Origin of the sequence: Xenorhabdus sp. TS4 (assembly GCF_014467265.1) — a bacterium.
GTDB lineage: Bacteria > Pseudomonadota > Gammaproteobacteria > Enterobacterales > Enterobacteriaceae > Xenorhabdus > Xenorhabdus ehlersii.
The window spans coordinates 1-52,545 of record NZ_NKHQ01000016.1 but is presented as its reverse complement, the minus strand read 5'-3'; the positions used below and the strand labels follow the sequence as shown (position 1 = coordinate 52,545).

General features: G+C 43.8%; 45 protein-coding genes. 19 read left to right on the top strand and 26 right to left on the bottom strand.

Annotated elements, in window-relative coordinates; genetic code table 11:
* The first annotated feature begins 228 nt into the window (after window positions 1–228).
* The 4 genes from Xets_RS09850 (at window position 229) to Xets_RS09835 (ending at window position 4,257) form a co-directional block, all read left to right on the top strand.
* Window positions 229–945, top strand: coding sequence for a Slam-dependent surface lipoprotein (locus Xets_RS09850; RefSeq protein ID WP_099132921.1), 717 nt, complete (start codon window positions 229–231; stop codon window positions 943–945).
* Between the two features lie 291 nt (window positions 946–1,236).
* Complete coding sequence (locus Xets_RS09845; protein ID WP_099132920.1) at window positions 1,237–1,809, top strand: hypothetical protein; 573 nt, start codon at window positions 1,237–1,239, stop codon at window positions 1,807–1,809.
* A gap of 290 nt (window positions 1,810–2,099) precedes the next feature.
* Window positions 2,100–2,648 carry a hypothetical protein gene (locus Xets_RS09840; RefSeq protein ID WP_099132919.1) on the top strand — a complete coding sequence of 183 codons (549 nt, stop codon included), beginning with the start codon at window positions 2,100–2,102 and terminating at the stop codon, window positions 2,646–2,648.
* A gap of 121 nt (window positions 2,649–2,769) precedes the next feature.
* On the top strand, window positions 2,770–4,257 hold the full coding sequence (locus Xets_RS09835) for a porin family protein (RefSeq protein ID WP_099132977.1): 1,488 nt from the start codon (window positions 2,770–2,772) through the stop codon (window positions 4,255–4,257).
* On the opposite strand, the gene Xets_RS09830 is transcribed toward Xets_RS09835, so the two are convergent.
* Window positions 4,254–5,018 carry a transferase gene (locus Xets_RS09830; RefSeq protein WP_187651531.1) on the bottom strand — a complete coding sequence of 255 codons (765 nt, stop codon included), beginning with the start codon at window positions 5,016–5,018 and terminating at the stop codon, window positions 4,254–4,256. The two genes, Xets_RS09835 and Xets_RS09830, sit on opposite strands and share 4 nt — an antisense overlap.
* A gap of 561 nt (window positions 5,019–5,579) precedes the next feature.
* Here Xets_RS09830 and Xets_RS09825 point away from each other — a divergent pair.
* From Xets_RS09825 to Xets_RS09810, 4 genes are all read left to right on the top strand, one after another.
* On the top strand, window positions 5,580–6,323 hold the full coding sequence (locus Xets_RS09825) for a Slam-dependent surface lipoprotein (RefSeq protein WP_244208695.1): 744 nt from the start codon (window positions 5,580–5,582) through the stop codon (window positions 6,321–6,323).
* Between the two features lie 110 nt (window positions 6,324–6,433).
* Window positions 6,434–7,909, top strand: coding sequence for a surface lipoprotein assembly modifier (locus Xets_RS09820; protein WP_187651530.1), 1,476 nt, complete (start codon window positions 6,434–6,436; stop codon window positions 7,907–7,909).
* 61 nt (window positions 7,910–7,970) lie between these two features.
* Window positions 7,971–10,922 (top strand): TonB-dependent receptor domain-containing protein, encoded by a 2,952-nt coding sequence (locus tag Xets_RS09815; RefSeq protein ID WP_187651529.1) that lies wholly within the window; start codon window positions 7,971–7,973, stop codon window positions 10,920–10,922.
* 20 nt (window positions 10,923–10,942) lie between these two features.
* Window positions 10,943–11,764: an energy transducer TonB gene (locus Xets_RS09810; protein WP_187651528.1), complete on the top strand. Its 822-nt coding sequence runs from the start codon at window positions 10,943–10,945 to the stop codon at window positions 11,762–11,764.
* A gap of 63 nt (window positions 11,765–11,827) precedes the next feature.
* Here Xets_RS09810 and mnmE read toward each other — a convergent pair whose 3' ends face one another.
* The 5 genes from mnmE to rpmH form a co-directional block, all read right to left on the bottom strand.
* Complete coding sequence (gene mnmE / locus Xets_RS09805; protein WP_099132913.1) at window positions 11,828–13,192, bottom strand: tRNA uridine-5-carboxymethylaminomethyl(34) synthesis GTPase MnmE; 1,365 nt, start codon at window positions 13,190–13,192, stop codon at window positions 11,828–11,830.
* A 105-nt stretch (window positions 13,193–13,297) separates the two neighbouring features.
* Window positions 13,298–14,914 (bottom strand): membrane protein insertase YidC, encoded by a 1,617-nt coding sequence (gene yidC / locus Xets_RS09800; RefSeq protein WP_099132912.1) that lies wholly within the window; start codon window positions 14,912–14,914, stop codon window positions 13,298–13,300.
* Window positions 14,915–14,916: 2 nt separating this feature from the next.
* Window positions 14,917–15,177: a membrane protein insertion efficiency factor YidD gene (yidD, locus tag Xets_RS09795; RefSeq protein WP_047771132.1), complete on the bottom strand. Its 261-nt coding sequence runs from the start codon at window positions 15,175–15,177 to the stop codon at window positions 14,917–14,919.
* On the bottom strand, window positions 15,141–15,500 hold the full coding sequence (gene rnpA / locus Xets_RS09790; RefSeq protein WP_074018982.1) for a ribonuclease P protein component: 360 nt from the start codon (window positions 15,498–15,500) through the stop codon (window positions 15,141–15,143). Before rnpA ends, yidD begins: the two co-directional genes overlap by 37 nt.
* Window positions 15,501–15,517: 17 nt before the next feature.
* Entirely contained in the window at window positions 15,518–15,658 is a 141-nt protein-coding gene (gene rpmH, locus Xets_RS09785; RefSeq protein WP_000831330.1) for a 50S ribosomal protein L34, read from the bottom strand.
* A gap of 739 nt (window positions 15,659–16,397) precedes the next feature.
* Between rpmH and dnaA the strand changes: the two genes are divergently transcribed.
* Genes dnaA through gyrB form a run of 4 tightly spaced genes read left to right on the top strand, consistent with a single transcriptional unit; the run spans window position 16,398 to window position 22,433 of the window.
* Entirely contained in the window at window positions 16,398–17,786 is a 1,389-nt protein-coding gene (dnaA, locus tag Xets_RS09780) for a chromosomal replication initiator protein DnaA (RefSeq protein ID WP_099132911.1), read from the top strand.
* Between the two features lie 4 nt (window positions 17,787–17,790).
* Window positions 17,791–18,891, top strand: coding sequence for a DNA polymerase III subunit beta (gene dnaN / locus Xets_RS09775; RefSeq protein ID WP_099132910.1), 1,101 nt, complete (start codon window positions 17,791–17,793; stop codon window positions 18,889–18,891).
* A gap of 17 nt (window positions 18,892–18,908) precedes the next feature.
* The gene (recF, locus tag Xets_RS09770; RefSeq protein ID WP_187651527.1) at window positions 18,909–20,000 is read left to right on the top strand and encodes a DNA replication/repair protein RecF; all 1,092 of its coding nucleotides are present in this window, start codon (window positions 18,909–18,911) and stop codon (window positions 19,998–20,000) included.
* Between the two features lie 18 nt (window positions 20,001–20,018).
* On the top strand, window positions 20,019–22,433 hold the full coding sequence (gene gyrB / locus Xets_RS09765) for a DNA topoisomerase (ATP-hydrolyzing) subunit B (protein ID WP_099132908.1): 2,415 nt from the start codon (window positions 20,019–20,021) through the stop codon (window positions 22,431–22,433).
* A 75-nt stretch (window positions 22,434–22,508) separates the two neighbouring features.
* On the opposite strand, the gene asd is transcribed toward gyrB, so the two are convergent.
* The 17 genes from asd to asnC all read right to left on the bottom strand — a co-directional run bounded on the left by asd (window position 22,509) and on the right by asnC (window position 40,544).
* The gene (asd, locus tag Xets_RS09760) at window positions 22,509–23,630 is read right to left on the bottom strand and encodes an aspartate-semialdehyde dehydrogenase (protein WP_187651526.1); all 1,122 of its coding nucleotides are present in this window, start codon (window positions 23,628–23,630) and stop codon (window positions 22,509–22,511) included.
* 255 nt (window positions 23,631–23,885) lie between these two features.
* The gene (locus Xets_RS09755) at window positions 23,886–25,334 is read right to left on the bottom strand and encodes an NAD(P)/FAD-dependent oxidoreductase (protein ID WP_187651525.1); all 1,449 of its coding nucleotides are present in this window, start codon (window positions 25,332–25,334) and stop codon (window positions 23,886–23,888) included.
* Between the two features lie 216 nt (window positions 25,335–25,550).
* On the bottom strand, window positions 25,551–27,380 hold the full coding sequence (gene glmS / locus Xets_RS09750) for a glutamine--fructose-6-phosphate transaminase (isomerizing) (RefSeq protein ID WP_099132905.1): 1,830 nt from the start codon (window positions 27,378–27,380) through the stop codon (window positions 25,551–25,553).
* A 121-nt stretch (window positions 27,381–27,501) separates the two neighbouring features.
* Window positions 27,502–28,902 (bottom strand): bifunctional UDP-N-acetylglucosamine diphosphorylase/glucosamine-1-phosphate N-acetyltransferase GlmU, encoded by a 1,401-nt coding sequence (glmU, locus tag Xets_RS09745; protein WP_187651524.1) that lies wholly within the window; start codon window positions 28,900–28,902, stop codon window positions 27,502–27,504.
* Between the two features lie 188 nt (window positions 28,903–29,090).
* A complete protein-coding gene (locus tag Xets_RS09740; RefSeq protein WP_045967700.1) occupies window positions 29,091–29,513 on the bottom strand; it encodes a F0F1 ATP synthase subunit epsilon in 423 nt (140 codons plus the stop codon).
* Between the two features lie 21 nt (window positions 29,514–29,534).
* The gene (gene atpD / locus Xets_RS09735; RefSeq protein ID WP_099132904.1) at window positions 29,535–30,917 is read right to left on the bottom strand and encodes a F0F1 ATP synthase subunit beta; all 1,383 of its coding nucleotides are present in this window, start codon (window positions 30,915–30,917) and stop codon (window positions 29,535–29,537) included.
* 34 nt (window positions 30,918–30,951) lie between these two features.
* Window positions 30,952–31,815, bottom strand: coding sequence for a F0F1 ATP synthase subunit gamma (gene atpG, locus Xets_RS09730; protein WP_074019112.1), 864 nt, complete (start codon window positions 31,813–31,815; stop codon window positions 30,952–30,954).
* A gap of 72 nt (window positions 31,816–31,887) precedes the next feature.
* On the bottom strand, window positions 31,888–33,429 hold the full coding sequence (atpA, locus tag Xets_RS09725) for a F0F1 ATP synthase subunit alpha (protein WP_099132903.1): 1,542 nt from the start codon (window positions 33,427–33,429) through the stop codon (window positions 31,888–31,890).
* Window positions 33,430–33,443: 14 nt separating this feature from the next.
* Entirely contained in the window at window positions 33,444–33,977 is a 534-nt protein-coding gene (gene atpH / locus Xets_RS09720; RefSeq protein ID WP_099132902.1) for a F0F1 ATP synthase subunit delta, read from the bottom strand.
* Between the two features lie 12 nt (window positions 33,978–33,989).
* A complete protein-coding gene (atpF, locus tag Xets_RS09715; protein WP_047770880.1) occupies window positions 33,990–34,460 on the bottom strand; it encodes a F0F1 ATP synthase subunit B in 471 nt (156 codons plus the stop codon).
* Between the two features lie 58 nt (window positions 34,461–34,518).
* Window positions 34,519–34,758 (bottom strand): F0F1 ATP synthase subunit C, encoded by a 240-nt coding sequence (atpE, locus tag Xets_RS09710; protein WP_045967711.1) that lies wholly within the window; start codon window positions 34,756–34,758, stop codon window positions 34,519–34,521.
* 51 nt (window positions 34,759–34,809) lie between these two features.
* A complete protein-coding gene (gene atpB / locus Xets_RS09705; protein WP_047770879.1) occupies window positions 34,810–35,634 on the bottom strand; it encodes a F0F1 ATP synthase subunit A in 825 nt (274 codons plus the stop codon).
* Window positions 35,635–35,665: 31 nt separating this feature from the next.
* The gene (gene atpI, locus Xets_RS09700; protein ID WP_099132975.1) at window positions 35,666–36,043 is read right to left on the bottom strand and encodes a F0F1 ATP synthase subunit I; all 378 of its coding nucleotides are present in this window, start codon (window positions 36,041–36,043) and stop codon (window positions 35,666–35,668) included.
* Between the two features lie 610 nt (window positions 36,044–36,653).
* Window positions 36,654–37,274, bottom strand: coding sequence for a 16S rRNA (guanine(527)-N(7))-methyltransferase RsmG (gene rsmG / locus Xets_RS09695; RefSeq protein WP_099132901.1), 621 nt, complete (start codon window positions 37,272–37,274; stop codon window positions 36,654–36,656).
* An 11-nt stretch (window positions 37,275–37,285) separates the two neighbouring features.
* Window positions 37,286–39,175 carry a tRNA uridine-5-carboxymethylaminomethyl(34) synthesis enzyme MnmG gene (gene mnmG, locus Xets_RS09690; RefSeq protein WP_099132900.1) on the bottom strand — a complete coding sequence of 630 codons (1,890 nt, stop codon included), beginning with the start codon at window positions 39,173–39,175 and terminating at the stop codon, window positions 37,286–37,288.
* A gap of 375 nt (window positions 39,176–39,550) precedes the next feature.
* A complete protein-coding gene (mioC, locus tag Xets_RS09685; protein ID WP_099132899.1) occupies window positions 39,551–39,991 on the bottom strand; it encodes an FMN-binding protein MioC in 441 nt (146 codons plus the stop codon).
* Window positions 39,992–40,082: 91 nt separating this feature from the next.
* Entirely contained in the window at window positions 40,083–40,544 is a 462-nt protein-coding gene (asnC, locus tag Xets_RS09680) for a transcriptional regulator AsnC (RefSeq protein WP_074018962.1), read from the bottom strand.
* 165 nt (window positions 40,545–40,709) lie between these two features.
* Between asnC and asnA the strand changes: the two genes are divergently transcribed.
* A complete protein-coding gene (gene asnA, locus Xets_RS09675; RefSeq protein ID WP_099132898.1) occupies window positions 40,710–41,702 on the top strand; it encodes an aspartate--ammonia ligase in 993 nt (330 codons plus the stop codon).
* A 3-nt stretch (window positions 41,703–41,705) separates the two neighbouring features.
* Here asnA and viaA read toward each other — a convergent pair whose 3' ends face one another.
* Window positions 41,706–43,163, bottom strand: coding sequence for an ATPase RavA stimulator ViaA (gene viaA, locus Xets_RS09670; protein ID WP_187651523.1), 1,458 nt, complete (start codon window positions 43,161–43,163; stop codon window positions 41,706–41,708).
* Window positions 43,164–43,167: 4 nt separating this feature from the next.
* Window positions 43,168–44,655: an ATPase RavA gene (gene ravA, locus Xets_RS09665; RefSeq protein WP_187651522.1), complete on the bottom strand. Its 1,488-nt coding sequence runs from the start codon at window positions 44,653–44,655 to the stop codon at window positions 43,168–43,170.
* A 276-nt stretch (window positions 44,656–44,931) separates the two neighbouring features.
* On the opposite strand from ravA, the gene Xets_RS24630 reads away from it, so the two are divergent.
* The 6 genes from Xets_RS24630 (at window position 44,932) to rbsR (ending at window position 50,613) form a co-directional block, all read left to right on the top strand.
* The gene (locus tag Xets_RS24630; RefSeq protein WP_244208697.1) at window positions 44,932–45,081 is read left to right on the top strand and encodes an RbsD/FucU domain-containing protein; all 150 of its coding nucleotides are present in this window, start codon (window positions 44,932–44,934) and stop codon (window positions 45,079–45,081) included.
* 121 nt (window positions 45,082–45,202) lie between these two features.
* Window positions 45,203–46,723, top strand: coding sequence for a ribose ABC transporter ATP-binding protein RbsA (rbsA, locus tag Xets_RS09655; protein ID WP_099132895.1), 1,521 nt, complete (start codon window positions 45,203–45,205; stop codon window positions 46,721–46,723).
* Window positions 46,724–46,728: 5 nt separating this feature from the next.
* Window positions 46,729–47,700, top strand: a complete 972-nt coding sequence (rbsC, locus tag Xets_RS09650; protein ID WP_187651521.1) for a ribose ABC transporter permease — start codon at window positions 46,729–46,731, stop codon at window positions 47,698–47,700.
* A 24-nt stretch (window positions 47,701–47,724) separates the two neighbouring features.
* Window positions 47,725–48,615: a ribose ABC transporter substrate-binding protein RbsB gene (rbsB, locus tag Xets_RS09645; RefSeq protein WP_099132894.1), complete on the top strand. Its 891-nt coding sequence runs from the start codon at window positions 47,725–47,727 to the stop codon at window positions 48,613–48,615.
* A 64-nt stretch (window positions 48,616–48,679) separates the two neighbouring features.
* Window positions 48,680–49,609: a ribokinase gene (gene rbsK / locus Xets_RS09640; protein ID WP_187651520.1), complete on the top strand. Its 930-nt coding sequence runs from the start codon at window positions 48,680–48,682 to the stop codon at window positions 49,607–49,609.
* Between the two features lie 2 nt (window positions 49,610–49,611).
* On the top strand, window positions 49,612–50,613 hold the full coding sequence (rbsR, locus tag Xets_RS09635) for a ribose operon transcriptional repressor RbsR (RefSeq protein WP_167450549.1): 1,002 nt from the start codon (window positions 49,612–49,614) through the stop codon (window positions 50,611–50,613).
* Window positions 50,614–50,618: 5 nt separating this feature from the next.
* Here rbsR and mdtD read toward each other — a convergent pair whose 3' ends face one another.
* Window positions 50,619–52,016: a multidrug transporter subunit MdtD gene (mdtD, locus tag Xets_RS09630; RefSeq protein ID WP_187651519.1), complete on the bottom strand. Its 1,398-nt coding sequence runs from the start codon at window positions 52,014–52,016 to the stop codon at window positions 50,619–50,621.
* Between the last annotated feature and the right edge of the window lie 529 nt (window positions 52,017–52,545).

Below are 52,545 nucleotides of genomic sequence, written 5' to 3'. Positions count from 1 at the left end.
CGAATTGCTAGAAAACTTCTTTCTCACACGTTGGGTATTTTTGCCAATTTTAAACAAGGTAAAAGTCAACGCGACTGGCTTCAACAAGCCAACGTTATAAGATGTTAAAGTCGAGCATCGCGTTACATTTTATTTGCTGTGCATTTTTTGCGCACACCTTTCACACAAAAAGCTCAGGACGCTCTTATGACAGGATAACAAGACATTCAATACTCTGTGAGGCTGCTTATGAAAAAGCTCAATATATTAATCGCCATGTTAGGCATTGTTGGATTTACTACACAAGTTCAGGCAAAAATCGAGTATGGTATAAGCCAACAAGAAACCGATCCACATCTTATAATCGGAGAGGTAAACGGTGAACCCGCTCTGGGTATCACTTTACCCATAGTAAAAGATCGATTACTTCCTGCCTCCCAACTGAAAGGTTTCGCTACACTCGACAAGAATGGCATCTATCATACCGAATTGGATGGTGCAAAATTCGGTATCGAGAACCAGTATATCGATATCGGTCAGGTTCCCAATACAGAAGTTTACTTCGGGGAATGGGCACAAAAAACGCCCGATAAATCGGATGTTACCCATACTGTTTTTTATGCAGGTAAAGATGCTACAACCAATCTACCCACTGGCGGCACTGCGACCTATACAGTAAAAGGTCTGAGCCAATATAGCGGCAGTAATCTCCTCTCCGGCAAACTCGTCGCAAACTTTGGTACCAAAAAATTGGATGGCTCACTGAGTAATGGTTCACTAAATATTGGTATTAATGCCAATATAAATGACAATGCCGGATTTTCAGGTAAGGCCACAGCCAACGAGAGTATTAATGGGGTTACCGATGGGAAATTCTACGGTAATTCCGCCTCAGCACTAGCAGGGTATGCCAAATTTGATGGCGACAGAAACAAAGATACTGCTTTCGGTGGTGCTAAAGAATAATTATTCATTTACCAGAAAACAGTGTCAAAATGACACTGTTTTCCCTTTCATCTCACTTACAACAATAACATTACATTTCAATATATTAATTTCTAATTCAGGTAAACTCCAATTGCGAAAACAATGAAACTCAACAGACATAAAACATAATAATAACTTATTATTTACACCACTATTTGTCCAGTATACATTTTATCTTCAGTTCGTTTTTTGTGCAAAACTTTCACCCGAAAAATTCAGGACGCTCTTATAACAGGATAACAAGACATTCAATACTCTGTGAGGTTGCTTATGAAAAAGCTCAATATATTAATCGCTATGTTAGGCATTATTGGATTTATCACACAAGCTCAGGCAAAAATTGTGGATGGTATAAGCCAGCAAGAGACCAATCCCCATTTTCTGTTCGAGAAGGAAAAGGGGGAAATTTACTTTGGGGAATGGGCACAAAAAACGCCCGATACTTCGGAGATCACTCATACTGTTTTTAATACAGACAAGGAGGTAACAACCAAGCTGCCTGATAACGGCACTGCGGTCTATACAGTAAAAGGCACTCCAGACTTTACTGGCCGTCATTTTCTCTACGGCAAATTAACCGCAAATTTTGATAGCAAAAAACTGGTTGGCTCAATGAGCAACAGTTCACTAACTATAGGTATTGATGCCAATATAAAGGACAATGGCGAATTTTTAGGTAAGGCCACAGGCAGCGGTACTATTGATAGGGTGTACCATGAGAAAATGGATGGAGTTTCCCTTGGGAAATTCGTTGAATTACCTCATATCACCCCCTTTCTATCAGGGTGGGCCATATTTGATAAAGAGGGACAAGGAATTATATTCAGAGGAACTAAACAGTAATAATTTAATCCCTTCCGAAAACAGTGTCATTTGAGGCACTGTTACCCTTCTTCATTAATATTATTTTTATTTATTTCAAATAATTAAATTCTAATTTACGTAAACGCTAATTTGTGCAAACAATGACATTCAACGAACACAAAACATAATAATAACTTATTATTTACACCACCATTTGTCCAGTATACATTTTATTTTCTGTGCGTTTTTTGTGCAAAACTTTCACCCGAAAAATTCAGGACGTTCTTATAACAGGATAACAAGACATTCAATACTCTGTGAGGCTGCTTATGAAAAAGCTCAATATATTATTAATCTCCATGTTAGGTGTTGTTGGATTTATCGCACAAGCTCAAGCAAAAATTGCGGATAGTATAAACCAGCAAGAAACCAATCCCCATTTTCTGTTCGAGAAGGAAAAGGGGGAAATTTACTTTGGGGAATGGGCACAAAAAACGCCCGATACTTCGGAGATCACCCATACTGTTTTTAATACAGGCAAGGAGGTGACAACCAAACTGCCAGACAGAGGTACTGTAATCTATAACGTAAAAGGCGTTAGCCAAGATAACCGCAAAAACCCCCTCTCCGGTCATTTTGTCGCAGATTTTGATTATTACGTATTGAGTGGCTCAATGAGCAATAGTTCACAAACTGTAGGTATTGAGGCCAAGATAAATGATAACGGCAAGTTTTTAGGTAGCGCCAGAGCCAACGGCATGATTGGGCACACTTTTGGAGAATTATCTGGTGCTAACATTAACTCTTTGGAAGGCCACATTTTATATTATAGCGACAGAACAAAAGACACTGATTTCTTTGGTACTAGAATTAAATAATTAATTCCTCAGAAAACAGTGTCATTTTGGGCACTGTTTTCCTCTTCATCTTCTTTAACTCTATTTATTTCCAAATTGTTTATTTCAAATAAATAGGGGCCTTATGAATCGGGTTTTTGCTATGTCTGATCAAAAAAAAGTGACTGAAAAGGAAATATTTCCAATATTACTTATAGTACTGTTGATCTCATTCCTGTCCCCAGCAGTTTGTGCCAATGAAGATATTAACCACAAGATTTGGCAAGGAGCACGATATAATCAACAACACAATAAACAGAAAAAGAAAGTTCTAAATTCCGTTTCTATAAAAGATCGCTTCTCATTAACCATGACTCATGGACAAGAACTTAAAGTTGAAAACAATCTTAAGGACATCAGTCAAGCACTGTACTTTGCCATTAACCATCAGCAGTGGCAAGACGTCAGACGCCTTCTGCCGATTTATCAAAAAATTCCTGGGTATGATCCGTTACTTAGCGATTTTGCTCAAGGCGGGCTAGCACATCTTAAAGGGAATTTAACGCTTGCTACCTCTTATTATCAAAAGATCCTACGTCAAAAACCGAATTTTACCCGCATTAAACTGGAACTGGCTCGTATTTATTTTGAAGATCACAAAAACCAAGAATCCGCTCAGTTATTTAAAGAAATCAGTAAACAATATCAGTTACCAGACATGGTCTTGAAGAATATTGACCGTTATCTGGCTGCAATAACCTCAAGAAATGATTGGAGCGGTTCATTCTCATTTGGCTATGCCTATGACGATAATATCAATATGTCTCCAAATCAGAAACCCATCTGCCTACGTTCCATAAAGGGAAAGTGCATAATTGAACGTGGCGTGCCAAAATCTATCAAAGCATGGGGTGGGACTTACAGCGCTACCTTAAGCCGACGTTACCAGCTTGTCGGCCATCACGGCATTTTTGGCCGAGGTCTGATTTATGGTGAAAATTATCCCAATTATCACGACGAAAACGAAAATATGTTCCTGCTGATCAGTGGCTACAACTATAAAAACAGGAGCCATGATTTCTCCTTTGGCCCCTTATTTGAATATCAACAGCGTGCAGGGAATACCGAATACCATGCCATCGGTGCCAAAATAGAATGGCAGTGGGCTATCACCGAACAAACCGCCCTTAATGTTGAATTTGGACATAAAAAATTGAGTTATCAGCCGCTTTACCGCAGGAAAGACGGCGAACTTTCCTCATCCTATTTCAGCCTATCTCATGCCATCAATGATAAATTAGTTCTGTTTGGTGGTGGCAATTGGAGCTATCGAAATAATCAACAACCAATGGCTCGCTATCAACAATGGGGAGTAAGTGCGGGAATAGCTGGGCAACTCTATTCCCGCATTAATGGCTCGCTGCTTGTCACACTGAGAAAACAACGCTTCGGCGCTTACAGCCCATTATTGGGTGCCAGACGCCAGGATAATGAACAAATCTATACTGCCGCCATTAAATTTCCTGCCACTAAGATATTGGGCATGACACCATCTTTAACTTTCCACCATCGACACAATCACAGTAATGTGAACTGGTTATACAGTTACGATAAAAACGAAGTACAGATACAGTTAGAGAAATATTTTTAATCAAGACTGTGGTACATCCACAAATTAGGCTCAATGTAATAAGCCATCTGTTTTTCAACATCTACCACCAATGGCACCAGACCACCCGGAATGACGTATTCCCCGCTTTGCGGAAACTTCATGCCTGTCCATTCCTGCCACTGTTCCAAAGTGCCATAAATATCCATGGAACGCAGGGCAGGCTTAATGATTTTGGCACCTAATCGACAATGGGTGCGGATCCACGGATCAAACGATTCGCCTTTATCATTTTTCCATCCGCAATATTCGATGAAGTCTTGCAGGGGATATTGGCTTTTCAAACTCGGCCTGACAGGAACAACCAGACCCTGTAAGCCTTCATCTCTGGCAGTCTGTTTCAAACTATTAATCAATAAAGCAGGAATATTTTTCCCGCGGAACGCAGGATCAACCGTCACACTCAGGGCAGATACCATGTTGGCTTGTACTTTTCCCTTAGCTTTCCCACCAGCGTCAAATACAGCATCCCATCCTTCATCAGGCAATTGATCTAATGAGCGATTTTCCCAAGGAAAAGGAATTGAGTTCAGTAAACCAATAAGACGCTCTTCGTTCCCCTGTTGCAGAATGGCAAATTTTTGAAAGTGACTAAAACCCAGTTCATATAATTTGCGCCAATGTTGTTCAGCAACTGCATCATAATTCATAAATAGAGGCCAATTGTTATCAATAAGCTCCTCTACCTTATCACCAAGATCTGTCCTTTCTTCAGCAGACTGAATAACAATTTTTGCTTCCATAATGCATCTCCAATTAGGCTTTTTTCAGCCAGATAGATATATGAAAATTGATATACCTTTATTCTTTTAAATGGTGGCTTCCTGCAATGCAGGAAATAAAGATATAGGTGAAAATTTATTTGATTGGTTCTTTGTTCTCAAATTTCATCATAACTCATTATTTTCCACAATAAAGGATGAATATTTCCCCATATAAAATATATGTATTAACTTTATTTAATTATATGAGTCGTTATATAACACTATTAATTTAATTACATTAGAAACTTTTTTAGTGCTAATTAACTTGTTAATAACAAAATAACCTCAGTAAATAAAATCTACCAACCTCACATTTTAAAAAAAAATCAGATAGATTAAACCTTACCCAAAATGCAAAAAATAAAATAAAAATCAATAAAATAAAAAAAGATATTGACTAATAAACCCTATTATTAGTGAAACAAATAATAATAATTATCATTTACATTATCATTTGAACGGTGTACTTTTTTCTCGCGCGATAGATCAGGCCGTTTTTAAGATTGGGTAACGAGGGATCCCCCATTCCAAACGAGGATAATGATGAAAAAGTTCAACGTATTAATCGCCGCTTTAGGCACATTGGGATTTATGGCACAGGCTCAGGCAGAAGTCGGTTTTGGGCAGAATCAAATAAGCACGCCATCATATGTTAAGGTTGGTGCAACCGAAACGGGTTCAAATTCACATGGTGGTGCGAGTGGTGCCCCTGGCATTGGGGTCAGTTCAATCGGTGGAGGAAAACTCATCGGTTTTTCTGGCTTGACTCGCATGGCACCAGAGGACAGTAATGGGATTCATAACATCTCAAGAGCAGGTGCACCAGGCTCTCATGGCGGTATGGGTGTATTCCATTTCAGCAAAGTTGCCAATGCTGACGTTTACTTCGGTGAATGGTCTCAGACCGGTCAAGCTGGTGATAACACCCATACGGTTTACTATGCAGGCAAGGATATCACCACCAATATGCCAACCGATGGTACAGCAACCTATGTGGTGCAAGGTATTAACCAATACAGTGGTGACAATGCACTCTCTGGTACATTGACCGCAAACTTTGGTGAGCAAACGCTGGTTGGCTCTATGTCAAATACTGCAATGACATTAAATATCGATGCCGATATCTATGATGATGCCAGGTTTGAGGGTGATGCCAAGATTGGTGCTCTTGATGGGACAACTCAAGGTCACTTCTTTGGTGACAGTGCTTCCAGTCTGGCCGGATATGCCAGATTTGAAGGTGACAGTTCCAAAGATACCGCTTTTGGTGGTTCTAAACAGTAGTCATTAATTTTTCAGAGAACAATGCCAAAATGGCATTGTTCTCTGTTTTATTTAACGGATTTATTTATTGCCATTTATTTTTAACGTGGGCTTTGTGATCTGGTTTTATGATGTCTGATAATAGAACAACCCCTATATTATTAACGGCACTTATGGCTTTATGCCTGTCCCTGCCAACATATGCCGATGAAGATACCAGCCACAAAATCTGGCAGGAAACACAGCACAATCAACGAGAAAATGAAGCCAATCTGATTACACCCGACCCCGTTTTTACTAAAAATGGTTCATCGTTAATTGTTATTAATGGACAAACATTTCAGGTAGAAAACAACCTGAATGATATCAGCCAAGCTCTCTACCTTGCCATCAACCACCAACAGTGGTCAGATGTCAAACGTTTTCTGACTACTTACCAAAAAATGCCAGGGCATGATGTTATGTTGGTCTCCTTTGCTCAGGGTAGCCTGGCTCGCTTTGAAGGAAACTTGGACCTCGCTGCCTATCATTATCAACAAATTCTGAACCAACAATCGGACTTCACTCGTATTAAATTGGAACTGGCCCGCGTCTATTTTGAAGATCATAAAAATCGGGAATCTGAACAACTGTTTACCGGATTAAGCAAACAGCACGAATTACCAGAAACGGTTGTGAAAAATATCGACAGCTATCTAAAAGCAATAGCACTGAGAAATGGCTGGCGCGGCTCTTTCTCCGTCGGTTATGCCTATAACGATAATGTGAATATGTCTTCCCAGTCTCCCCCCACTTGTCTAATCCCTAATCCTAACGGTGGCTGCCATAAAGAACGCCATATACCAAAAGCCATCAAAGCGTGGGGCATGTCTTATGATGCGACATTAAGCCGACGTTACCAACTTTCCGGTCATCATGGCATTTTTGGCCGCGGCTTGATTTATGGTGAAAACTATCGTGATTACCATGATGAAAACGAGAATACATTTCTGCTGGTCGGGGGATACAACTATAAAAGCAGTAACCACGATGTCTCCTTCGGCCCTCTGTATGAATATAAACAACGTGCTGGTTATCCCTTCTCTCACTCCATAGGTGCCAAAACAGAATGGAGATGGGTATTAACCAAGCAAACAGCCCTTAATGTTGAACTTGAGCATAAGCAACTGCGACATAAACAAACTTACCGTTGGAAAAATGGTGAACTTACCTCTTCCTACCTCACCCTATCCCATGCTATCAGCAAAGAATTTGTTCTGTTTGGCGGTGGTGACTGGGTATATCGGAATAACGACCAGCATCCTACTGATAGTTATCAACAATGGGGCTTTCGGGCAGGGATAGCCGGGCAGATTTATACTGGTATTAATGGCTCACTGTTTGCCACGCTAAGAGTCCGCCACTTTGATGCTTATAACCCGATATTTGAAGTTAAACGGCAAGAAAATGAGCAAATATATACCGCTGTTATTAAAGTCCCTGCCGCTGAAATATGGGGTATGACACCTTCTTTCACTTTCCGCCATCGACGTAATCACAGCAATGTGGATTGGCTGTACAGCTATAACAAAAACGAAGTGCTAATCAGACTGGAAAAGTATTTTTAATCAAAGTGTTATGTTTTTTATTTATGTGATGATAATCGACAAAGCGAGGCAAGAGACATCAATGGTATATCGAGTTAAAACACAGTTTACCCCTATAACAATTGCATTGTCACTGGCCTTTTCACTGACAGCCTCCCCCCTATTTGCTGAATCCGAACCTACGGTCACAACCGCAAACAGCAAAACTGATCTGGGCAAGATTCGTGTCACGGATAACAGCGCTAAAGATGAAGAGGGTTATAACGCAGTCTATGACAAAGATATCTCCAATATCTACATCGGCAAAAAACAAATAGAGCGTTACAAAGGGGCCTCTCCTGCCGATTTACTGAAAGATGCGGTTGGCGTATATAGCGGTGACGCCCGCAATAGTAGTGCTCTGGATGTCAATATCCGTGGCATTCAGGGACAGGGGCGAATTCCCGTCACTATTGATGGCACAGAACAAGCTATTACCGTAGGGCGTGGTTATAATGGAGCCAATAACCGTAACTACATCGATCCAAATTTAATCAGTAGCATTGAAATCGAAAAGGGTCCTTCACTGAGCCGTGGAATTAAAAGTTCTGTCGGCGGCGCTGTATCCATCAAAACATTAAGTATTGATGATGTGGTGCCGAAAGGGGAAACTTTTGGCATCAATGCTAAACTGGAAACCAGTAGCAACTCAGTGAGAGAGCGCACACCGTCCCTATCATTGGGACAAGACTACCGCGATATTCCTAACTTTATCCAAAATAAGGTTGAAACCGATCCGGAGTTGCAAGTTACGCCTCATTCATCGAAAGACAATAAACTGTTTGGCTTCAAAGATAATGCCTTCCGTTTCGCATTAGGAACACGGCAGGAATATTTTGACCTAATGCTGGCCTATGCATACCGTCGTCAGGGTAACTATTTTGCCGGAAAAGGTGGTGCCCATCGCTATGATGAACCCATTACGGAAAATGACAGGGAACTCATGAAGAATGTCCAGACAACACTGGACCCATATCTGCCTTTTGCGGCTCGTATCTATCGCCCCGGCAATGAAGTTCCCAATACTTCCAGTGAAATGCGTTCTGTATTAATTAAAAATACTTGGCGTTTCACCGAAGATCAGACTCTACAGTTGGGGTTTCGTCATACCCATATGGAATTTGGTGATATCATGCCTTCGCGCTTGGGCTGGGTTACACCCGAAAAAAATAAAGTTCCTCAATGGCCATTAGCGAAAGTTCACCAGAAAGCTGCTAACCTGACCTATAAATGGCAGCCTGAGAATAACCCCTATGTCGACTTCGACATGAACTTATGGACAACTCGCACCACCAGCAATACCAACACCGCCGGAGGATATCCTCGCACTCCCACCGATAGAGACTGGCGTTGGGAAGATGGCCTTGAGGGCAGAAACGCCAATATTGATGGCACATTGATCAATACCGCCATCACCCATTCTCAAAACAATCGTTGGGGTGTCGATCTTTCCAATAAATTTACCCTACACCCTAGTTTAGAGCTGACCTTAATGGGGAATTTCAAACGGGAACGCCTCGATTCCAATGATGATTATAATTCAACCAATCTATATTTCTTCCAGTCACCGGCGCGGAAAGGACAACGTCAGGAAATCAATCTCGCCTTTAACTTTAACTGGCGGCCAGCTTCATGGCTGGAGCTGAATGCTGGAGCCAAGCGCGTTTCTTATTGGTCTCAAGATGATTTACTTAATGAACGACGTGCCGCAAGAGATAACCGTTACCAGAAACAACGGGAAACCATTGGCCATGCAATGAGTTATTACCAAACGCCGACAGCAAAAGAATCTGATTATCTCAAGAAAAGATTGCATGGAAAATTGAGCCGAAAAGAACGCAAGGAATTGTCTAATAAATTAAAAGAAATAGGTTTATCAACCAACTCTATTCTTGATCGTGATGGGCAAAAACGCTATATGGTTCTAAAAGAATTCACTTGGAATTACGATCCTAACAATGGCAAGCTGAGTAAAAACAGTAACCCCTATTTCAATGATCAACTGGATATGAATGAAAAGGTTATCGATCCAATCAGTGGCAAAGAAGCTTATAAATATGAGTACGGCGAAAAAGTGGATGCCAATGGCGTACCAGGCCCTGCTGTTGACGATCCTTGGGAACCTGCGCCAAAACGTAAGGATCACGCTTGGGCACCTACTTTCTCCGCGACGGCCTATGTCACCGACAATTTCCGTATCTACGCCCGCTATGCCGAAGCAGTAAGAATGCCCAGCATTTTTGAAGATACCGTCGGTTTTTCAGGCTCTACAACCAACCAAATAGGCCATAAATTCAAACCTGAACGTGCCAAAACCGCAGAAGTCGGCTTAGTCTACGATTTCAGCCAATTAGTCGAAGCTGAACGCCATGCCGATATCAAACTCTCTTATTACAATACCATCATTGAAAATGTGTTCGACAGGGACAATACCTATAAATTCTCCCAATTGGATAAACAGAAATTGGCTGGTTTGGAACTACAGGCACGTTATGACAACGGCAGTTTCTTTGCCGATATGGGGTTGGTCTATAACATGAAAAACAAGGTATGTGATAGTAATTCTGTCATGAGACTGGATTCCCAGAATCGTTATGGCATACCTGAATGTATTGATGGCGGTTTCCCTGGCGGTTATTTGCGCACCTCTATCCAGCCAGAATACTCAGCTAACCTGACCGTCGGCGGCCGCCTGTTTGATGAAAAACTGGAACTAGGCAGCCGAATGCTCTACCACAGCAAGGCAGAAAACAAAGATGAAAAATGGCTGATGAATGCCTTACCAGACATTTATAAGGGGCAATCCAATAACCCAATGCGCTGGAATCCGGTGTTTACGGTTGATGCCTATATCAGCTACCAAATCACTCCCTCTATATCAATGGAGTTAACTGGCACAAACCTAACTAACCGCTACTATCTCGATCCGCTGACACGTTCGATGATTCCAGCGCCGGGCAGAACTTTTAAACTCAGTTTGACCAGCCAGTTTTAAGGACTTGATTAGAGGATAGTATGACCAACACAGCCATATTAGATAATTCAGCCGCTTGTTTTCCATTGATTCCCAGAAGAAGATTGCTGGTTGGTATCCTAATCGCCATTTTATTCCATACCAGTCTAATATGGTTGTTTAACCGACATACTCCATATGATGATGACACTGCACATCATATCAACAGTGACGCTTCTACTCTGGGGTTATCTATTACGATGGTTGCTGCCCCATCGTGGGAAAATAAGCCGGAGCCTGTTTCTCCTCCAGCCCCACTTTTGACTGCACCGGAATCACCAATAAAACCGGAACTCGCGCTGGATAAAGCCATTCACCCTGAAAATAAGGTAGCCAAACCGCCAGCAGCCGATAAACCCAAGAAACGTCAAAAGCAACAGAAAGAAAAACCGCAAGAAATGGCAGAAAAGAAAACCACCCAATCACCGCAGGTACAGAAAGACAATCAGACAGAGCAGGAAACGCACGGTAGCGATCAGGCTAATTCAGAAGGCAGTATGAGCCGCGCGGCAACGTCACAACCCTTGGTGGGGCAAGGAAATAGCGAAGTGGACAATTACTATGCAAGACTGAGGCAAGAAATTGAACGCCATAAACGCTATCCCCGCAAGGCAAAGAGGATGAAGCAACAAGGTATAGTCACAGTTAATTTTACCCTGCTAGACGACGGCACATTAGCTGCTGCCAAGGTAGTTAATTCCTCTGGCAATAGCACACTGGATAATGCCGCACTTGATGCTATCAATAATGCCAATTCAGTTGGCCCCATACCAGCAGGCACAGGGTCTAACGTTACACTGACCCTCGATTTTACATTGAGGTAAATCCCACCTCGCTCTCAAGCGGAGCGAGGATTGAGTATCATTGTGGCTAATCAGCTAATGATATTATTTCCCAATACAGAAACTGGAAAAAATCCGCCCAAGTAAATCATCGGAAGTGAATTCACCGGTGATTTCACTCAATGCTTGCTGTGCCAAACGCAGTTCTTCTGCCAGCAGTTCCCCTGAACGGGCAAAAACGAGCTGTTGATGGCCTTCCTGTAAATGTTCCGCTGCTGTGTTTAATGCCTGCAAGTGACGACGACGGGCAAGGAAACCACCTTCTGTATTGCTGTTAAAACCCATAGTTTCTTTTAGGTGATCACGCAGAAAATCGATACCTTCCCCATCACGGGCAGAGAGACGAATTAATGTATAGCCACTGACTTCCGTAACGCCCGTTTCTTCCTCAGTCATATCTGTCTTATTGCGAATGACGGTAACAGGCAGCGATTCTGACAGCTTAGCCATAAATTCCGGCCAGATTTGCGCAGGTTCAATGGCATCCGTTGTCGTACTGTCCACCATAAACAGCACGCGATCCGCTTGCTCAATTTCCTGCCATGCCCGCTCAATACCAATACGTTCCACCTCATCACTGGCTTCGCGCAAGCCGGCCGTATCAATCACATGTAGCGGCATTCCATCAATATGGATATGTTCACGCAAAACATCGCGCGTTGTACCCGCAATATCAGTCACAATCGCGGCTTCACGGCCTGCCAATGCATTGAGCAAACTGGATTTACCTGCATTTGGGCGCCCTGCAATCACAACTTTCATGCCTTCACGTAACAAACTGCCCTGACGCGCCTGTGAACAAACGTGCTCCAGTTCTGCGATCACTTCATCTAACTTAGCTTCTATCTTGCCATCGGAAAGGAAATCAATCTCTTCATCAGGAAAATCAATCGCGGCTTCAACGTAGATCCGCAAGTTAGTCAGCGCTTCTACCATTTGATGTACTTGGTTAGAGAACGTGCCTTGCAAAGAATTCATCGCGGAACGTGCTGCCTGTTCAGAACTGGCGTCGATCAAATCTGCAATGGCTTCTGCCTGTGCCAAGTCAAGTTTATCATTGAGGAAAGCACGTTCAGAGAATTCGCCTGGATTGGCAATGCGTACACCGGAAATAGTCAGAATACGCTTTAATAGCAAATCCAGAATAACCGGCCCACCGTGCCCTTGAAGCTCCAGAATATCTTCCCCCGTAAATGAATTAGGGCCAGGGAAATAAAGTGCAATGCCTTGATCAAGTACAGAACCATCTGCATCACAGAAGGGAAGGTAATCGGCATAACGAGGTTTTGGGAGTTTGCCCAATACCACCTCAGCAACTTCCGCAGCTTTAGAGCCAGAAATACGCAGAATGCCTACACCGCCTCGTCCCGGAGGAGTGGCCTGAGCGACTATCGTATCGGTGGTATTCATGAAATTCTCTCTTTTGACCTATATTCGTTATCTTTCAAAACTAAAATAATAAAGGCGGCCAATGACCGCCTTCCACTTATATTTGTTTTAATTTAAAAAAACCAGCTACTTTTTCTCGCGGGTATGTAAGCCACGTTTTTCCAGACTGCGGAAAATAACTTGCTGCTGGATAATGGTAACCAGGTTACTAACGATGTAGTACAACACCAGACCAGATGGGAACCACAGGAAGAAGACAGTGAACACGACAGGCATGTAGGTCATGATCTTCTGCTGCATTGGGTCAGTCACGGTAGTCGGCGACAGTTTCTGGATAACAAACATGGTCACACCCATCAGCAATGGCAAGATATAGTAAGGATCTTGGGCAGACAAATCCTTAATCCAACCAATGAATGGTGCATGGCGCAACTCAACAGAACCCATCAACATGTAATACAACGCCAGGAAGATTGGCATCTGAATCACCAGAGGCAAACAGCCACCCAGCGGATTCACTTTCTCTGTTTTATATAGCGCCATCATTTCCTGGCTCATGCGCTGGCGATCATCACCAAAACGCTCACGCATCGCCGTGATTTTTGGTTGCAGCAGGCGCATTTTCGCCATTGAAGTGTATTGCGCCTTGGTCAACGGATACATGATACCGCGCACGATAAAGGTAATCGCAATAATGGAGAAGCCCCAGTTACCGATGAACTCATGCAGGAATTTCAGCAACTTGAATAATGGCTGAGAAATAAACCACAACCAACCGTAATCCACGGTCAGATCCAGATGTGGTGCAACCGCTGCCATTTTGTCCTGAATTTCAGGGCCAACCCACAGGGTAGAAGAGATATTCTGCTGGCTGTTTGGCGCAATATTGATGTCTTCACCTTTGTACCCGATGATCGCCATTTTTTGGTTTTTCAGGTCTTTGGTATAGAAAGTACTGGTTTTGCCTTCTCCCGGAACCCACGCAGTGGCGAAATATTGCTGGAGCATCGCTACCCAGCCACCTTTTGTGGTCACGGAAAGCGCTTTACTTTCAATATCATCAAATTTGTATTTTTCGTATTTTTCTTCATCAGAAGAGTAAGCAGCACCACGATAAGTATGCAGGGCAAAGTTGCTGCTGCCAGTATCACGATGTTTTGGCAGCTCAACGCTCTGCTTCAACTGACCGAAAAACGCCATCTGTAATGGTTTATCGGTGACGTTATTGACGTTGTAATCAACAGAAACTGCATAGTCGCCACGTTTTAAAACGAAAGTCTTGACATAAACAACGCCGTCCGGCGCAGTATAAGTCATTGGAATACGCAATTCATTCTGACCATCAGCCAAAACAAAGCTATCCTGAGTGGCATGATAAAGTGGGCGTTCAGCTTGATTATCTGGACCATTGATACCCGTTAATCCACTTTGAGCCTGATAAGTGAATTCAGGGGTTGTTTCCAGCAATTTGAACGGAGTTTTGGAACCGAGAGTATCAGGATAGGCCAGCAGATCAGCCTCCTCGATATCACCGCCACGGGTATTAATGTGCAATGAAAGCACATCCGTTTTCACGGTGATCAGTTTACCTTGCCCACTGCTTGCTTCGCTACTCAGCGTAGTATTTGCTTGCTGCGTGATCTGGGCCGTTGGTTGTGGGTTTTTATCATTTTCCCACGCCTGCCAGACCAAGAACGAAACAAACAGCAGAGCGATGAGAAGAAGATTGCGTTGCGAATCCATCGTTAATGTTCTCTGTTATCGTCGTTTTTTTTAGGTGGGACAGGATCATCACCACCTTCGTGTAAAGGGTGGCATTTTAATACGCGTTTCACTGTTAACCAACTGCCTTTTATCATCCCAAACCTGCGCAATGCCTCTATACCATAGTGGGAACAGGTAGGATTGAAACGACAACGAGGCCCCAGCAGTGGACTAATCACTAACTGGTAGCCTCTGATCAAAGCAATCAGGAGGCGCGAGCCAAGCGACAGTGACGACGCCATAATTTGCCCAAAGCTTCCGTTAGCTCACGGTTATCGAGCTCAGCGACCCCTTTCCTCACCAAAACCACAAAATCCATTGGAGGCAATTTATGCTGGTTTAAACGAAAACTTTCACGAGCTAGTCGCTTGATACGATTACGCTCATGGGCGCGTTTAACATTTTTTTTGGCGACGGTTAGACCGATGCGGGGATGCCCCAGCTCATTCAAGCGCCCAAGAATAGTTATCTCTGCGGAGCTTGCCCGTTGCGGCTGCTGGAAAACATAAGTGAAATGCTCGGGAGTTAACAAACGTAACTCCCTCGGAAAAGCGAGCTTAACCACTTGGTTGGTTAGCTTTATTACTTAGAAACAGTCAGACGAGCACGGCCTTTCGCACGACGGCGAGCCAGAACCTGACGACCATTTTTAGTGGCCATACGAGCGCGGAAGCCGTGAGAACGGTTACGCTTCAGTACGGATGGTTGAAAAGTGCGTTTCATAGCGATTTCTACCTAGCTTAAAATTTGTTACTGATTCAGCAAATGCGTTGGCGACCAGTGAGAATAAAGTAGACACCGATGCCTCAGTCGCAACATCAATATATAGAAAGAGGCAGGATTGTAATAAAATGTACTACCCCTCGTCAATCTAAGATAATGCGAGCCTGACCGCCTCCCTGTCGGATTTTTTTATTTCAATCAATCACAGACAGGTCAGACTTTTTGCTACCCGAAGTGCTAACCCCAAATTCTCACCAGACCTAACCGGAAAAAATCGTTGGCATAACACGCAGGGTGCAAGATTATACGGACTGTGTAATAAAGCGCAAGGATCATACACAGATCGTTGCATTCTTAATGTGTGAACATAACATCATTTGCATATTGAATTTCAAACGATAATTAAATGAAGTTTGCTATATACCATGATTCCACTACAGTATCTCTTATGGGCCTTTATATTCTGCAAGTGCCAAAGCATGGTGATCTCCCTGTGGATAAAAAGCGTCAAAGCTGTGTAAAAGAATGAGGATTTGTGTCGTCTTTTGCGTTATGATCGTTGATCCCGATCCCAGTCTCTCTATATACAGATTATGTGGATTTCTGGGGAGCGATGATGTTAAAAATCGCCACAAGGTACATGCTATCTTCCTCGCCACGAGGAATAACGCCTTGTGCCCAATATAACGTATCTTTTATTCCGGTTTCTTTTATTGGTCTTGTTTTAGGGGAGTTCGCCGTGTCACTTTCGCTTTGGCAGCAATGTCTTGCCCGATTGCAGGATGAGTTACCTGCCACAGAATTCAGTATGTGGATACGACCCCTTCAGGCAGAACTGAGTGATAACACTTTGGCTCTCTATGCCCCCAACCGTTTTGTGTTGGATTGGGTAAGGGAGAAATATATTAATAATATCAATTTGTTATTAAATGATTTCTGTGGTCCTGAAGTACCGTTACTGCGTTTTGAAGTAGGGAATAAGCCTGTTTCGCCAAACCAGTCTAAATCTCAGAAAATCATTGCCGATATGCCGGTGGCTGCTGCGCCGTCCAGTTCATCAGTGCGCCCAAGCTGGGATAACGTAAAAGCTCAGCCAGAGTTATCCTATCGTTCCAATGTTAATCCTAAGCATACATTCGATAACTTTGTTGAAGGTAAATCCAACCAACTCGCCAGAGCTGCCGCCAGACAAGTGGCTGATAACCCTGGAGGAGCATACAATCCTCTGTTCCTTTATGGCGGAACCGGACTGGGCAAAACCCACCTTTTGCATGCTGTCGGCAATAGCATTATGGCACGCAAGGCCAATGCAAAAGTGGTTTACATGCACTCTGAACGTTTCGTTCAGGATATGGTAAAAGCATTGCAAAACAATGCCATAGAAGAATTTAAACGTTATTATCGCTCAGTGGATGCTCTATTGATCGATGATATTCAGTTTTTTGCCAATAAAGAGCGATCCCAGGAAGAATTCTTTCACACGTTCAATGCCCTGCTAGAAGGTAATCAACAGATTATTCTGACATCAGATCGCTATCCGAAAGAGATAAATGGCGTCGAAGATCGGTTAAAATCCCGTTTTGGCTGGGGATTGACCGTTGCTATTGAACCACCGGAACTGGAGACTCGCGTTGCCATTCTGATGAAGAAAGCTGATGAGAATCAAATCCAGTTGCCAGGGGAAGTGGCTTTCTTTATTGCTAAACGCCTGCGATCTAACGTTCGTGAACTCGAAGGTGCTTTGAATCGAGTTATTGCCAATGCCAATTTTACAGGCCGTGCGATTACTATTGATTTTGTACGTGAAGCATTACGTGACTTATTGGCTCTACAGGAAAAGCTGGTAACCATCGATAATATTCAGAAAACGGTGGCTGAATATTACAAAATCAAAGTCGCGGATCTACTTTCCAAACGCCGTTCGCGCTCCGTTGCCCGTCCGAGACAAATGGCAATGGCGTTGGCAAAAGAGCTGACCAATCACAGCTTGCCTGAAATCGGGGATGCCTTTGGTGGACGTGACCATACAACCGTACTTCATGCTTGTCGGAAAATCGAACAACTGCGTGAAGAGAGTCACGACATCAAAGAGGATTTTTCTAACTTAATCAGAACACTGTCTTCCTAGCGCTATGAAATTTATCATTGAACGTGAGCAATTATTAAAACCTTTGCAACAGGTTAGCAGCCCCTTAGGCGGTCGCCCTACTCTGCCTATTTTAGGCAACTTATTATTGCAGGTAACAGAAGGCGCCCTGCTGCTGACAGGCACCGATTTGGAAATGGAAATGAAGGCTCGGGTTACACTGACCCAGCCACATGAACAAGGTGCAACAACTGTCCCCGCACGTAAATTTTTCGATATCTGGCGTGGGTTGCCTGACGGCGCAGAAATCAGTGTAGAACTGGATAGCGATCGCATTCTCGTTCGTTCTGGTCGCAGCCGTTTTTCACTCTCTACTCTACCCGCTTCAGATTTTCCCAATCTTGATGACTGGCAGAGCGAAGTCGAATTTTCCTTGCCTCAGGCCACACTGAAACGTCTGATCGAATCCACCCAATTTTCTATGGCGCATCAGGATGTGCGCTATTACTTGAATGGTATGTTGTTTGAAACTGAAGGCGAAGAACTGCGTACCATTTCCACAGATGGCCACCGTCTGGCAGTTTGTTCCATGAGCATCGGGCAAGATCTGCCGTCCCATTCAGTGATCGTACCTCGCAAGGGCGTCATTGAATTAATGCGTCTGCTGGACGGCGGTGACAATCCGCTGCAATTGCAGATTGGCAGCAATAACATTCGTGCTCATGTTGGTGATTTTATCTTCACTTCAAAGTTGGTTGATGGCCGTTTTCCTGATTATCGTCGTGTATTACCCAAAAATCCCGATAAAACATTGGAAGCCAATTGCGACATGCTTAAGCAGGCATTTTCACGGGCAGCGATTTTGTCCAATGAAAAATTCCGAGGCGTCCGCATCTACTTAAGTGAAAACCAGCTTAGAATTACCGCCAATAATCCAGAACAGGAAGAGGCAGAAGAGATTGTTGATGTCAGTTACCAGGGTACTGAAATGGAAATTGGCTTCAATGTCAGTTACATATTGGATGTTCTGAACGCATTGAAATGCGAACAAGTGAGTCTCCTGCTAACAGATGCCACATCCAGCGTAAAAATTGAGAATTCAGCCAGTCAGGCTGCGACTTATGTCGTGATGCCAATGCGCCTGTAACAAAATTAACTCATTATATGATTCTCTCGCGTTTGTTGATCCGCGATTTCCGTAATATCGCGGATGCTGATCTGCCACTGGCAACCGGTTTTAATTTTCTGGTTGGGCCGAACGGTAGCGGCAAAACAAGTATATTGGAAGCCATTTATACATTAGGTCATGGCCGTGCTTTTCGCAGTATTCAGGCCGGGAGGGTAATTCGTCATGATTGCGAAGAATTCATTCTTCATGGACGACTTGCTCAGCAATCCTATGAACGTATTTTGTCAGTGGGATTAAGCAAAAACCGCCAAGGCGACAGCAAAGTCAGGATAGATGGCAGTGATGGACATAAAATTGCTGAATTAGCGAAAATACTGCCGATGCAACTCATCACGCCAGAAGGTTTTACGTTGCTAAATGGTGGCCCGAAATATCGTCGGGCTTTTATTGACTGGGGATGCTTTCACAATGAGCCACGCTTTTTTGCTGCCTGGGTCAACCTGAAAAGGCTGCTTAAGCAACGGAATGCGGCACTGCGACAAGTCACCCGCTACAGCCAAATCCAGCATTGGGATCGAGAACTTGCTCCATTGGCAACCGAAATTAGTCAATGGCGGGCTGAATATATTGCAGGAATTTCCGAGGATATAGAAAAAACCTGCAAACAATTTTTACCTGAATTCACACTCAGTATCAGCTTCCAGCAGGGTTGGGATAAAGAGAGTGAATATGCGGAACTGCTCGCGCGGCAGTTTGAGCGCGACAGATCGCTAACCTACACCGCTTCCGGCCCGCATAAAGCCGATCTGCGGATCAGGGCGGACGGTACACCAGTAGAAGATATGCTGTCCCGTGGTCAGTTGAAGTTACTGATGTGCGCATTGAGGTTAGCACAGGGTGAATATTTCACCCGACAGAGCGGGCAAAAATGCCTGTATCTGCTTGATGATTTTGCCTCAGAACTGGATGCCGGCCGTCGTCAGCTATTAGCCGAGCGTCTGAAATCTACGCAAGCCCAGGTGTTTGTCAGTGCAATCACATCCGGGCAAGTTACAGACATGATTGATGTAAATAGCAGGATGTTTCGCGTAGAACATGGCAAAATAGAGGTTCAACCACAGGATTAAGATGAGCGAGAAACGTTGATGTCGAATACATATGACTCCTCAAGTATCAAGGTATTAAAAGGGCTGGATGCCGTCCGTAAACGTCCAGGCATGTATATCGGTGATACCGATGATGGTACCGGCCTGCACCACATGGTCTTCGAGGTTGTTGATAACGCTATCGACGAAGCCCTCGCAGGTCATTGTGACAAAATAACTGTCACTATCCACGCAGATAATTCAGTTTCTGTGCAGGATGATGGCCGCGGTATTCCGACCGACATACACGAAGAAGAAGGTGTTTCAGCAGCAGAAGTCATCATGACCGTGCTGCATGCGGGGGGTAAATTCGATGATAACTCCTATAAAGTTTCCGGTGGTCTGCATGGCGTGGGAGTTTCTGTTGTTAACGCCTTATCGGAAAAACTGGAACTGACTATCCGCCGTGACGGTAAGGTTCACGAACAAACCTATTGTCTGGGCGTGCCACAGTCACCATTGAAAGTCGTCGGTGATACTGAGCAGACAGGAACGACTGTCCGTTTCTGGCCAAGTATGGATACGTTTAAGATTAACACTGAGTTCGAATTCGATATTCTGGCCAAACGCCTGCGTGAATTATCATTCCTCAACTCCGGTGTTGCCATTCGTTTAATCGACAAACGTACAAATACCGAAGATCTCTTCCACTATGAAGGGGGAATCAAAGCGTTTGTTGAATTCCTGAGCCGCAATAAAAACCCAATTCACCCAAATGTCTTCTATTTCTGTACCGAAAAAGACGGTATTGGTGTTGAAATTTCCATGCAATGGAATGACGGTTTCCAGGAAAACATTTACTGCTTCACCAACAACATTCCTCAGCGCGACGGGGGAACTCATTTAGTTGGCTTCCGTACTGCGATGACCCGTACCCTCAATAGCTACATGGACAAAGAGGGCTACAACAAAAAAACCAAAGTCAGTGCTACCGGTGATGATGCCCGTGAAGGCCTGATTGCGGTGATTTCCGTTAAAGTGCCTGATCCTAAATTCTCTTCCCAAACCAAAGACAAGCTGGTTTCTTCCGAAGTGAAAACCGTGGTCGAAACCCTGATGAATGAGAAGCTGGTGGAATACCTGCTGGAAAACCCAAACGATGCTAAAACCGTCGTCGGCAAAATCATTGACGCAGCCCGTGCCCGTGAAGCGGCACGTAAAGCCCGTGAGATGACCCGCCGCAAAGGTGCACTGGATCTGGCCGGATTGCCGGGCAAACTGGCTGACTGCCAGCAGCGCGATCCAGCCCTGTCCGAACTCTACCTGGTGGAGGGTGATTCTGCGGGCGGTTCGGCAAAACAAGGACGCAACCGTAAGAATCAAGCTATCCTGCCATTGAAAGGTAAAATCCTGAACGTTGAGAAAGCACGTTTTGACAAGATGCTCTCCTCACAGGAAGTCGCCACTTTGATCACTGCCTTGGGTTGCGGAATTGGCCGTGATGAATACAACCCAGACAAGCTGCGTTATCACAGCATTATCATCATGACCGACGCCGATGTTGATGGATCGCACATCCGTACTCTGTTGCTGACATTCTTCTATCGCCAGATGCCGGAAATCATTGAGCGCGGTTATGTCTACATCGCCCAGCCACCATTGTATAAAGTGAAGAAAGGCAAACAAGAACAATACATCAAAGATGACGATGCAATGGAAGCCTACCTGATGTCCATCGCATTGGATGGCGCAGCGTTGTATACCAATCCACATGCACCTGCCCTGAAAGGAGAAGCATTGGAAAAATTGGTGACTGAATTCAATGCCGCTCATAAAATCATCCGTCGCATGGAACGTCTATATCCGCTGGCCCTGCTGAATAACCTGATTTACCATCCAACACTGACTGAAGATGCCTTGAACGATCAGGCAAAAGTGGAAGAGTGGGTAGGTGGACTGGCTATTCGCCTGAATGACAACGAGCAGCATGGTAGCACTTACAGCTATCAAATCCATGAGAACCGTGAACGTCAGGTTTTCGACCCCGTTCTGTGCATTCGTACACATGGCGTTGACACCAACTACAATCTGGATTTTGATTTCATCCATGGTGGCGAATATCGCCGTATTACCAAACTGGGTGAATTGATCGGGAATTTGATTGAGGAAGGTGCATACATCGAACGTGGCGAACGTCGTCAGGCAGTAAGCAGCTTTGAACAGGCTCTGGAATGGCTGACTAAAGAGTCACGCCGTGGTCTTGCTGTCCAGCGCTATAAAGGCCTGGGAGAGATGAACCCGGATCAGTTGTGGGAAACGACCATGAACCCAGAAACACGTCGTATGATGCGTGTAACGGTGAAAGATGCGATTGCCACTGATCAACTGTTCACAACCCTGATGGGGGATGCGGTTGAACCTCGCCGAGCATTTATTGAAGAGAATGCCCTGAAAGCGGCAAATATTGATATCTAATATTACTGCTAAAATCCTATTATCCCAGATAACCCTGTGTATCTGGGATAAAATATTATCCCTCTATATGAATTCTTACAGCAAAATACGTAACATACGGCGCAAAGGCTCTGCTGCTCCCCATAGCAACTGATCACCCACCGTAAAGGCAGATAAATATTCCGGCCCCATATTCAGCTTACGCAAACGACCCACTGGTGTATTCAACGTACCAGTCACCGCTGCCGGCGTTAACTCACGCATTGTCAGTTCACGATCATTCGGGATCACGCGCACCCAATCGTTATGGGAAGCCAACAATGTTTCAATTTCATGGATCGGGATATCTTTTTTCAATTTCAGGGTAAACGCTTGACTATGGCAGCGCAATGCCCCAATACGGACACACAAACCATCAATCGGGATCACATTCTTGCCCGTGTTCAAGATCTTGTTGGTTTCCGCCTGACCTTTCCATTCTTCGCGGCTCTGTCCATTTTCCAGTTGCTTATCAATCCACGGAATCAAACTTCCCGCCAAAGGAACACCAAATTGGTCTGTTGGCAATGAACCGTTGCGGGTAAAATCCGTTACACGTTTCTCAATATCCAAAATTGCGGAAGCGGAGTTCTGTAGCTCTTCAGCAACCTGATTATGCAGCATCCCCATTTGCACCAGCAGTTCACGCATATGACGAGCGCCACCACCAGAAGCCGCCTGATAACTTGATACCGCTGCCCACTCAATCAAATCATTGGCAAACAACCCTCCCAATGACATCAGCATCAAGCTAACGGTACAATTACCGCCAACAAAGGTTTTGATGCCTTTATTCAGGCTATTTTGAATATGTTGATGGTTAACAGGATCAAGAATAATGACGGCATCATCATTCATACGCAGTGCAGAAGCAGCATCGATCCAATATCCCTGCCAGCCGGTTGCCCTCAGCTTGGGATAAATTTCATTGGTATAATCCCCACCCTGACAGCTAATGATAATATCCAGCGCACCCAGCGCCTCAATATCAAAAGCATCCTGTAAGACTCCTGATTTTCCTGCGCGATTTATTGTAAACTGCGGCGCAGGAAGCCCATGTTGGGAAGTAGTAAAGAAAACCGGATTTATTTCGTCAAAATCCCGCTCTTCTACCATCCGTTGCATCAATACTGAGCCGACCATACCGCGCCAGCCGATAAAACCTACACTCTTACTCATGCTTACCCTGCCTTGAAAGATATTCATCAGATACCACTAATCTCATTAAAACTGACAAAATATAACGAAAGGTGCAAGTATATTTATGAGCTATAGCACTGGAAATTTTAAAGCGATATGTCTGCTATTTTGAAGCCATGAGATTTGCCTTCGGTTTGTTACTTTCAACCGAAAGACATATTTTTGGCGCTATCTCAGGGGGAATTTTCTCTTGGATGACCAAGAAGTGGCTCATCACAAATCGTGAGTTAAAATTTACTTCCACCGTAATGCCGTATCATCAATAGATTGCCTAAATATCTCTTTATCCTTTTTATAATCATGTGAAATACGCCAATTTTGGCTACGCCCTTGACGAGGAAGACCAGATTCACCACGTCTCACATAACCTGAACGCAAATTACCAAAAATATGCTCATTAATTACTATTTCATCCGGTTGAGCATGCGGTGTGACTACCTTGGCATGGCGACGATCCATCTCATTTAACAAACGACAAATATATTCTGCCGAGAGATCAATTTTTAATGTCCAGGCATTATTGATATAGCCAACCAGATAAGCAAAATTAGGAACATTCTGCACCAACGTTCCCTTATATAACAATTGGTTATAACTTTGTGGCTTTTGCCCATCAATAAAAAATTCAATTCCCCCCATAAGGTGTAATTGCAGCCCTGTCGCTGTCACTATGATATCCGTGGGTAATTCCTTACCTGACTTCAACAAAATGCCATTTGCAGTAATACGCTCAATCTGGTCGGTAACGATAGACGCTTTGCCTTCTTTCAGTACCCTAAACAGGTTATTGTCGGGAACAAAACACAATCGTTCATCCCATGGCATGTACTTTGGTGTAAGGTGTCTCATGTCAAAACCAGGCCCCACTTTTCTGCGAACCAATCCCAGTAAAAACGATCTGACCAGGTTAGGAAAATATCGGCTTATCTTATACATAGAACTAAAAAATAAGATATTGCGATTTTTACTTAACGTATAAATCCAACGTTGGGGAATAATGCCTTTTAACAGTTCTGCAATCTTATCTCTTCCCGGTATTGATAAAATATAACTGGGGGAACGCTGTAACATGGTGATATGTTCAGTATCATTGGCCATTGCAGGCAGTAAAGTGACTGCGGTTGCACCACTTCCAATCACAACGACTCGCTTTCCTTTGTAATCCAATTCTTCAGGCCAATATTGAGGATGAATGATTAGACCTTTGAAATTTTCAACACCGGGGAATTTGGGTAAATGAGGTTCATCATAGTTGTAGTAACCTGTCGCCATGATAAGAAAATGACAGGTAAATTGCCGAGTTTCTCCACTGGATTCATCAATTGCAGTAGCAGTCCATTGGCAAGTTTCATTTGACCAGTCAGTTTGAATAATCTTTAACCCGAACTGTATTTTCTTATCAACTTCATACTCTGTTGCCACTGAATGGAGATAGCGTCTAATTGAAGGCCCATCAGCAAAAATACTGGTATCTGTCCAAGGACGGAATTTATAGCCATAGCTCATCATATCCGAATCTGTACGAATACCTGGATAGCGAAATAAATCCCAAGTTCCCCCTATATTACGGCGACGTTCTAAGATCCCCACTTTTTTATCAGGACATTCCCTTGCCAAATGACACGCCATACCAATACCAGAAACTCCAGCGCCTATGATCAAAACATCATAATGGTTACTCATACTACTTCTCCTGCAAAAAGATTCTCTTAACCAAATAAGTGGCTTGTTCAATATGTCATGTTATTTTTTATTTGCAGGAGCAACCATTTGCATTTATGTAGGGGGAGTATCAGGATGTTAACTTTCACCATAAAAAAATCCGGTTAGCTTTTAACGACTAAGCCGGATTTAGAAATTAAAACTTTTTTATTCTTCTACACTAAAACAGATTGGCTCTTACTCCACCGTCACCGACTTCGCCAAATTCCTCGGCTGATCCACATCCGTACCTTTGATCAATGCAACATGGTAAGACAGTAATTGCAGTGGTACGGTATAGAAGATCGGTGCGATCAGCTCTTCTACGTGAGGCAGGGAGATGATCTTCATGTTTTCGCTGTTAGTGAAACCTGCATCCTGATCGGCGAAGACATACAACAAACCGCCACGGGCACGGACTTCTTCGATGTTAGATTTCAATTTTTCCAGTAATTCGTTGTTCGGTGCAACGATAATAACCGGCATATCCGCATCGATCAGTGCTAACGGGCCATGTTTCAATTCACCAGCAGCATAGGCTTCTGCGTGAATATAGGAGATCTCTTTCAGTTTCAGTGCACCTTCAACCGCTATCGGGTATTGATCGCCACGGCCAAGGAACAGTGCATGATGTTTTTCAGAGAAATCTTCTGCCAATGCTTCAATCAGCTTGTCTTTAGATAACATGCTTTCAATGCGGCTTGGCAGGGCATGTAGAGCATGGACAATATCTTGTTCCAGTGCTGCATCTGCATCTTTCAGGCGTCCTATGTAAGCCACCAGCATCAGCAACACAGTTAGCTGGGTGGTAAAGGCTTTAGTGGATGCCACGCCGATTTCAGCCCCTGCTTTGGTCATCAGGGCAAATTCAGATTCACGTACCAAAGAGGAACCGGCAACGTTACAGATGGTCAACGAAGTCAGATAACCCAGTTCTTTGGATAACCGCAGGGCAGCCAAGGTATCAGCCGTTTCACCAGATTGGGACAGGGTGATCAGCAGGCTTCCTTTACGGCGCGCTGGCTTGCGGTAACGAAATTCAGAAGCGATTTCAACATCACATGGAATACCTGCCAGTGATTCGAACCAGTAGCGCGAAACCATTCCCGCATTGTAGGAAGTACCGCAGGCAACGATTTGGATATGCTCAACTTGAGACAGCAATTCCGCAGCATTAGCGCCCAGTTCTGACAGATTTACCTGACCATTGCTTAAACGGCCTTCCAATGTGCTTTTGATCGCCATCGGTTGTTCGTAAATCTCTTTCTGCATGTAATGGCGGTATACACCTTTATCACCTGCATCGTACTGAACGTTAGATTCAATTTGTTCGCGCTCAACCACTTCGCCCTGTACATCAAAGATTCGAACGGTACGGCGAGTGATTTCTGCGATATCCCCCTCTTCCAGATAGATAAAGCGACGAGTCACCGGTAGTAACGCTAATTGGTCAGATGCAAGGAAGTTTTCCCCTACACCTAAACCAATAACCAATGGGCTGCCAGAACGCGCAGCGATCAGCACATCAGGATGACGGCTATCCATAATTACGGTGCCATAAGCGCCACGCAATTTTGGAATCACACGCTGAACCACTTCGAGCAGTGAACCGCCTTGTTGCTGTTCCCAGTGAACAAGATGAGCGATAGTTTCTGTGTCTGTATCAGAAGAGAAGGTGTAACCACGCGCTTTTAATTCTTCGCGCAGTTCTTCGTGGTTTTCAATAATGCCATTATGCACAACAGCAATATGTTCAGAAACATGGGGATGGGCATTGCGCTCGCTTGGTTCACCGTGAGTCGCCCAACGAGTATGGGCAATCCCCGTACCACCAATAACCGGCTGTTTGTCCGCTTCATCAGCCAGCATCTGCACTTTACCTACTTCACGCAGACGGGTCATGCGGTTTTCACTGTCAACGACAGCCATACCCGCAGAGTCATAACCACGGTACTCAAGGCGACGAAGACCTTCGATCAATATTTCTGCAATATCCCGTTGTGCTACTGCACCAACAATTCCACACATTTTATTTTATTCCTAAAAACAGGGCGATGAAGCCCTTTTATGTCGCCAACCTGATTGTGTTCCGGCTTTGCCGTCCCCGAGCTTTGTAGAGATGGGGATTTTTATTATGGATATATCTTAATTATTTTTTCTTCACTGGACGCTGCCAGTTTTTAATATGGGTTTGCTTTACACGGCTGATAACCAATTCGTTCTCAGCAATGTCTTTTGTTACTGTGGTTCCGGCGCCAATAGTCGCACCTTTTGCTACCGTAACTGGCGCAACAAGTTGGGTGTCAGAACCAACAAAAACATCATCACCAATGATGGTCTTAAATTTATTGGCGCCATCATAGTTACAAGTAATGGTTCCCGCACCAATATTTACATTATTGCCAATTTCAGAATCACCAAGATAAGTCAGGTGACCAGCCTTGGAACCTTTGCCAAGTGAGGATTTTTTCATTTCAACGAAATTGCCAACGTGAGCTTTTTCCGCCAATTTGGAGCCAGGGCGTAAACGGGCAAAAGGCCCAATAGTGCATTCGGTCGCAATTTCAGAATCTTCGATGATAGTGTAAGGGTCAATGACTACCCCATCACCAATAACGCAATTTTTCAGGATACAACCAGAGCCAATCTGAACATTATTTCCCAATGTGACATGACCTTTAATAATCACATTGGTATCAATCACCACATCTCGACCATGTTCTAATGTTCCACGCAAATCAAAACGAGCAGGATCTAACAACATGACGCCCGCCAGCAGTAATTTTTCTGCTTGCTCAGATTGGTAAATACGCTCTAAGGCAGAAAGTTGCAGACGATTGTTGACCCCTTCCATCTCACTTAAACGGCTTGGGTGTACCGCCTTGATTTGACGACCTTCTTTGTGTGCCAGTGCAATAACATCCGTCAGGTAATATTCTCCTTGTGCGTTATTGTTTTCCAACCTGGATAACCAACGTTTCAAATCACCGCCATTCGCTACCAAAATACCAGTGTTAATCTCGTTGATTTTACGCTGTTCTTCCGTTGCATCTTTCTGTTCGATAATGCCCGTCACTTCACCATCTTCACGAATGATACGACCATAGCCCGTTGGATTATCCAGTATGGCAGTTAATAAACCAATTCCACCCTCTGGCTTAGCTTTAATCAAACGCGCCAAAGTATCTTTGCCAATCAAGGGTACATCACCGTAAAGGATCAGAATATCTTCATTATCCGAAAAATGCGGAGCCGCTTGCTGCATGGCATGACCAGTACCAAGCTGTTCAGCTTGTAGTACCCAGTTCAGATCTTGACCAGAAAGTGCTTGTTTCATCAAATCACCACCATGACCATAAACCAGATGAACATTTTGGGCGCCCAACTCCATTGCGGTATCAATAACATGCTGAACCATCGGCTTACCAGCCAATAAGTGCAGAACTTTAGGAAGCACGGAATACATGCGAGTTCCCTTGCCTGCGGCAAGGATCACGACACTTTTTGTACCGACACTATTTGCGTTATCATTATTTGCAATCACAGACATAAGAAACCTGACAATCCCAATTTTTAAGTATGAAAGTAAACCTGTTTGCGAAATAAATTGCCACATATTTCGCAATGCAAAAAAGCCAGTTAGTTTTCACCAACTGGCTTTTTATCTAACTGCCTATACCCTTCATCTTTCAAGTTGCAGCCTAATTTGGATGCAATTCGAAATCTATTGGGTATTTATTACATCATTTTTTTTGTCAGCTCGATAACGCGAAGTTTCGCGATCGCTTTCGACAATTCAGCAGATGCCTGAGCATAATCAACATCGCCGTGAGAATTACGGATGTGTTCTTCTGCCTTGCGCTTGGCTTCAAGCACTTTAGCTTCGTCCAAATCCTTACCACGGATCGCTGTATCGGCCAGTACGATAACGCCGTTTGGCTGAACTTCAAGAATACCACCTGACAGGTAGATAAATTCTTCTTCACCAAACTGCTTAACAATACGTATCATGCCCGGTTTTATGGCAGTAAGCAGTGGTGTGTGTTGAGGATAGATCCCCAGCTCACCTTCACTACCTGTCACCTGAATTTTCTGTACCAGCCCTTCAAACATCTGTTTTTCAGCACTGACTACGTTCAGGGAGAACGTCATTGCAGCCATATCAACCTCCCGTCAGCCGTATTAAAGCGTTTTCGCTTTTTCCACAGCTTCTTCGATGGCACCAACCATGTAGAACGCCTGCTCTGGCAGGTGGTCATAATCACCGTTCAGGATGCCTTTGAAGCCACGGATAGTGTCTTTCAGAGAAACGAATTTACCTGGTGAGCCGGTGAAAACTTCTGCAACGAAGAATGGCTGAGACAGGAAGCGCTGGATCTTACGGGCACGTGCCACAACCAGCTTGTCGTCTTCAGACAGTTCGTCCATACCCAGAATGGCGATGATGTCTTTCAGTTCCTGATAACGTTGCAGAATAGACTGTACACCACGAGCCACGTCATAATGCTCCTGACCAACAACCAGTGGGTCAAGCTGACGGCTGGTTGAATCCAGTGGATCAACCGCAGGGTAAATACCCAAAGATGCGATCTGACGGCTCAATACGACAGTTGCATCCAAGTGAGCAAAGGTTGTCGCAGGTGATGGGTCAGTCAAGTCATCCGCAGGAACGTAAACTGCCTGTACGGAGGTGATGGAGCCCGTTTTAGTTGAGGTGATACGCTCTTGCAGAGCACCCATCTCTTCTGCCAACGTTGGCTGATAACCTACCGCAGATGGCATACGGCCCAACAGTGCAGATACTTCTGTCCCTGCCAGGGTATAACGGTAAATGTTATCAACGAACAACAGAACGTCACGGCCTTCATCGCGGAATTTTTCCGCCATCGTCAAACCGGTCAATGCAACACGCAGACGGTTTCCTGGTGGCTCATTCATCTGACCGTATACCAGAGATACTTTGTCCAGTACGTTTGAATCGGTCATTTCATGATAGAAGTCGTTACCTTCACGGGTACGCTCACCAACACCGGCAAATACGGAGTAACCTGAGTGCTCAATCGCGATGTTACGGATCAGCTCCATCATGTTAACGGTTTTACCTACACCGGCACCACCAAACAGACCAACTTTACCACCCTTAGCGAATGGGCAGATCAAGTCCATAACTTTGATACCGGTTTCCAGCAATTCCTGAGAGTTAGATAACTCTTCATAGGATGGTGCTGTACGGTGAATTGACCAGCGCTCTTCTTCGCCGATCTCACCTTTCATGTCAATTGGATCACCCAATACGTTCATGATACGGCCCAGTGTCGCTTTACCCACTGGTACTTCGATTGGGTGTCCTAAATCAGTCACGTCCAAATTACGGCGCAGGCCATCGGAGGTACCCATTGCGATACAACGAACAATACCACCACCTAACTGCTGCTGAACTTCCAGCACCAGTTTTTCTTCACCATTTTTAACCTCAAGGGCATCGTATACTTTTGGTACGCTGTCCTGAGGGAATTCGACGTCCACCACGGCGCCGATTACCTGGATAATCTTTCCAGTAGCCATCTTGAATCCTCTACGTAATTCGTAAACCTAGCTGTTAAACCGCAGAAGCACCCGAAACGATTTCGGTGAGTTCCTGAGTGATGCTGGCCTGACGAGCTTTGTTGTAAACCAACTGCAACTCTTTGATCAGGTTGCCACCGTTATCAGTCGCGGCTTTCATCGCTACCATTCGTGCGGCCTGTTCACTAGCCAGGTTTTCAACGACGCCCTGATAAACTTGCGCTTCTATATAGCGGCGCAACAGGGTATCCAACAGCGCCTTAGGATCAGGTTCATACAAATAGTCCCAAGACTTCTTCTTCAGTGTTTCATCGTCTCCGGCTGGCAGAGGCAATAACTGAGTGATCGTCGGAACCTGAGACATTGTATTCATGAACTTATTTGTCACTATATACAGTTTATCCAGACGCCCTTCGTCATATGCTTGCATCATGACGTGGACTGGCCCGATTAGTTCGGATAATGACGGGTTATCTCCCATCCCTGTTACTTGAGCAACAATGTTGCCACCAACAGAAGAAAAGAAGGAAACCGCTTTTGATCCAATAAGCGCCAAATCAACTTGGACGTTTTTATCAGACCAGTCTTTCATTTCTATCAGCAATTTTTTGAACACGTTAATGTTCAAACCGCCACATAAACCACGATCAGTCGAAACAACCACGTACCCAACACGCTTGACTTCGCGCTCTTCAAGGTATGGATGTTTGTATTCCAGATTACCTAACGCAAGGTGTCCAATTACATTGCGAATGGTTTCTGCATAAGGACGACTGGCCGCCATGCGATCCTGCGTTTTACGCATTTTGGACGCGGCGACCATCTCCATCGCTTTAGTGATTTTTTGCGTGTTCTGCACACTGGCGATCTTGGTACGTATCTCTTTTGCGCCGGCCATTTCTGCTTCTCCGAATTCAACCAGACGGCCCAAGTTTTTTCATTAAATAGAATCAAACAGGGCCGAATAGTGTTACCAGGACTGAGTCGCCTTGAAGGATTCCAACAGAGCTTTCAGCTTAGCTTCGATCTCTCCATTGTAATCACCAGACTGGTCAATCTCTTTCAGAAGATCAGCATGTTCACGGTTAGCATACGCCAACAGCGCAGCTTCGAAACTGACCACTTTTGCGATTTCGATATCTTCCAGATAACCACGCTCAGCAGCAAACAGAGACAGAGCCTGCTGTGCAATGGACATCGGCTGATATTGTTTCTGTTTCAGCAATTCAGTGACTTTCTGACCATGATCCAACTGCTTACGCGTTGCATCATCCAGATCAGAAGCAAACTGGGAGAATGCTGCCAGTTCACGGTACTGAGCCAGAGCGGTACGAATACCACCAGACAGTTTCTTGATGATCTTAGTCTGAGCAGCACCACCTACACGGGATACGGAAATCCCTGGGTTAACCGCTGGACGGATACCTGAGTTGAACAGAGACGATTCAAGGAAGATCTGACCATCAGTGATGGAGATAACGTTTGTTGGTACGAATGCAGAAACGTCACCCGCCTGAGTTTCAATGATTGGCAGTGCGGTCAGAGAACCGGTTTTACCCTTCACTTCACCATTAGTGAACTTTTCAACGTATTCAGCGTTAACACGCGCTGCACGCTCCAGCAAACGGGAGTGCAGGTAGAAAACGTCACCAGGGTATGCTTCACGTCCAGGTGGACGACGCAGCAACAGGGAAATCTGACGGTATGCTACAGCCTGTTTAGACAGATCATCGTAAACAATCAGTGCATCTTCACCGCGATCACGGAAGTATTCACCCATCGCACAACCAGAGTAAGGTGCCAGATATTGCAGGGCCGCAGATTCAGAAGCGGATGCAACAACAACGATAGTGTTTTCCAGTGCGTTGTGTTCTTCCAGTTTACGAACTACGTTAGCAATGGTAGAGGCTTTCTGACCAATCGCAACGTAGACACATTTGATACCAGAATTACGCTGGTTGATGATCGCATCAATAGCCAGAGCAGTTTTACCGGTCTGACGGTCGCCGATTACCAGTTCACGCTGGCCACGGCCGATTGGGATCATGGCATCAACGGATTTGTAACCTGTCTGGACAGGCTGGTCAACGGATTGGCGATCGATAACACCTGGTGCGATAACTTCTACCGGTGAGAAGCCATCGTTCTCAATAGCGCCCTTACCATCAATTGGCTCACCCAGGGTGTTAACAACACGACCCAGCAGGCCACGACCAACAGGCACTTCCAAAATACGGCCAGTACATTTGACTTTCATGCCTTCGGCCAAGTCAGCATACGGACCCATCACAACCGCACCTACAGAGTCGCGCTCCAGGTTCAGTGCAATTGCGTAACGGTTGCCAGGCAGGGAAAGCATTTCACCCTGCATGACATCGGCTAAACCGTGGATACGAATGATACCGTCGTTAACGGAAACAATCGTACCTTCATTGTGAGCTTCGCTCACGACATTGAACTGAGCAATACGCTGTTTGATCAGTTCGCTGATTTCGGTGGAATTCAGTTGCATATGCTCCAGTCCCCTTAAGACTGCAAGACGTCTGTTAAACGATCCAGACGGCCACGAATACTGCCATCTATTACCATGTCACCTGCACGGATAATGACACCGGCAATAACAGACTTGTCAATTTTGCAATTCAGCTTCACTTTGCGTGACAGACGTTTTTCCATCGCCGCAGAAATTTTAGCCTGCTGCTGCTCATTCAGTTCGGACGCAGAAGCCACTTCAACATTGATAGTCGATTCAAGTGACGCACGCAATTGGATAAATTGCTGGAAGACTTCTGGCAATACCAGCAAGCGACCATTTTCTGCCATTACACGAATAAAGTTCTGAGCATGCTCATCAACCTGCTCACCACAAAGGGTGATGAAGGTTTTGGCTAACGTTTCCGGTGCTAATGAACCAGAAAGCAGCTCACCAACCTGCTCATTGCGAGTAACCTCAGCAATGAACGCCAGCATGTTCTGCCAGTGTTCAAGCGACTGGTGTTCTACAGCAAAGTCAAAAGCTGCTTTGGCGTAGGGGCGAGCTACCGTAGCGAATTCAGACATGCCCCTCCCTCCTTACAGTTCAGCGACCAGTTTATCAACGATGTCGCTGTTAGCAGCTTCATCCACGGAACGTTCGATGATTTTCTCGGCACCTGCGATCGCCAGCATCGCAACCTGTTTACGTAACTCTTCACGAGCGCGCTTGCGTTCAGCTTCAATTTCAGCATGGGCTTGCGCTACAATTCTGTTACGTTCCAGCTCTGCTTCTGCTTTAGCATCATCGATAATTTGGGCTTTTTGTTTATTAGCCTGCTCAATGATAACTTGTGCATCAGCTTTCGCTTTTTTCAGTTGGTCGGTCGCATTGGCTTGCGCTAAGTCCAGGTTCTTTTTGGCACGCTCTGCTGAAGCCAAACCGTCAGCAATCTCTTTCTGACGTTTTTCAATGGCCGCCATAATTGGTGGCCATACATACTTCATGCAGAACAAAACAAACAGGACAAACGCTAAGGCCTGGCCGAGGATTGTTGCGTTAATATTCACGACACAATACCTCTATTTCAATTAATGAATTGGCGTAATTTTAAGTTCTGCTATCTTATTAACCGCCAACAGCGAACATCATAAACAAGCCCAGGCCCACAGCAATCATCGGGATGGCGTCAACCAGGCCCATGACGATAAAGAACTGCGTACGCAGCAGAGGAATCAGATCAGGTTGGCGAGCAGCGCCTTCCAGGAATTTACCCCCGAGGATGCCGATACCGATCGCAGCACCGATAGCCGCCAAACCCATCAGAATAGCGGCAGCTATGTACAGCAGATCCATGTTTATATCCATGACAGTCTCCAGTTTGTTTCAAGTTAAAACACAATTATTGATTGATAAAAATTAATGCTCTTCAGATGCCATCGACAGATAAACAATCGTCAGAACCATGAAAATAAAGGCTTGTAACGTAATAATTAGTATGTGGAAAATCGCCCAAGGCAGGCTGAGTAACCACTGTGCTCCCCACGGTAGAAGGGCCGCAATAAGAATAAAGATCAATTCGCCAGCATACATATTACCAAACAGTCGCAGACCGAGTGATATAGGTTTAGACAGCAAGCTGACCCCTTCCAAGATTAAGTTAATTGGAATAAAGAGTGGATGATTGAAAGGCTGCAATGTCAGCTCCTTCGCAAAACCACGAATTCCTTTCATCTTAATGCTGTAGAACAGAATGAGGACAAAAACACCGAGGGCCATCGACAAAGTGACACTGACGTCTGCGGTTGGAACAATACGCAGAGCAGGCAAGCCGAAGAAGTGTTCTCCGATTAAAGGAATAAAATCGATTGGCAGCAAATCCAATGCGTTCATGAGTAACACCCAGACGAACACAGTCAAAGCCAGAGGAGCTATCACTTTGCTCTTGCCGTGATACATATCACGCACGGTGTTATCAACGAAGCCGATTACCATTTCTATTGCAGTCTGAAATTTGCCCGGAACGCCGTCAGTGGCGCGAACCGCGACTCTTCTGAATACAAATAGAAACAACATCCCTAATACGATGGAGAAAAAAAGCGAGTCGATATTCAACGTCCAAAACGTCGCCTCATAACCACTAGCGTGGGGATTGACCAACTCAAAGGTACGCAAGTCCAACTGAAGGTGCTTCAGGTGATGACTTATGTACTCCGAAGTTGAAACTTCTCCTGATGCAGACATGATGCTTTTTACCCTTTTGTTGTTAAAAACGCTAACCGTTCATTACGGCAGGTGCGATGATCTGCACAATCAGCACCGCTAAATAGGCCACACCAAGTGGTGCAAATGCCGCCTTGAACACCCCTAAAGCGACTATCAGCACGATTATCGTAATGATAACCTTCACCCCTTCGCTAATCGCGAAAAACCATGCAATCCGTACTGGAACCCCTTCTTCTTTTACCTTTTGGAAGCGGCTAAGTAGCATAAAAATGGCATTTGGTAGCCAACATGCTAGCCCACCAACAAAAGCAGAAGCGCCCCACTCTGTACTTTTGGTACAAAAAGCTACACTGAGAATAACAAAAGTCATTAACTGCAAAAATAACAGTTTCAGTGCCATTCTACCGCTGTAAAGGGATACAGACATGACTTTTGTTTTCTCCCTGTGGTACACCATTACATATCAGGCTTTGCTGAATGTTGTATAAAACTGGCTTTGCTTAAGAGTGTCAAGTGACAAAAACGTGCAAATTATACGGGCCGACAAAATGAATTCAATCCATAAGTAGCGAAAAAGTGAATAATTATTTAAATTTCTAACTTTGGTGCTAGATCGCTCACAAATACCATTTAATATTCTGCAATGACTAATGGTATGACCTCAAAATTAAACGTGATATACATCACATTAAACAAAAACCATTAATTATATTTATCATTAAATATGTGATAAAAATCTTTTATTTTTTTTATAGAAAATCAAACTATTAATATTATACCTATGCAGTTTTATCTGATATATCGATAAAAAAGGTTAAATGATTATTTTCTCACTTTCTCTAAAATTTATTTATAAAGAAAATCGATAACAATCTTTGAAAAGAGAAATTCTACCAATATAAAAATAACGTTGGTTTTCTGTGAATCATCAGTAAATAAAGTTGAATCCATGGAAGAGAATAATGAGTAACGCCAGTTACATTTTAAATGTAGTTGACGTCACTCATTATTTAGATTTTTATTGACAAATAGCAAAGTTAGTTTGACTTAAGTATTACCAAATGACGCTGTTCATCTAACTCTGTGACTTGGAGAGGAACGACGGTGTCGAGCACAATCCCCGTTGGCAATTCAGCCAATTCATCTTCCGGCAGTACACCTTTCAAAGCATAAAAACGCCCTTCAAGTGGCTTAGGAAGATGGTTGCACCATGATAGCATGTCTTGCAGTGAAGCAAATGCACGACTAATCACCCCATCAAAAAGAGGTTCAGGAATAAATTCTTCGACCCGGCTCTGTACAGGCTCAATATTGTTCAAACCTAATTCATGTTGAACCTGACGCAAAAAGCGAACGCGTTTTCCCAAACTATCCAATAAAGTGAAATGAGAATCTGGGCGTACAATTGCCAGTGGGATTCCTGGCAAGCCAGGGCCTGTTCCAACATCAATAAAACGCGTTCCATGCAGGAATGAATTAACAACGATGCTATCCATAATATGCCGAACCAGCATCTGTTCCGGATTACGGACGGATGTCAGGTTATAAGCCTTATTCCATTTATTCAGCATGTCAACATAGGCAACGAGTTGCTGTTTTTGTGGCAGTGATAACTTAATGTCAGTTTTCGCCAGCAGTGATTCCAATTTGTTAAGCAAAATCTGTCTCCTTAGGCGCTACGACGCAATAGACCTTGTTTTTTCAGCCATACCAGCAAAATAGAAATTGCTGCCGGAGTGATGCCTGAAATCCGTGAAGCCTGGCCAATTGAACTTGGTTTATGGTCATTCAGTTTTGCAATAACTTCGTTGGAAAGCCCGCTCACTTGTTGATAATCCAAATCAACAGGCAATGCGGTATTTTCATTACGTAACTGTTTTTCGATCTCTTCTTGCTGACGGGCGATATAGCCTTCATATTTCACTTGAATTTCAACTTGATCCGCAGCTTGAGGCTCAGTCAGCCCAGGAGAGAAACGTGGTAACGATGTCAACAATTCATAATTCATCTCAGGGCGACGCAGCAAATCTTCACCGTTGGCTTCTTTTGACAGCGATGTTTTCAACATCTGGTTGATATCCTCTAAGTTATCAGAGTGAGGATGAACCCAGATATTGCGCAAGCGCTGGCGTTCCTGTTCGATCATTTCAAATTTGCGGCAGTAATGTTCCCAACGAAGATCATCAACCAAGCCAAGTTTGCGACCTTGTTCAGTCAATCGAAGATCCGCATTGTCTTCACGTAGCATCAAACGATATTCAGCACGGGAGGTGAACATGCGGTAAGGCTCTTTAGTGCCTAGTGTGCATAGATCATCGACCAAGACGCCAATATAAGCCTGATCACGGCGTGGGAACCAACCTTCTTCACCATTGGCATAACGTGCAGCATTGAGACCAGCCAGTAATCCTTGTGCAGCCGCTTCTTCATACCCAGTGGTACCATTGATCTGACCAGCAAAGAACAGACCGTGAATAAATTTACTTTCCAGTGTTTGTTTTAAATCACGTGGATCGAAGAAGTCATATTCGATCGCATAGCCAGGGCGAATAATACGGGCATTCTCCATGCCTTTCATGGAGTGAACAATTTGCATCTGAACATCAAATGGCAGACTGGTCGAAATACCGTTTGGATAGATTTCGTTACTGGTCAATCCTTCTGGTTCCAGGAAGATCTGGTGAGCGTTACGATCCGCAAAACGCATAACTTTGTCTTCGATGGAAGGACAGTAACGAGGGCCGATCCCTTCGATGATCCCTGCATACATTGGACTGCGATCCAAGTTATTGCGGATCACTTCATGGGTTTTTTCATTGGTATGTGTGATGTAGCACGGGATCTGCCGTGGGTGTTGATCGACATTACCCATGAATGAAAATACAGGTGTTGGGTTATCGCCCAGTTGTTGTTCAAGCTGGCTAAAATCAATGGTTCGTGCATCAATGCGAGGTGGTGTGCCTGTTTTCAGGCGAGCTACGCGCAGAGGCAGTTCACGTAAACGATGAGACAATGAGATCGCAGGAGGATCACCTGCTCGTCCTCCACTGTAATTTTCCAATCCGATGTGAATTTTTCCATCAAGGAAAGTCCCTACTGTCAGAACTACAGATTTAGCTTTGAATTTCAATCCCATACGAGTAACAACACCTGTAACAGTGTCGTTTTCAACCATGAGATCTTCAACGGGTTGCTGGAAGATCATTAAGTTAGGTTGATTTTCCAGTGCTGTTCTTACAGCTTGTCGGTAAAGTACTCGATCCGCTTGTGCTCGTGTTGCCCGAACAGCAGGGCCTTTACTGGCATTGAGTGTTCTAAACTGAATACCGGCCTGATCCGTGGCTTTTGCCATTAGGCCACCAAGTGCATCGATCTCTTTTACCAGATGCCCTTTACCGATCCCACCAATGGCTGGATTACATGACATCTGGCCCAAAGTATCAATATTGTGAGTCAGTAGTAAGGTTTGACGCCCCATACGTGCGGAGGCCATCGCCGCTTCAGTACCGGCATGACCCCCGCCGATGATGATGACGTCAAAGTGCTCTGGATAAAACATGTGCGAACCTTCAATAGTGAGAATGCTTCATATGCATTAGGGAGAGAATTCTACTCAAGTTTGGACCTCAGACCAAGAGGCAAGAGATCATCGTTCTTTAAAAGAAGATCTTTTTATTTAAAGATCTCTTTATTGGATCTTTTATTAGGATCACGATCATCTGTGGATAAGTGGATTTTCCATATAAAGATCATGACGCTGTAAAGGATCATTTGCTGTGAATGATCCGTGATCCAACTCAGTATAAGCTGGGATCTAAAAGCTAAGTTATTCACAGCCACTCGATTTGAACTCAGTTGTTAAATGGATAACTACGGGTTAACCCCTGCTTTTCAGATAAGTTATCCACAGATGATCGTTATATTTTTAATCGGATCAGAGTAACTTTGCCCATTCTTTAACCCATTCTTCGGCCGGATCTTCAGGGATTTCATATTGCAGGATGTCGATTTCCAATCGATCGCCGATCCGTTTTGCTCCGTGATCTTCCAATAAGCGTTCCAGTGATCTTATCGCGCCACAGAAGGTGTCATATTCGGAACTGCCGATACCGACTGCACCAAATGTGATATTACTGAGATCCGGTTGCTGTTGTGTGATCTCATCTGCCAGCGGCTGGAGATTATCAGGTAAGTCCCCAGCGCCATGCGTTGACGTAACCACAAGCCATAATCCTTCAAGTGGAAGATCTTCCAATGAGGGACCATGCAGCATCTCTGTTGAAAAGCCGTTATTTTCTAAGATCTCAGCTATATGTTCTGCGACATATTCGGCGCTACCCATTGTGCTGCCGCTGATTAAGGTTACTGTACTCATCATGATCCTTGCTAAATTAAAGAACAACTATTGTACGCAGTGAATCTATTGGGATCTACCTGTGGATAATGTGGTTAACTGATTTTTCGTTTTAAGGTTTTATTGTCCTCATTATCGGGTTTTGCAGGGAGATCAATGTTTCTGTTGACTGGATTTCGTCAATCGTCTGGATCTTGTTGATAAGTACGTCCTGAAGAGCTTCGATGGATCGGCACATGACTTTAATGAAAATGCTGTAGTGCCCTGTGGTATAATAAACCTCAACGACCTCATCAAGCATATCGAGTTTCTTCAATGCTGCCGGATAATCTTTGGCGCTTTTCAATATGATGCCAATAAAGCAGCACACATCAAACCCCAGTTGTTTGGCGCTGATATCTACCCGAGTTCCCGTAATAATCCCTGATTGCTTCATTTTTTCTACGCGGACATGAATGGTTCCCGGGCTTACTGCGAATTTTTTGGCTAATTCTGCGTAAGGTGTACGTGCGTTCTCCATTAAAGCGTGAAGTATGTCACGGTCTAAATTATCGATCTGATAAATTTCTGCCATTTTTAACCCCTGTTTTTAAATAATATTCATTTTTATAGTGTATAAATTATCATTTATAAACCTTATGCAATATTTTTATTATCAGATATTGAATTTGTACCTCATTTTGTTGCTTAATCTATATCAACAGGACACAGGGCCACTAAAAATTTTGAGAGCTGCATCATGAAAACATCCTTTATTGAAAAACAACAGCAGATTAGTTTTGTGAAATCATACTTTTCCCGTCTGTTAGAGAAAAAACTTGGTTTAATCGAAGTTCAAGGACCGATCTTGAGTCGTCTTGGTGATGGTACTCAGGACAACTTATCTGGCCATGAAAAAGCGGTTCAGGTGAAAGTGAAAACTTTGCCGGGCGACACCTTTGAAGTGGTTCATTCTCTGGCGAAATGGAAACGTAAAACATTAGGTCGCTTTGGTTTTCAATCTGAACAAGGATTGTATACTCACATGAAAGCTCTGCGTCCTGATGAAGATCGCTTGACTCCTATCCATTCTGTCTTTGTTGATCAGTGGGATTGGGAGAAAGTGATGGGTGAAGGTCAGCGTTCACTCGACTATTTAAAACAGACAGTAGGTAAAATCTACGAAGCAATAAAAGAAACACAACAAGCGGTAAGTAAGGAATTTGGTCTGGCACCGTTCCTGCCAGATCAAATTCACTTTATCCACAGTGAAGAGCTTCTGAAACGTTACCCTGATCTGGATGCTAAAGGTCGTGAGCGTGAGGCTGCTAAAGAGTTTGGTGCCATTTTCCTGATGGGCATTGGTGGTAAGTTGTCTGATGATCAGGCTCATGATGTACGCGCGCCGGATTATGACGATTGGACTACACCAAACTGTGATGGTTTCTCTGGCCTGAACGGTGACATTATTGTCTGGAACCCTGTTTTACAGGATGCTTTTGAAATTTCTTCAATGGGTATCCGTGTTGATGCAGAGGCTCTGAAACGTCAGCTTGCACTGACTGGTGATGAAGATCGCCTGCAATATGATTGGCATCAAGCGTTGCTCAAAGGTGATATGCCACAATCTATCGGTGGTGGTATTGGTCAATCCCGTTTGGTGATGTTACTGCTGCAAATGGCTCATATCGGTCAGGTTCAGTGCGGTGTCTGGTCTCCTGAGATTATTGAATCAGTTGAAGGTGTACTCTAAGTTTTAATTTCGCCACTTTCTTTGTAAACGGCTTGTAAGCCCGGTATCAAAACGCCAGATATGGTCGAATATCTGCATAATACCGGGTTTTCCATAGTGGGAAAGGGAGACCGCATGGAAGCGGTGTTGTTGATGCTGTTGCCGATTTTTTATCTGATGGATTAGGGAGCTTGGCAATCGTTGGGCAATGAAATCTGAAATAACAACAGCATCAGCATCTTCCCAAGTATTTTCTTTCATTTTTTTAACGGTTGCATCTAAACAAGATGCCAGATCGGTTCCTCCCCTAAAGGTTTGCCCTAGAAAATGCATTGCTTGAGTGAGTCCATCCGGTGATGTCAAGTCATAATGGACGAGTTGTGTCGAGAACAACATAATATGGCAGTGACGATTATCCGCTAGTGCGATACGCATCAAAGCCAGACAGAATGCTTTTGCACATCGCTCATTAACCCCCCCCATTGAGCCTGAAGTATCAACACAAACAATAAATGGCCCCCGAGGCTGTTTTTCATTGTGGTAGTGTGTAATGGGTTTGAGCGTGGTTTTTGCTTGCCAATCGTCTCCTTGTAAGCGATAGGACAGTAATTTTTTCTCCGCCAGCCGCCGATAAAATTCGTATTCCAACTCTTCAATACCTAGCATAGCCAGCTCGGTGGGTAATAATCTTAAGATGTCGTCGCTTTGTCTAACCCCGCTAATTTGCTCAGGTATAGTATCTGGCACTCTTTCGAATCGGGTGAATGGTTCCAGAATTGGGATTTCTTTAGGAATTGATTTCGCTGTTTGACTGCGGCCGAGTAATTGTGCCAGTTTCTCCAGCTCAGGTTGCTGTTTGAGAAAGTCAGCATAGAGAGTAAATAGTTGTATATTTTTCGTGGTCAGGTGAAGTTGTCCTTTACTCATATCCCATAATTGGCCTGCCGCGTGATCATTGTGATCAAATATGGGATCAAGGGCGCCACTGAGTGTTAATCGCTTCTGGATCTCTGCAAGGAGTTGCTCTTTTTCTTGTTCTAATAGTGTCTTGTTAAATGTCGTCGCTTGCAGGATCAAGCTGAGTCGCCAGTGTTGGATAAACAACATTTGTCCTGAAGAGGTGTATTCAGAGAATGCTTTGGAGAGTATACCGGCTTCTTTGGCAAAGGGAGATTCGAGTTGTTGAAGTTTCTCTACGATATTAGGTAACTGTTGATAGAAACTAGCCGTGTCAATTGATTGTATGTACTGGTATAACTGAAACTCTTCGATTAATGGAGCAGGAATAAGCGTCTCTTTTATTTTCTGCTGTAATGTTTGTTGCCATGAGGGGAGATCTTTCAGCAATGCGTTCTTAAGCCTTGGGAACTTTCCAAAGGAAATAACTAACTGAGGGGTATCTAACAGTACCAAAATGATCTCTTCGATCAGCTCGCTTTCGTTGATAGAAAGTAAGAGATCGAGTGTGGCTAGTGTTAACATGTCGCTATCCCATTTTTGATCTCAATTGTTTCTGTTTTTCGGTTAATAGCAGGAAACTCTGTTCAATGCTGGTAAGCCAATGTTCTTCAATAAATAAACAGGGTTGATGTTGATTAAACAGATAGCGTTGTTGTTGAATTTCATCGCTGATGGATATCAGCTTTTCATGCCATTCCGTATTAGTGTTTTTTGCGGGACCAGATAGGCAGAGGACAGCGCTATTACGGCTAATATCCAGCACTGTAAGCTGGTTCTTTTCATTGATTTCTGTCGTGATAGTTTGAGGAAAACCAATGCTATTTAAACAGGCAGAGAGTTCTCCTGTATTATTTTTTAAGGCATTTTCCAGTGATTTTTTATCTAGTTCGATGAAATTGACTTCAATATTATGCATGTGTAATGAAGGATATAAAAATAGGATCAGTTTTTCATCTGCAATATTTTCAGGCAGTGAATAGAAAGCCTTGCGACCAAACAGAGAGGATCTGGCGACTAATTGCAGGGGATGGTCATTTTCGTCTTGGTTGGATTGTATCCATTGCTGGTATAACTTCTCTATTTTTTGCATGAGGGAATGTTGTAGATAAGCCTGTTCTGTCAATAAGACATGCAAAAATTGGGACAGGAGTTTTAAGCTATTCAAGTCGTGCCATAGGCAATCTTTTAATAGCACCATATCTAACGGAGAGATCTCACTTCTGCCACTGAAAAAGGCGCTGGCTTGTAGTAAGCGAATAGATTTTTTCCAACGGCGATCTGAGACATCAGCCGTACTCCCAGTAGCATTTATTTGTTGGCGTAATTGATAAATCAGTTCGAAGATATGAGCTGGCAGGAATACATGGTTGATCTTGTCTTGCCATTGCTGAAATTCATCATCGGTGATTTGAATATGGGCAGGCACGGGATTGCTATTTTCATTGTTTCGGTCAGTCAGTAAGGCTCGAAAATTTTTCTTTTCCTGAATCTTGTCTAGCCAGAGTCGGATCAACATACGATCGTAAAGTGCTTCCAGACTGCTATCACTATCAGGGAGTTCATTGGATGCTGTAACCAGTAAACGCATCGGTAGCTGTTCTTCTTGGTTGCCATTTCTGAATTTCTTTTCATTGATCGCGGTGAGTAACGTATTCAAAATGGCGGGCCCTGCTTTCCAAATTTCATCCAAGAAAACGATTTCTGCTTCGGGTAAATAACCTTCGGTAAGGCGCTGGTAACGCCCTTCATCTTTGAGTGCATGGATGGAAAGGGGGCCGAAGATCTCTTCTGGGGTGGAAAAACGGGTCATCAGGTACTCAAAAGCATGTGCGTTTTGAAATACAAACTTGAGCCGACGCGCGATAAGGCTTTTGGCTATTCCTGGTGGTCCAAGAAGAAAAACACTCTCTCCACATAAAGCGGCCAGCAGGCACAGGCGAATGGCTTGCCGTCTTTCATATAGACCGCTTTCTAGATACTGACCTAACAGGGATATTTTCTCGACCAATCGCATAAAATTTACACCAGGGCTTGAATAGTTACCTTCCTTTATTTATAGATAAAATTCATCCTATGCAAAGGTTTTGGTGATAATTTATTAAGTTTCAATGTCGTGTTTTAAAAAATCGATTCAGCTTAACTTATTCAATAAGTTAGTTTTTATCTTCTAATTATCATCTTCTTAAACGTTTCAGTGATGATCACATTTTCGTATCAATCATGTTGTCTTTGATAGTTAGCTTTATATGATAGCCTCTTAGCGAAACGTTTCGCTAAGAGGCTTATAAAAATGAAAACTATCCCATTATCTACCCAAAGAATTGATTTAGCGCTAACCCAGGGAACATCCGATCTGTTATCTGTCTTTGATGTTGTTGTTCAGGAAGTACAAGTTGAAGCGGTCATTTTGGCCGCTGAAATTATTGAACACAATCCGTAAATACATAAGCAAATCATCAAGCGTATTGCTGCTCTCGAAATACAACAGGGAAATGCAATTGCGATAAAGTATGTCAGTCATAGCATTCTGAAAGAGAAAAGTGTAACTGTCTGAGGTTATTATGGGGCCATTACTGGAGTTAAAGGGAATTGATAAGGTTTTTCCTGGGGTAAAAGCATTGTCAGGAGCTGCATTGCGTGTTTATCCCGGGAAAGTGATGGCGTTAGTCGGCGAAAACGGTGCTGGCAAGTCCACAATGATGAAAGTCTTGACCGGCATTTATACAAAAGATGCTGGCACGATCCGTTATCTTGGGCAGGATGTGGCTTTCTCAGGGACTAAATCCTCTCAGGAATCAGGTATTGGTATTATTCATCAAGAGCTAAATCTTATCCCTCAATTGACGATTGCCGAAAACATTTTCTTGGGACGTGAATTCGTTAATAAATTGGGTGTCATTAACTGGAAAAAAATGTATGAAGAAGCCGATAACTTACTGAGGCGTTTAAATATCCATTACAGCAGCCGTCGGCTTGTTTCTGAATTGTCTATTGGTGAGCAGCAAATGGTAGAAATTGCCAAGGTGCTGAGTTTCCAATCCAAAGTTATCATTATGGATGAACCCACAGATGCCTTGACGGATACCGAAACTGAATCCTTGTTTCATGTCATACGGGAACTGAAAGCGCAAGGGTGTGGCATTGTCTATATTTCCCATCGTTTGAAAGAGCTTTTTAAAATTTGTGATGATGTGACGGTATTGCGTGATGGGCAATTTATTGGTGAACAGCCTGTCAATGCTCTGAATGAAGAGCGATTGATCGAAATGATGGTGGGGCGCAAGTTGGAGGAGCAATACCCGCGTTTGAATCTACCGAGAGGTGAAAAACGATTGGAAGTGGAAAACCTCTCTGGATCGGGAATCAATAATGTCAGTTTTTCCCTGTTTAGTGGAGAAATTCTGGGGATCTCCGGTTTGATGGGCGCTGGCCGTACTAAATTAATGAAGGTGATTTACGGGGCTTTGCCAAAAACTGAAGGCAAGATCTTGCTTGATGGGAAACCGCTGACGATCCATAGTCCGCAGGAAGGGCTGACCAATGGTATTGTCTATATTTCGGAAGACCGCAAGCGTGATGGGTTAGTTTTGGGAATGTCGGTCAAAGAGAATATGTCCCTCACTGCATTACGTTATTTCAGCCGAAATTTTTGTTTCTTGAATCACTCCGCAGAACAAAAATCCGTTGCCGACTTCATTAAGTTGTTCAATATCAAAACCCCCTCAATGGAACAGACGATGAGACTGCTTTCCGGGGGTAATCAGCAGAAAGTTGCGATTGCCCGTGGATTGATGACTCGTCCAAAGGTGTTGATCCTTGATGAGCCAACCCGAGGCGTAGATGTTGGGGCGAAAAAGGAAATCTATCAGCTTATCAATCAGTTTAAAAAAGAAGGCTTGAGCATTATTTTGGTTTCTTCTGAAATGCCTGAAGTGATGGGAATGAGTGATCGTATTCTGGTTATGTATGAAGGTCGTATCAGTGGGGAATTCAATGTGAATGGTATTTCTCAGGAAGTGTTGATGGCCGCTGCTGTTGGTAAACAAAATACGATGCAATTAAAAGAGAATGGTCAAGGATAATGGATATGAATTCTAGTATAGCGCCAGCCTCCCGACGTTGGTTTACGAAAACATGGTTGATGGAGCAGAAGTCACTTATTGCGCTCTTATTTTTGATTGCCGTCGTTTCTTCCCTTAGCCCCAATTTTTTCACATTGAATAACCTGTTTAACATCCTTCAGCAAACTTCTGTCAACGCTATCATGGCGGTAGGCATGACGTTGGTTATTCTGACATCAGGAATTGATCTATCAGTTGGCTCTTTGTTGGCTCTGACTGGTGCTGTAGCGGCATCAATGGTTGGAGCAGATATCAATGCTTTGGTCGCGGTTGCTGGGGCTTTGGTATTGGGGGCTGCAATTGGGGCCTGCACTGGTGTGATTGTTGCAAAAGGCCAGGTTCAGGCATTTATTGCAACATTGGTGATGATGTTATTGCTACGCGGAGTGACTCGGGTTTATACCGATGGGAGTCCGATTAATACCGGTTTCAGTGACAATGCTGATCTGTTTGGTTGGTTTGGTATTGGGCGTCCATTAGGAGTACCTGCGCCTGTGTGGATTATGTTGCTGGTGTTTGTCGCGGCTTGGTTCATTCTTCACCACACTCGTCTTGGTCGTTACATCTACGCATTAGGCGGAAATGAATCTGCAACACGTTTATCAGGTATTGGTGTTGATAAAATAAAAATAATCGTTTATTCCCTATGTGGCCTGTTGGCTGCATTGGCCAGTATTATCGAAGTTGCCCGATTATCTTCTGCTCAACCGATGGCCGGAAGTGGTTATGAACTGGATGCTATTGCAGCAGTCGTACTGGGTGGAACCAGTTTGGCAGGAGGTAAGGGGCGAATTGTTGGTACGTTGATTGGTGCGTTGATTTTAGGCTTTTTGAATAATGGTTTGAACTTATTAGGTATTTCTTCCAACTACCAGATGATCGTCAAGGCAGTTGTTATTTTATTGGCGGTCTTGGTTGATAACAAAAGCAGTAAATAACCTCACCCTACAGGAAAAAACAACATGAAAATGAAGAAGCTGGCAACTATTCTCTCCGCCATGGTATTGAGTACCACTATAAGTGCTAATGCACTGGCGAAAGATAGCATTGCATTGGTTATTTCAACCTTGAATAACCCTTTTTTTGTCACAATGAAAGATAGTGCACAAAAAGAGGCTGATAAGCTGGGATATAACTTGATTGTACTTGATTCTCAGGATAATCCGGCAAAAGAGTTGGCCAATGTACAAGATTTGACAGTTCGTGGCATAAAATTGTTGTTAATTAACCCAACCGACTCGGATGCTGTTGGTAATGCAGTGATCGTGGCAAATAAGGCGAATATTCCGGTTATTACTCTTGACCGTTCAGCGTATAAGGGCAACGTTATCAGCTATATTGCCTCCGACAGCCGTTTAGGTGCCAAAATGGCAGCTGATTTTATCGCTGGGAAATTAGGTAATGATGTCAAAGTCATTCAATTGGAAGGTATTCCAGGAGCTTCAGGTGCGCGTGAACGTGGTGAAGGTTTTGGTCAGGCAGCCCAAAAGTACAAATTCAATATGTTGGCTAGTCAGCCCGCTGATTATGATCGCACAAAGGGAATGAATGTCATGCAAAACCTGCTGACAGCTCATCCGTCAGTACAAGCTGTTTTCGCTCAAAATGATGAAATGGCTCTTGGTGCATTGCGAGCATTGCAGGCAGTCGGTAAAGAAAATGTGTTGGTTGTCGGATTTGATGGCACTGACGATGCTCTTAAGGCTGTACAGAGCGGTAAATTGGGAGCAACGATCGCACAGCGTCCGGATCAAATAGGTATCATCGGCGTTCAGGCCGCGGACAAAGTACTGAAAGGTGAAAAAGTTGATGCCATTATTCCGGTTGAACTGGAATTAGTTGTGAAGAAATAATCAACATTATTCATGCAGCCATTAAAACTAATGGCTGCATTATTTTTACACAGGAATAAATGTAATGAGTATGGCAAAACTGGTTGTGATGGGTAGCATCAATGTAGATCACATATTGAATCTTAACTCTTTTCCCCAACCAGGGGAAACAGTGAGGGGAAAACAGTATAAGGTTGCCTTTGGAGGAAAAGGAGCAAATCAGGCAGTTGCTGCTGGTCGTTGTGGTGCTGACATTACATTTATTGCTTGCGTTGGCCAAGATGACGTTGGTACACGTGTTTGCCAACAGTTGGTGAAAGATAATATCAATATCTCCTCAATTGAAGTGATTGAAGGGGAAACAACGGGTGTTGCTCTGATTTTTGTCAATCGGCAGGGTGAAAATGTTATTGGCATTAATGCAGGGGCGAATGGGAGGTTAACTCCTGATTATTTCCTTCGTTATGACCAAGTAGTCAAAGATGCTGATGCATTATTATTGCAACTTGAAACTCCATTGGAAACAGTACAACTTGCTGCTGAAACGGCTAAGAAACATCATACCAAAGTGATCTTGAATCCAGCACCCGCACAGAAAATCTCGGATCGATTACTTTCGTTGGTAGATATTATCACGCCGAATGAAACCGAAGCAGAGTACTTGACTGGCATTGCCGTAAAAGATGATGTTGGGGCGGACAAAGCCTCTCAGGCTTTACATGATAAGGGTATAGAAACGGTCATTATTACATTGGGTAGTCGAGGTGTATGGCTGAGTGAAAAAGATAAGGAAGGGAAAATTGTTCCCGGGTTTAAAGTAAAAACGATCGACACAATTGCTGCTGGAGATACATTTAATGGCGCCTTGGTAACGGGATTGCTGGAAGGAAAAGAGATATTGTCGGCGATCCGCTTTGCACATGCTGCGGCTGCGATTGCAGTTACGCGTCAGGGAGCGCAGCCTGCAGTTCCGTGGCGGAATGAAATTGACGCATTTCTATTTGAACAGGATTAAACGTGGCTACCATGAAGGACGTTGCTCGTCTGGCGGGCGTATCAACATCAACAGTTTCTCATGTGATTAATGGCAATCGTTATGTCAGTGAAAACGTGAAAAAGAAAGTCAATGCAGCGATTGAGGAATTGAATTATGCGCCGTCTGCTTTGGCAAGGAGCTTGAAAGTCAAGCAAACCAAAACTATTGGTATGTTGGTTACTACCAGTGATAACTCTTTTTATTCTGAAGTCGTTAGAAGTGTAGAAAAGAATTGTTACGAACGGGGATACAGTTTAATTCTGTGTAATACCGAAGGTAGTGTTACCCGTATGATTCGCAGTATGGAAACACTATTGCAAAAACGTGTTGATGGTCTTTTAATTATGAGTTCCGAACATAAATTGTTATCCAAAGACTTTCTATTGCGATATCCGCTAGTGCCAATAGTGACATTGGATTGGTCTCCTTTTGACGCTTTTAGTGATGTTATTAAAGATAATTCTCTGTTCGGAGGGGAATTAGCCACATCTTATCTGATTAATCGAGGGTTTCGCAAAATTGCCTGTATCGCAGGCTCACAGAATATACCTCTTTCCCTTCAGCGTCTGGCTGGATATCGAAAAGCAATGAGAGATGCTCGGCTTGAGATCCCAGATGGTTATGAAATCCACAGTGATTATGAATTTACGGGGGGATTGTTATCAATGAAAAAACTTCTCCAATTACCTGAAATTCCCGAAGCAGTTTTTGCGGGAAATGATGCTATGGCGATTGGTGTTTATCAGGCTTTATATCAGGTGGGGCTTGCTATTCCTAGAGACATTTCTGTCATTGGGTATGATGATATTGCTATAGCTTCCTATTTGACCCCTCCTTTGACGACAATTCATCAACCAAAAGATGAGTTGGGTAAGTTAGCTATAGATATGTTGCTCTATCGAATAGATAATCCAGATAGTGAACCGAAACAATTAGTATTGACTCCGAAACTTATTGAGCGAGATTCTGTAGGTCAGCGTTGATAACATCATTTTTTAGGTTGCTTTTTCTTCACCAAATTGCTGCCATCCTCTTTATTTAAAAGTAAAAAAATAAAAGCAGAAGCCAAAGTAATCGTACCTATTGTGATAAATGTATAGTGAAAGTGTTCTACCGTAGAACCATCGCTCATTGACTCATAAAATCTCAGGACTGCCGCACTGACAGTCACCCCAAAACTGATGGATAACTGCTGAGTGACTGCCAGCAAGCTGTTACCGGCACTTGCATTGTTATCATTCAGATCACCTAAGGTGATTGTATTCATTGCTGTGAATTGTGTGGACATTACCATTCCCAATATAAAAAGAGGGAATATCAAAAATACGATGGGGAGTTCCGGTGTCTGTAGCGAAAATTGTGAAATCATTACGCCAATAATGATCGTGACCCAAATGAGGGTGTTTCGATATCCAAAGCGGGTCAATATATTGGTCACAAAAGATTTAGCTAAAATTGAGCCAATAGCATTCGGTGCCATCATTATGCCAGCAATGACTGCTGAAAATCCAAACCCCACTTGTAGCATCAAAGGAATAATAAATGAAAGCGAGCCAGTACTTAGCCGAGTAGCAATATTACTGGCAATACCGATTGAAAATGTGCGTGTTTGGAACAACTGGAGGTTAATGAGGGGATTTGAGTGTCTTTTAGCATGGAAAGTATACCCCAATAGCATAATGATACCGCCAGAAAATAAAGCGGGAGGAACATAGCCAGAGAATGAGTGATCCCCAAATAAATCAAAGCTGACCGAAATCGTTACCAAGCCCATACTAAACAGCATGAATCCCAGAAAATCGAAAGGGCATTTGGGCATAGTTAAATTAGGCATATTCTTTCTGGCGTAAATGATACCTAATAAGCCAATGGGAATATTGATGATGAAGATCCAATGCCATGTTGCATAGGTCACTAACAATCCACCGAGCATGGGACCCAAAATCGGGCCGAGTAACCCTGGCATGGTGACAAAATTCAAAATAGGTAGTAATTCACTACGTGGATATGTTCTTAGTAAAGTCAGGCGGGCAACAGGCATCATCATCGCCCCACCTATACCTTGAATAACGCGGGATACAACTAAGAAAGAGAGATTGTGTGACAGTGCACAAGCAAGTGAACCTAAAGAAAAGAAGGAAACAGCATAAATGAATACCGTACGAGTGCCAAACCTATCAGCGAGCCAACCGCTTACGGGAATTAGCATCGCTACAGTTAAGGTATAACTGACAATGGCGGGTTGCATTGCTAGTGGAGAGTGATTAAGACTTTTTGCAATCGCCGGTAGTGCAGTGTTAAGAATTGTGGCATCTAAAGACTGCATAAAAAAAGCTATCGCCGCAATCCAAGGTAACCCCGACATACTGCGTGCGGATTTGACCATTAGATATCCCGTTTATTTTTTAATGATAGTGAATACATAATATCTTACTATATCAAACTCAAACCATTTATTGGTTATTAATCAATCAATAACTTGCTCTAAGGCCAATTAACAGTTGCCGTAGGCAATTGCACAACAATCATTGCATAAGAACTTTGCCTTTATGATTGTTGTTTAAGTCATCAATTTTAGGGTGTAAAACACGCATAATTACCATTTTTGTTGAAAAAAACCACGAACAGAAAAAAAATTAAAAAAAACTATTGTCAGCGCCGTAAAACCCCCTATAATGCGCCACCACTGACCGACGCTGAGCTGAAACAGGCCGCGCAGGACGGTGAGAGAAAAGCGAAAATAATCGCTTGACTCTGGCGGCGAAAAGCGTAAGATACGCAGCCTCGCAACCCGGAAGGCACTTCCGGTTGCCAATGCTCTTTAACAAATTAATCAGACAATCTGTGTGGGCACTCGCAAGACACTATCGATATGCCGAAAGGCAAAAAAGATTAAAGTCTTAAAGAGTGACCTG

Coding starts and splice junctions, on each gene's coding strand:
- rbsK (WP_187651520.1), top strand. CDS start 48,680: ATGAGTATGGCAAAACTGGTTGTGATGGGTAGCATCAATGTAGATCAC.
- atpD (WP_099132904.1), bottom strand. CDS start 30,917: ATGGCTACTGGAAAGATTATCCAGGTAATCGGCGCCGTGGTGGACGTC.
- atpI (WP_099132975.1), bottom strand. CDS start 36,043: ATGTCTGTATCCCTTTACAGCGGTAGAATGGCACTGAAACTGTTATTT.
- mioC (WP_099132899.1), bottom strand. CDS start 39,991: ATGAGTACAGTAACCTTAATCAGCGGCAGCACAATGGGTAGCGCCGAA.
- asnA (WP_099132898.1), top strand. CDS start 40,710: ATGAAAACATCCTTTATTGAAAAACAACAGCAGATTAGTTTTGTGAAA.
- viaA (WP_187651523.1), bottom strand. CDS start 43,163: ATGTTAACACTAGCCACACTCGATCTCTTACTTTCTATCAACGAAAGC.
- ravA (WP_187651522.1), bottom strand. CDS start 44,655: ATGCGATTGGTCGAGAAAATATCCCTGTTAGGTCAGTATCTAGAAAGC.
- rbsA (WP_099132895.1), top strand. CDS start 45,203: ATGGGGCCATTACTGGAGTTAAAGGGAATTGATAAGGTTTTTCCTGGG.
- Xets_RS09740 (WP_045967700.1), bottom strand. CDS start 29,513: ATGGCTGCAATGACGTTCTCCCTGAACGTAGTCAGTGCTGAAAAACAG.
- gyrB (WP_099132908.1), top strand. CDS start 20,019: ATGTCGAATACATATGACTCCTCAAGTATCAAGGTATTAAAAGGGCTG.
- Xets_RS24630 (WP_244208697.1), top strand. CDS start 44,932: ATGAAAACTATCCCATTATCTACCCAAAGAATTGATTTAGCGCTAACC.
- Xets_RS09755 (WP_187651525.1), bottom strand. CDS start 25,334: ATGAGTAACCATTATGATGTTTTGATCATAGGCGCTGGAGTTTCTGGT.
- Xets_RS09840 (WP_099132919.1), top strand. CDS start 2,100: ATGAAAAAGCTCAATATATTATTAATCTCCATGTTAGGTGTTGTTGGA.
- atpH (WP_099132902.1), bottom strand. CDS start 33,977: ATGTCTGAATTCGCTACGGTAGCTCGCCCCTACGCCAAAGCAGCTTTT.
- mdtD (WP_187651519.1), bottom strand. CDS start 52,016: ATGGTCAAATCCGCACGCAGTATGTCGGGGTTACCTTGGATTGCGGCG.
- recF (WP_187651527.1), top strand. CDS start 18,909: ATGATTCTCTCGCGTTTGTTGATCCGCGATTTCCGTAATATCGCGGAT.
- Xets_RS09810 (WP_187651528.1), top strand. CDS start 10,943: ATGACCAACACAGCCATATTAGATAATTCAGCCGCTTGTTTTCCATTG.
- atpA (WP_099132903.1), bottom strand. CDS start 33,429: ATGCAACTGAATTCCACCGAAATCAGCGAACTGATCAAACAGCGTATT.
- Xets_RS09845 (WP_099132920.1), top strand. CDS start 1,237: ATGAAAAAGCTCAATATATTAATCGCTATGTTAGGCATTATTGGATTT.
- rbsB (WP_099132894.1), top strand. CDS start 47,725: ATGAAAATGAAGAAGCTGGCAACTATTCTCTCCGCCATGGTATTGAGT.
- Xets_RS09815 (WP_187651529.1), top strand. CDS start 7,971: ATGGTATATCGAGTTAAAACACAGTTTACCCCTATAACAATTGCATTG.
- Xets_RS09825 (WP_244208695.1), top strand. CDS start 5,580: ATGATGAAAAAGTTCAACGTATTAATCGCCGCTTTAGGCACATTGGGA.
- atpE (WP_045967711.1), bottom strand. CDS start 34,758: ATGGATATAAACATGGATCTGCTGTACATAGCTGCCGCTATTCTGATG.
- mnmE (WP_099132913.1), bottom strand. CDS start 13,192: ATGAATACCACCGATACGATAGTCGCTCAGGCCACTCCTCCGGGACGA.
- glmU (WP_187651524.1), bottom strand. CDS start 28,902: ATGTCTGTGATTGCAAATAATGATAACGCAAATAGTGTCGGTACAAAA.
- atpB (WP_047770879.1), bottom strand. CDS start 35,634: ATGTCTGCATCAGGAGAAGTTTCAACTTCGGAGTACATAAGTCATCAC.
- atpG (WP_074019112.1), bottom strand. CDS start 31,815: ATGGCCGGCGCAAAAGAGATACGTACCAAGATCGCCAGTGTGCAGAAC.
- asd (WP_187651526.1), bottom strand. CDS start 23,630: ATGAGTAAGAGTGTAGGTTTTATCGGCTGGCGCGGTATGGTCGGCTCA.
- yidC (WP_099132912.1), bottom strand. CDS start 14,914: ATGGATTCGCAACGCAATCTTCTTCTCATCGCTCTGCTGTTTGTTTCG.
- yidD (WP_047771132.1), bottom strand. CDS start 15,177: ATGGCGTCGTCACTGTCGCTTGGCTCGCGCCTCCTGATTGCTTTGATC.
- Xets_RS09850 (WP_099132921.1), top strand. CDS start 229: ATGAAAAAGCTCAATATATTAATCGCCATGTTAGGCATTGTTGGATTT.
- glmS (WP_099132905.1), bottom strand. CDS start 27,380: ATGTGTGGAATTGTTGGTGCAGTAGCACAACGGGATATTGCAGAAATA.
- Xets_RS09820 (WP_187651530.1), top strand. CDS start 6,434: ATGTCTGATAATAGAACAACCCCTATATTATTAACGGCACTTATGGCT.
- rpmH (WP_000831330.1), bottom strand. CDS start 15,658: ATGAAACGCACTTTTCAACCATCCGTACTGAAGCGTAACCGTTCTCAC.
- asnC (WP_074018962.1), bottom strand. CDS start 40,544: ATGGCAGAAATTTATCAGATCGATAATTTAGACCGTGACATACTTCAC.
- Xets_RS09835 (WP_099132977.1), top strand. CDS start 2,770: ATGTCTGATCAAAAAAAAGTGACTGAAAAGGAAATATTTCCAATATTA.
- dnaN (WP_099132910.1), top strand. CDS start 17,791: ATGAAATTTATCATTGAACGTGAGCAATTATTAAAACCTTTGCAACAG.
- mnmG (WP_099132900.1), bottom strand. CDS start 39,175: ATGTTTTATCCAGAGCACTTTGACGTCATCATCATCGGCGGGGGTCAT.
- rbsC (WP_187651521.1), top strand. CDS start 46,729: ATGAATTCTAGTATAGCGCCAGCCTCCCGACGTTGGTTTACGAAAACA.
- Xets_RS09830 (WP_187651531.1), bottom strand. CDS start 5,018: ATGGAAGCAAAAATTGTTATTCAGTCTGCTGAAGAAAGGACAGATCTT.